At 38.8% G+C, this 57,671-nt stretch carries 59 protein-coding genes and 2 pseudogenes (2 of these 61 cut by a window edge); 36 read left to right on the top strand and 25 right to left on the bottom strand.

Going from position 1 to position 57,671, the window contains the following annotated elements:
* Nucleotides 1–217, bottom strand: the beginning of a protein-coding gene (locus tag LDM93_RS10700; protein ID WP_223892394.1) for a M15 family metallopeptidase. Its footprint begins 419 nt before the window's first position; only the first 217 of its 636 coding nucleotides appear in the window; it begins with the start codon at nucleotides 215–217; the stop codon falls past the left edge of the window.
* Between the two features lie 91 nt (nucleotides 218–308).
* Here LDM93_RS10700 and htpX point away from each other — a divergent pair, with 91 nt between their 5' ends.
* The 3 genes from htpX (at nucleotide 309) to holA (ending at nucleotide 4,154) form a co-directional block, all read left to right on the top strand.
* On the top strand, nucleotides 309–1,139 hold the full coding sequence (gene htpX, locus LDM93_RS10695; protein ID WP_223892393.1) for a zinc metalloprotease HtpX: 831 nt from the start codon (nucleotides 309–311) through the stop codon (nucleotides 1,137–1,139).
* A 67-nt stretch (nucleotides 1,140–1,206) separates the two neighbouring features.
* Nucleotides 1,207–3,177, top strand: coding sequence for a ribonuclease R family protein (locus LDM93_RS10690; RefSeq protein WP_223892392.1), 1,971 nt, complete (start codon nucleotides 1,207–1,209; stop codon nucleotides 3,175–3,177).
* Nucleotides 3,177–4,154: a DNA polymerase III subunit delta gene (gene holA / locus LDM93_RS10685; RefSeq protein WP_223892391.1), complete on the top strand. Its 978-nt coding sequence runs from the start codon at nucleotides 3,177–3,179 to the stop codon at nucleotides 4,152–4,154. Before LDM93_RS10690 ends, holA begins: the two co-directional genes overlap by 1 nt.
* 151 nt (nucleotides 4,155–4,305) lie before the next feature.
* On the opposite strand, the gene LDM93_RS10680 is transcribed toward holA, so the two are convergent.
* Nucleotides 4,306–5,670, bottom strand: a complete 1,365-nt coding sequence (locus tag LDM93_RS10680; protein ID WP_223892390.1) for an FAD-dependent oxidoreductase — start codon at nucleotides 5,668–5,670, stop codon at nucleotides 4,306–4,308.
* A gap of 197 nt (nucleotides 5,671–5,867) precedes the next feature.
* Complete coding sequence (locus LDM93_RS10675; RefSeq protein ID WP_223892389.1) at nucleotides 5,868–6,596, bottom strand: Rieske 2Fe-2S domain-containing protein; 729 nt, start codon at nucleotides 6,594–6,596, stop codon at nucleotides 5,868–5,870.
* A 228-nt stretch (nucleotides 6,597–6,824) separates the two neighbouring features.
* Between LDM93_RS10675 and rpsF the strand changes: the two genes are divergently transcribed.
* From rpsF to LDM93_RS10645, 6 genes are all read left to right on the top strand, one after another.
* Nucleotides 6,825–7,208: a 30S ribosomal protein S6 gene (gene rpsF / locus LDM93_RS10670; RefSeq protein ID WP_223892388.1), complete on the top strand. Its 384-nt coding sequence runs from the start codon at nucleotides 6,825–6,827 to the stop codon at nucleotides 7,206–7,208.
* Between the two features lie 25 nt (nucleotides 7,209–7,233).
* Complete coding sequence (locus LDM93_RS10665; protein WP_223892387.1) at nucleotides 7,234–7,731, top strand: single-stranded DNA-binding protein; 498 nt, start codon at nucleotides 7,234–7,236, stop codon at nucleotides 7,729–7,731.
* A gap of 132 nt (nucleotides 7,732–7,863) precedes the next feature.
* Nucleotides 7,864–9,168: a site-specific integrase gene (locus tag LDM93_RS10660; protein ID WP_223892386.1), complete on the top strand. Its 1,305-nt coding sequence runs from the start codon at nucleotides 7,864–7,866 to the stop codon at nucleotides 9,166–9,168.
* A complete protein-coding gene (locus LDM93_RS10655) occupies nucleotides 9,165–10,694 on the top strand; it encodes a site-specific integrase (RefSeq protein ID WP_223892385.1) in 1,530 nt (509 codons plus the stop codon). Before LDM93_RS10660 ends, LDM93_RS10655 begins: the two co-directional genes overlap by 4 nt.
* Nucleotides 10,691–12,814, top strand: coding sequence for a hypothetical protein (locus tag LDM93_RS10650; protein WP_223892384.1), 2,124 nt, complete (start codon nucleotides 10,691–10,693; stop codon nucleotides 12,812–12,814). The genes LDM93_RS10655 and LDM93_RS10650 overlap by 4 nt, the downstream gene beginning before the upstream one ends.
* On the top strand, nucleotides 12,811–13,245 hold the full coding sequence (locus LDM93_RS10645; protein ID WP_223892383.1) for a hypothetical protein: 435 nt from the start codon (nucleotides 12,811–12,813) through the stop codon (nucleotides 13,243–13,245). Before LDM93_RS10650 ends, LDM93_RS10645 begins: the two co-directional genes overlap by 4 nt.
* A 90-nt stretch (nucleotides 13,246–13,335) precedes the next feature.
* Here the strand turns inward: LDM93_RS10645 and LDM93_RS10640 are convergent, their stop codons facing one another.
* Nucleotides 13,336–14,478: a hypothetical protein gene (locus tag LDM93_RS10640; RefSeq protein WP_223892382.1), complete on the bottom strand. Its 1,143-nt coding sequence runs from the start codon at nucleotides 14,476–14,478 to the stop codon at nucleotides 13,336–13,338.
* A gap of 86 nt (nucleotides 14,479–14,564) precedes the next feature.
* Between LDM93_RS10640 and LDM93_RS10635 the strand changes: the two genes are divergently transcribed.
* Complete coding sequence (locus LDM93_RS10635) at nucleotides 14,565–14,828, top strand: helix-turn-helix domain-containing protein (RefSeq protein ID WP_223892381.1); 264 nt, start codon at nucleotides 14,565–14,567, stop codon at nucleotides 14,826–14,828.
* Nucleotides 14,829–14,872: 44 nt separating this feature from the next.
* On the opposite strand, the gene LDM93_RS10630 is transcribed toward LDM93_RS10635, so the two are convergent.
* Nucleotides 14,873–15,268, bottom strand: coding sequence for a hypothetical protein (locus LDM93_RS10630; RefSeq protein ID WP_223892380.1), 396 nt, complete (start codon nucleotides 15,266–15,268; stop codon nucleotides 14,873–14,875).
* A 513-nt stretch (nucleotides 15,269–15,781) separates the two neighbouring features.
* Between LDM93_RS10630 and LDM93_RS10625 the strand changes: the two genes are divergently transcribed.
* Nucleotides 15,782–16,402 (top strand): hypothetical protein, encoded by a 621-nt coding sequence (locus tag LDM93_RS10625; RefSeq protein WP_223892379.1) that lies wholly within the window; start codon nucleotides 15,782–15,784, stop codon nucleotides 16,400–16,402.
* A gap of 190 nt (nucleotides 16,403–16,592) precedes the next feature.
* On the opposite strand, the gene LDM93_RS10620 is transcribed toward LDM93_RS10625, so the two are convergent.
* Nucleotides 16,593–16,877: a hypothetical protein gene (locus LDM93_RS10620; RefSeq protein WP_223892378.1), complete on the bottom strand. Its 285-nt coding sequence runs from the start codon at nucleotides 16,875–16,877 to the stop codon at nucleotides 16,593–16,595.
* A gap of 9 nt (nucleotides 16,878–16,886) precedes the next feature.
* Entirely contained in the window at nucleotides 16,887–18,017 is a 1,131-nt protein-coding gene (locus LDM93_RS10615; protein WP_223892377.1) for a porin, read from the bottom strand.
* Between the two features lie 133 nt (nucleotides 18,018–18,150).
* Here LDM93_RS10615 and LDM93_RS10610 point away from each other — a divergent pair, with 133 nt between their 5' ends.
* The 3 genes from LDM93_RS10610 to LDM93_RS10600 all read left to right on the top strand — a co-directional run bounded on the left by LDM93_RS10610 (nucleotide 18,151) and on the right by LDM93_RS10600 (nucleotide 20,067).
* Complete coding sequence (locus LDM93_RS10610) at nucleotides 18,151–18,591, top strand: hypothetical protein (protein WP_223892376.1); 441 nt, start codon at nucleotides 18,151–18,153, stop codon at nucleotides 18,589–18,591.
* Between the two features lie 219 nt (nucleotides 18,592–18,810).
* Nucleotides 18,811–19,326 carry a hypothetical protein gene (locus LDM93_RS10605; RefSeq protein WP_223892375.1) on the top strand — a complete coding sequence of 172 codons (516 nt, stop codon included), beginning with the start codon at nucleotides 18,811–18,813 and terminating at the stop codon, nucleotides 19,324–19,326.
* A 3-nt stretch (nucleotides 19,327–19,329) separates the two neighbouring features.
* Complete coding sequence (locus LDM93_RS10600) at nucleotides 19,330–20,067, top strand: YHS domain-containing protein (RefSeq protein ID WP_223892374.1); 738 nt, start codon at nucleotides 19,330–19,332, stop codon at nucleotides 20,065–20,067.
* Here the strand turns inward: LDM93_RS10600 and LDM93_RS10595 are convergent.
* The 3 genes from LDM93_RS10595 to LDM93_RS10585 form a co-directional block, all read right to left on the bottom strand.
* Complete coding sequence (locus LDM93_RS10595) at nucleotides 20,064–21,392, bottom strand: APC family permease (protein WP_223892373.1); 1,329 nt, start codon at nucleotides 21,390–21,392, stop codon at nucleotides 20,064–20,066. The genes LDM93_RS10600 and LDM93_RS10595 overlap by 4 nt on opposite strands.
* 22 nt (nucleotides 21,393–21,414) lie before the next feature.
* Nucleotides 21,415–21,885 carry a hypothetical protein gene (locus tag LDM93_RS10590; protein WP_223892372.1) on the bottom strand — a complete coding sequence of 157 codons (471 nt, stop codon included), beginning with the start codon at nucleotides 21,883–21,885 and terminating at the stop codon, nucleotides 21,415–21,417.
* A 404-nt stretch (nucleotides 21,886–22,289) separates the two neighbouring features.
* Nucleotides 22,290–22,598: a helix-turn-helix transcriptional regulator gene (locus tag LDM93_RS10585; RefSeq protein WP_223892371.1), complete on the bottom strand. Its 309-nt coding sequence runs from the start codon at nucleotides 22,596–22,598 to the stop codon at nucleotides 22,290–22,292.
* 108 nt (nucleotides 22,599–22,706) lie between these two features.
* Between LDM93_RS10585 and LDM93_RS10580 the strand changes: the two genes are divergently transcribed.
* The 8 genes from LDM93_RS10580 to LDM93_RS10545 all read left to right on the top strand — a co-directional run bounded on the left by LDM93_RS10580 (nucleotide 22,707) and on the right by LDM93_RS10545 (nucleotide 31,160).
* The gene (locus LDM93_RS10580) at nucleotides 22,707–23,834 is read left to right on the top strand and encodes an SO_0444 family Cu/Zn efflux transporter (RefSeq protein ID WP_223892514.1); all 1,128 of its coding nucleotides are present in this window, start codon (nucleotides 22,707–22,709) and stop codon (nucleotides 23,832–23,834) included.
* 76 nt (nucleotides 23,835–23,910) lie between these two features.
* Nucleotides 23,911–24,300 carry a DUF302 domain-containing protein gene (locus LDM93_RS10575; RefSeq protein ID WP_223892370.1) on the top strand — a complete coding sequence of 130 codons (390 nt, stop codon included), beginning with the start codon at nucleotides 23,911–23,913 and terminating at the stop codon, nucleotides 24,298–24,300.
* A gap of 65 nt (nucleotides 24,301–24,365) precedes the next feature.
* A complete protein-coding gene (locus LDM93_RS10570; protein WP_223899225.1) occupies nucleotides 24,366–24,905 on the top strand; it encodes a c-type cytochrome in 540 nt (179 codons plus the stop codon).
* A gap of 157 nt (nucleotides 24,906–25,062) precedes the next feature.
* Nucleotides 25,063–25,377: a hypothetical protein gene (locus LDM93_RS10565; RefSeq protein ID WP_223892369.1), complete on the top strand. Its 315-nt coding sequence runs from the start codon at nucleotides 25,063–25,065 to the stop codon at nucleotides 25,375–25,377.
* Between the two features lie 63 nt (nucleotides 25,378–25,440).
* On the top strand, nucleotides 25,441–26,616 hold the full coding sequence (locus tag LDM93_RS10560; protein ID WP_223892368.1) for a TolC family protein: 1,176 nt from the start codon (nucleotides 25,441–25,443) through the stop codon (nucleotides 26,614–26,616).
* A complete protein-coding gene (locus LDM93_RS10555; protein ID WP_223892367.1) occupies nucleotides 26,609–27,748 on the top strand; it encodes an efflux RND transporter periplasmic adaptor subunit in 1,140 nt (379 codons plus the stop codon). The genes LDM93_RS10560 and LDM93_RS10555 overlap by 8 nt, the downstream gene beginning before the upstream one ends.
* Before the next feature lie 6 nt (nucleotides 27,749–27,754).
* Entirely contained in the window at nucleotides 27,755–30,805 is a 3,051-nt protein-coding gene (locus LDM93_RS10550; protein WP_223892366.1) for an efflux RND transporter permease subunit, read from the top strand.
* Between the two features lie 4 nt (nucleotides 30,806–30,809).
* Entirely contained in the window at nucleotides 30,810–31,160 is a 351-nt protein-coding gene (locus tag LDM93_RS10545; protein WP_223892365.1) for a DUF3147 family protein, read from the top strand.
* Between the two features lie 102 nt (nucleotides 31,161–31,262).
* On the opposite strand, the gene LDM93_RS10540 is transcribed toward LDM93_RS10545, so the two are convergent.
* The 4 genes from LDM93_RS10540 to LDM93_RS10525 all read right to left on the bottom strand — a co-directional run bounded on the left by LDM93_RS10540 (nucleotide 31,263) and on the right by LDM93_RS10525 (nucleotide 35,001).
* A complete protein-coding gene (locus LDM93_RS10540) occupies nucleotides 31,263–32,411 on the bottom strand; it encodes a HAMP domain-containing sensor histidine kinase (RefSeq protein ID WP_223892364.1) in 1,149 nt (382 codons plus the stop codon).
* Nucleotides 32,404–33,057 (bottom strand): response regulator transcription factor, encoded by a 654-nt coding sequence (locus tag LDM93_RS10535; RefSeq protein ID WP_223892363.1) that lies wholly within the window; start codon nucleotides 33,055–33,057, stop codon nucleotides 32,404–32,406. Before LDM93_RS10535 ends, LDM93_RS10540 begins: the two co-directional genes overlap by 8 nt.
* 824 nt (nucleotides 33,058–33,881) lie before the next feature.
* On the bottom strand, nucleotides 33,882–34,763 hold the full coding sequence (locus LDM93_RS10530) for an ADP-polyphosphate phosphotransferase (RefSeq protein WP_223892362.1): 882 nt from the start codon (nucleotides 34,761–34,763) through the stop codon (nucleotides 33,882–33,884).
* Nucleotides 34,764–34,773: 10 nt separating this feature from the next.
* A complete protein-coding gene (locus tag LDM93_RS10525; protein ID WP_223892361.1) occupies nucleotides 34,774–35,001 on the bottom strand; it encodes a hypothetical protein in 228 nt (75 codons plus the stop codon).
* Nucleotides 35,002–35,180: 179 nt separating this feature from the next.
* Between LDM93_RS10525 and LDM93_RS11420 the strand changes: the two genes are divergently transcribed.
* Nucleotides 35,181–35,288, top strand: coding sequence for a heavy metal-binding domain-containing protein (locus LDM93_RS11420; protein WP_223892512.1), 108 nt, complete (start codon nucleotides 35,181–35,183; stop codon nucleotides 35,286–35,288).
* Complete coding sequence (locus LDM93_RS10515; RefSeq protein WP_223892360.1) at nucleotides 35,285–37,267, top strand: copper-translocating P-type ATPase; 1,983 nt, start codon at nucleotides 35,285–35,287, stop codon at nucleotides 37,265–37,267. The genes LDM93_RS11420 and LDM93_RS10515 overlap by 4 nt, the downstream gene beginning before the upstream one ends.
* A gap of 549 nt (nucleotides 37,268–37,816) precedes the next feature.
* Here LDM93_RS10515 and LDM93_RS10510 read toward each other — a convergent pair.
* The 5 genes from LDM93_RS10510 to LDM93_RS10490 form a co-directional block, all read right to left on the bottom strand.
* Nucleotides 37,817–38,068 (bottom strand): DUF5676 family membrane protein, encoded by a 252-nt coding sequence (locus LDM93_RS10510; protein WP_223892359.1) that lies wholly within the window; start codon nucleotides 38,066–38,068, stop codon nucleotides 37,817–37,819.
* Between the two features lie 513 nt (nucleotides 38,069–38,581).
* Nucleotides 38,582–39,022 carry an ion channel gene (locus LDM93_RS10505; RefSeq protein WP_223892358.1) on the bottom strand — a complete coding sequence of 147 codons (441 nt, stop codon included), beginning with the start codon at nucleotides 39,020–39,022 and terminating at the stop codon, nucleotides 38,582–38,584.
* Nucleotides 39,016–39,288, bottom strand: coding sequence for a hypothetical protein (locus tag LDM93_RS10500; protein ID WP_223892357.1), 273 nt, complete (start codon nucleotides 39,286–39,288; stop codon nucleotides 39,016–39,018). Before LDM93_RS10500 ends, LDM93_RS10505 begins: the two co-directional genes overlap by 7 nt.
* A 9-nt stretch (nucleotides 39,289–39,297) precedes the next feature.
* Nucleotides 39,298–39,540: a hypothetical protein gene (locus LDM93_RS10495; protein ID WP_223892356.1), complete on the bottom strand. Its 243-nt coding sequence runs from the start codon at nucleotides 39,538–39,540 to the stop codon at nucleotides 39,298–39,300.
* A 39-nt stretch (nucleotides 39,541–39,579) separates the two neighbouring features.
* Nucleotides 39,580–39,747 carry a hypothetical protein gene (locus tag LDM93_RS10490; RefSeq protein ID WP_223892355.1) on the bottom strand — a complete coding sequence of 56 codons (168 nt, stop codon included), beginning with the start codon at nucleotides 39,745–39,747 and terminating at the stop codon, nucleotides 39,580–39,582.
* A 250-nt stretch (nucleotides 39,748–39,997) separates the two neighbouring features.
* Here LDM93_RS10490 and LDM93_RS10485 point away from each other — a divergent pair, with 250 nt between their 5' ends.
* The 6 genes and pseudogenes from LDM93_RS10485 (at nucleotide 39,998) to LDM93_RS10465 (ending at nucleotide 43,605) form a co-directional block, all read left to right on the top strand.
* The gene (locus LDM93_RS10485; RefSeq protein ID WP_223892354.1) at nucleotides 39,998–40,408 is read left to right on the top strand and encodes a DUF1104 domain-containing protein; all 411 of its coding nucleotides are present in this window, start codon (nucleotides 39,998–40,000) and stop codon (nucleotides 40,406–40,408) included.
* 25 nt (nucleotides 40,409–40,433) lie between these two features.
* Nucleotides 40,434–40,701: pseudogene (locus tag LDM93_RS11415) on the top strand (amino acid permease); the annotation flags it as partial.
* Between the two features lie 8 nt (nucleotides 40,702–40,709).
* Entirely contained in the window at nucleotides 40,710–40,895 is a 186-nt protein-coding gene (locus LDM93_RS11410) for a DUF302 domain-containing protein (protein ID WP_374706131.1), read from the top strand.
* 67 nt (nucleotides 40,896–40,962) lie between these two features.
* Nucleotides 40,963–41,169, top strand: a complete 207-nt coding sequence (locus LDM93_RS10475) for an SHOCT domain-containing protein (protein ID WP_223892352.1) — start codon at nucleotides 40,963–40,965, stop codon at nucleotides 41,167–41,169.
* Between the two features lie 11 nt (nucleotides 41,170–41,180).
* Nucleotides 41,181–42,911: a copper resistance system multicopper oxidase gene (locus LDM93_RS10470; protein ID WP_223892351.1), complete on the top strand. Its 1,731-nt coding sequence runs from the start codon at nucleotides 41,181–41,183 to the stop codon at nucleotides 42,909–42,911.
* Nucleotides 42,912–42,921: 10 nt separating this feature from the next.
* On the top strand, nucleotides 42,922–43,605 hold the full coding sequence (locus LDM93_RS10465; protein WP_223892350.1) for a copper resistance protein B: 684 nt from the start codon (nucleotides 42,922–42,924) through the stop codon (nucleotides 43,603–43,605).
* A gap of 100 nt (nucleotides 43,606–43,705) precedes the next feature.
* On the opposite strand, the gene LDM93_RS10460 is transcribed toward LDM93_RS10465, so the two are convergent.
* A complete protein-coding gene (locus tag LDM93_RS10460) occupies nucleotides 43,706–44,362 on the bottom strand; it encodes a class I SAM-dependent methyltransferase (protein ID WP_223892349.1) in 657 nt (218 codons plus the stop codon).
* Nucleotides 44,363–44,774: 412 nt separating this feature from the next.
* Here LDM93_RS10460 and LDM93_RS10455 point away from each other — a divergent pair, with 412 nt between their 5' ends.
* The 6 genes from LDM93_RS10455 to LDM93_RS10430 all read left to right on the top strand — a co-directional run bounded on the left by LDM93_RS10455 (nucleotide 44,775) and on the right by LDM93_RS10430 (nucleotide 52,471).
* The gene (locus LDM93_RS10455) at nucleotides 44,775–45,164 is read left to right on the top strand and encodes a hypothetical protein (RefSeq protein ID WP_223892348.1); all 390 of its coding nucleotides are present in this window, start codon (nucleotides 44,775–44,777) and stop codon (nucleotides 45,162–45,164) included.
* A 74-nt stretch (nucleotides 45,165–45,238) separates the two neighbouring features.
* Nucleotides 45,239–46,204, top strand: coding sequence for a cation diffusion facilitator family transporter (locus LDM93_RS10450; RefSeq protein WP_223892347.1), 966 nt, complete (start codon nucleotides 45,239–45,241; stop codon nucleotides 46,202–46,204).
* Nucleotides 46,205–46,579: 375 nt separating this feature from the next.
* Nucleotides 46,580–47,773 (top strand): TolC family protein, encoded by a 1,194-nt coding sequence (locus tag LDM93_RS10445; protein ID WP_223892346.1) that lies wholly within the window; start codon nucleotides 46,580–46,582, stop codon nucleotides 47,771–47,773.
* Complete coding sequence (locus LDM93_RS10440; RefSeq protein WP_223892345.1) at nucleotides 47,773–48,957, top strand: efflux RND transporter periplasmic adaptor subunit; 1,185 nt, start codon at nucleotides 47,773–47,775, stop codon at nucleotides 48,955–48,957. Before LDM93_RS10445 ends, LDM93_RS10440 begins: the two co-directional genes overlap by 1 nt.
* Nucleotides 48,957–52,085, top strand: a complete 3,129-nt coding sequence (locus tag LDM93_RS10435; protein ID WP_223892344.1) for an efflux RND transporter permease subunit — start codon at nucleotides 48,957–48,959, stop codon at nucleotides 52,083–52,085. Before LDM93_RS10440 ends, LDM93_RS10435 begins: the two co-directional genes overlap by 1 nt.
* Nucleotides 52,082–52,471, top strand: a complete 390-nt coding sequence (locus tag LDM93_RS10430) for a hypothetical protein (RefSeq protein ID WP_223892343.1) — start codon at nucleotides 52,082–52,084, stop codon at nucleotides 52,469–52,471. Before LDM93_RS10435 ends, LDM93_RS10430 begins: the two co-directional genes overlap by 4 nt.
* A gap of 45 nt (nucleotides 52,472–52,516) precedes the next feature.
* Here the strand turns inward: LDM93_RS10430 and LDM93_RS10425 are convergent.
* The 5 genes and pseudogenes from LDM93_RS10425 to LDM93_RS10405 form a co-directional block, all read right to left on the bottom strand.
* A pseudogene (locus tag LDM93_RS10425) lies at nucleotides 52,517–53,728 on the bottom strand (IS256 family transposase).
* 66 nt (nucleotides 53,729–53,794) lie between these two features.
* Nucleotides 53,795–54,610 carry a hypothetical protein gene (locus LDM93_RS10420; RefSeq protein WP_223892342.1) on the bottom strand — a complete coding sequence of 272 codons (816 nt, stop codon included), beginning with the start codon at nucleotides 54,608–54,610 and terminating at the stop codon, nucleotides 53,795–53,797.
* A 115-nt stretch (nucleotides 54,611–54,725) separates the two neighbouring features.
* Nucleotides 54,726–56,309 (bottom strand): hypothetical protein, encoded by a 1,584-nt coding sequence (locus LDM93_RS10415; protein ID WP_223892341.1) that lies wholly within the window; start codon nucleotides 56,307–56,309, stop codon nucleotides 54,726–54,728.
* 352 nt (nucleotides 56,310–56,661) lie between these two features.
* Nucleotides 56,662–57,240 (bottom strand): hypothetical protein, encoded by a 579-nt coding sequence (locus LDM93_RS10410; RefSeq protein ID WP_223892340.1) that lies wholly within the window; start codon nucleotides 57,238–57,240, stop codon nucleotides 56,662–56,664.
* A gap of 65 nt (nucleotides 57,241–57,305) precedes the next feature.
* Nucleotides 57,306–57,671, bottom strand: partial view of a hypothetical protein gene (locus tag LDM93_RS10405; protein ID WP_223892339.1) — the 3' portion only. Its footprint extends 288 nt past the window's final position; 366 of the gene's 654 nt are visible here — the last part of the coding sequence; the start codon falls outside the window, past its right edge — the gene reads right to left on this strand; the stop codon is at nucleotides 57,306–57,308.

The raw sequence follows: 57,671 nt of genomic DNA, 5'->3' as shown, positions 1-57,671 counted from the left end.
GCACGATGATCTCACCCATCTTCTCTTCACCATTGAAATTGATATGTTTGATGCGTAAATAACGCAGATCCTGTAGGCCTACAGGACAACCTTCTTTCCAGGAGTTTCCTTTTATCATACGCTTTTTTATGTCAGGCGTAATAGGTGAGATACTTGAACGATATTCAGCCCATACAGCTGAAGTCAATACAAAGATGAGAGTTATTATTTTAATCATGATATTATTATAACACAGCCTGTGATTTACCTTCGGTTTGTACCAGTATGGTATATTAAAATAAAAATAACTATTTTAAGGATAGAACACAATGGAACAATTTAAAACCTATGCCCTAATGACAGGGCTTACCCTTCTGTTTATCTGGTTTGGAGGAATGATAGCCGGCCAGACAGGGATGATCATCGCTTTCCTTGCCGCAGCCGGGATGAACTTTTATGCCTATTACTATAGTGACACACAAGTGTTAAAACATTACCATGCCATACCTGTAGACCATAACAATGCTACAGGACTCTATGAGATCGTAGAAAGACTCACACATCGTGCCAATCTACCGATGCCTGCACTCTACATCATTCCTGAAGAACAGCCCAATGCCTTTGCCACAGGTAGAGACTATGAGCATGCTGCAGTGGCTGTTACCGAAGGGCTTTTACATATGATGACCGAGGAAGAGGTGGAAGCCGTTATCGCACATGAACTCAGCCACATCAAACACTACGATATGCTCATCGGTACTGTGACTGCGACTATTGCCGGAGCTATAGCTATGTTAGCACAGTTTGGTATGTTCTTTGGTGGAGGAGACAGGGACAGACCTAACCTTTTTGTGACACTTGCACTGATGCTCATTATGCCTTTGGCCGCGAGTCTCATACAAATGACTGTGAGCAGAAACCGTGAATTTATGGCAGATGCCGGTGCAGCAAGAATGACAGGGCATCCTGAATGGCTGCAGAGTGCCTTGGCTAAACTGGACAATTATGCTCGAAAAACTGTTTTGCATGACGCAGACCCTCAAACAGCACATATGTTCATCATCAACCCTTTTACGGGGAAAGATATGTCACTCAAACAACTCTTTAGTACACACCCAAGTACGGAACAAAGAATAGAGAGACTTGAAGCGTTAAAGTAATATAATTACCCTTGATTAAACAAACAAACTGTTTATTTTATATACCATATTAAGAGAGCCTTTAACTATGTCCCCATTTGCCATACAACTTACCCACGGATGCCTTATTTCAGACATCGAACAAGAAGACCAGAACAGTTTTCAGGCGCTCCAGCAACTGGGTGCCCTTGAAGAAGTCGATGGGCTTTGGAAACTGAAATCTATCTATCGTGTGGGTAGACTCTACATAGGTAAAGATGGCAAAGGGTATATAGAAGCAGAGTTCAAAGAACAAAGAGACCTGCTGGTAGAACCTGATGATCTTCGGGGTGCAAAACATGGAGATGTGGTCGTCGCCAAGCGTATCATCGCCAGACGTGGACGTGCCAGCGGTAAAGTACAGCTGGTCATAGAAAAAGCCTTTCTTTTCACTATCGCTTACACCCATAGGGATGAATCGGGTAATTTCCTTATCCTTAACATCCGTACAGGAGAACCTACGCATGCCGTGATGGAAGGTATGGACCTCAAAGCTTTTAAACTGGGAACCGTGTTAAAAGTAGATGTTGATACAGATAAAGTTCTTGAAGTCATGGGAACACTGGATGACCCTAAGGTTGATGAAAAGATCTCTCTTGCACTCTATGAGCGTGAAGATGAATTCCCGCCAGAGTGTGTCACAGATGCACTGGATGTTGAAGTAGAAGTCACCAAAGAAGAACATCCTGACCGTGTGGATCTCACGCATCTTGATTTCTGTACCATTGACCCGGTGACTGCAAAAGATTTTGATGATGCTATCTATTTTGATATGGACACGTATACCCTTTATGTTGCTATCGCAGATGTCAGTCACTATGTGCCTTTCTTTACCAACATTGACAAAGAGGCAAAAAAAAGAGGTTTCACCACATACCTGCCACACAAATCTTTTCCTATGCTCCCTCGTGAACTCAGTGAAAACATCTGTTCACTCAAACCTAAAGTAGACAGACTTGCCTTTGTATCGAAGATAGAGTTGGACAAGACTACCCTGAAACCGTTAAAAGAAGAATTCTTTGAAGCGATCATACACTCAAAGCACCGTTTTAATTATGACAATATCGATGAAATATTGGAAAATGGAACGGGAGGTGTCACGGATACGGTAGCCCAAATCCTCACATGGTTGCTTCCCTTACAAAAAATAACGGTCAGATTACGTAATGAACGGCTCAGACATGGTTTTGACTTTAGATCTGAAGAGACCAAGCTCACGATCGATGCAGCACATCTACTGGTTAATACAGAGATAGAAACAGGAACGCCGTCACACTCGCTCATAGAAGAGTGTATGCTCCTGGCCAACCAAGCCTCAGCGAAACGTTTTACGGGTGAAGGTGACAGTATCTTTCGTATCCATGAACCACCGCAACTTGCGAAGATAGAAGCTTTACTGGCTGAACTTGCAGCCATCGGTCTCTATGTTGAAGAGTATGAAGATGCGCCTTCTCTTATACGTGCTATACAAAAAGAAGCAGCAAGAATGAACCTTTCTTCAGAAGTGGATGCTATGGTCATTAAATCTTTACGGCGAGCAAGCTACTCAGCACAAAATGTAGGACACTTTGGCCTTGGCTTTAGTCACTACAGCCACTTTACCTCACCCATACGTAGATATGCCGACCTCATACTGCATCGCCTTATCAAAACACAACTGCGAGAGGAACTGGAAGAAGCAAGCTATCTGTTAAGAAATATCGAGCCCCTCTGTGCAAGGGTCAGTGAACTTGAAAGAGATGCGACCAAAGCAGAATGGGACTTTAGAGACCGTAAATTTGCACGTTGGGCAGTTACACACTTAGGTGAGATCTTCGAAGCAGAGATCATCGAAGTAGAAGAGAGCGCTAAAGCAGTGCTCTTAGGCGAGATCAAAGGAGTTACCGTGCATCTTAAAGGTGACAATGTGATGCTTTTTGATAGAGTCAAAGTAAAGATCAATGAAGTCAATATCCCACAGGCTATCATCATGGTTGAATTCGTTGAAAAATTGAGTAAAGATGAAATGGAGCTAGTCTAATGTACCAAAGAGAATTTGACCAGAAACTGAAACAGGCTTTTCCCAAAGCTGTATTGTTTTATGGTGAAAATGACTACCTGGTAGACCATTATATCGATACCTATATCAAAAAAACAGATGCAAAAGAGAGTATGCTCAATCTCTATCACGATGAATGGGACTTTGAACAGGCTAAGAATTTTCTTTCCCAGACGTCTCTGTTTGGCGGTACCAATCTTGTAGTGGTCAAACACGATAAAAAAATACCCAAAAAAGAACTCGATATTCTCATAGAACTGGCCAATAAAAGTGAAGATAACTACTTCCTTTATGCTTATGCAGGTGCCCCCAAAGATGCAAAGAGTATGCAAGCAGCCTTCAGTGAGAAAAAAGGCGGGGCATGGGTACGATTCTTCGAGCCCAACATACGTGACGGTATCGCTATGCTGCAACAAAAAGCACAGCAGATACAGCTTGACATTGACCACTATGCCCTGCAGCATCTTATGCTCATACTCAATAACAACCTGGCACTTTGTGCCAATGAGCTGGATAAGCTTGCCATTCTGGGCATGAAAGTCACAAGTAAAGATATCGATAGACTGGTCTACTCTACTGCACCTCTGGCAACAGAACAGTTACTCATAGACCTTTTTAACAAAAAGCCCATCACGGCAACCATTACCAAACTACTTGAACTGGGGGAAGATGAAGCTTCACTGCTTCGTTCCACACAATATTTTGTCAATCAGATCTTCCTCTTTCATGCCTATATCAAACTCCATGGACATGTAGATTCAGCAGCAATACTGGGCTATAAACTGCCTAAGCAGATAGAAGAACAAAAAGCACAGTTGGCCTTACGTGTAAAATCAGCTGCCTTGCTGAAGATATTTGAACATTTACTGGAGAGTGAGATACTCATCAAAAAGGCACCAGCTACACAAAAAGAGGTATTGGTTTACAGTATGCTGATCAAATTGCAGGGATATCTATAAAATTATTTTTATTTTATTTTGAAAAGTTTAATAGGTTAAGGTTTTTAATGAGTTATGCTTAGATTTGAAAGTTTGAGTAAAGGAGCATACGTCAGTATGTAACTGCACTCACCTTTCAAAGATGAGTGCAAATCATTAAAAAGATGACCTATTAAGAGAAGAGTTCTCTCATCACACCACCAAACCACTCTCTAGTAGCTTTTGCAGTACCTTTAGATCTGAATTTACCGCCACCATCTTTTGGCTTAGGTACATGTCCTTTACCTTTCAGCTTACCGCTTGGATCTGCAGAGAATGTATGTGTCACCATGATCGCTTCTTCTGGTTTACTCCCTACCATGGAATAACATACATTTGCTGCCCTGGCAGGAAGGCCTTCTTTAGGATCTGAAACTTGCTTGTTGATCTGGGCTACAATTTGTCCTGCTGCTCTGTTTGCTGCCCAAATAGCCGTCTGTCCGCTTGGCGGTATCGCATGTGTGACCGCATCACCGACAACATAGATGTTTGAATCTGTTTTAGATTTGAAGCTATACCCATCCATCATTGCGTACCCTGCACCATTGACTTCTATCCCCGCCATAGCGATTACCGGTGAACATTTGTTGATAGGTATAAGGTTACAAACTTCATATTTCTCAGTTTTACTGACACCTTTTTCATCATCTGCATCAGCAAACTCTGTATAGGTAATTGTTTTAGCTGAAACATCAATATCTGTCACTTCTGTAAGCCCTTTATACTCAATAATATCTGGGAATAGTTCATCCCAAGATTCCTTAAAGGCTGCCCCTTTGGCAAATTTACCATTTCTCGTATCAAGCACGATCACTTTTCCGTTGATCCCTTCATTTTTCATGTAATTTGCTACCATGGCAGTTCTCTCATAGGGTGCTGGAGGACATCTGTATTTTCCCATTGCAGGCGGTACAATGATCACATTACCATCATCCATATCTTCAAGTTGCCGCTTTAGTGCAATATGTTCATTACCAGGCATTAATGCAGAAGGACAGGCTTGCGAAACTTCAGCGATCTTCTCTTTTGACCATGCAGGGAATTGTCCTTCATAATCATATGCAATACCCGGAGAAAGCACAAGAATATCATAGGCGAAATCACCATTGGTCGTTGTAACAGTTTTCGCTTTTCTGTCGATAGCAGTCACTGTTGCCTGTACAAAACTGTAGCCATACTTTGCAGCCGGCTGATAGTAGTCCCCGACAAAAGTGTCCAAACTGACACCGTCAAGACCACCAAGCAGTGTATTAGAGAAAGGGCATGCCATGAAGATATTGTTCTTTTCAATGACTGTTACTTCAATACTTTTATCTTTTTTCCGAAGTGCTTTCGCCATGGTAAGACCACCAAAACCACCACCTACGATCACTACTGATCTACCATTGGTTTTTTTCACATCTGCTTTTTTCTCGCTTGCTATTGCGATGCTTGGCATTGCTACAGCGGCTGCAGCAGCACCTGCCAGTTTAAACGTATCTCTTCTATTCATTGCCATAATGTCTCCTATTAGAATTGGTTTGTTAAACTCTTTACATAACATAAAGTAATTAATTATGACAAAAATTATATATAAAGTAAATTACTTTGAAGTAATATATGAATTAATTTGATGAGGTAACAAAAAAGCACATGAAATTTTGAAGAAATAATCATAAGGTATGAGAAAGACTATCATACCTTATGTGTGCTCTTTTAGGCTTGGATAAGTTCTGCTGAAAAGTTTTTAAGGGGTTGCACTTTTGCCTCTTCCTTTGTAAGTTTTTTCGCTTTCCTTCTATTCCCATAGAATTTTTTAAACTCATCTTTGAAAGCATCAAAATAATCCTGGAACTTCACTGGACCCAACACTGCAACCGCCCACATGTTATCCTCTGCATCAATCTCAAGAATGATAGATGCCAAACCTTCGTTGGCCGGTCCGCCTACTACTTTTCCACCTTCTTTAGCGTCAAATGCCGAAAGATGTGAACTACAGACAAAAACCCCGCCTTTGTCATACGCAAGTGTTTTACCTTTTTCTTCCACATACTGGAACATACTCATCTCAGGCTGCGGGTGTGTTAATTGGTGGGGGCAGATAGCAGAATAGGCAACAATGGTTCCATTGACTCCTAAACCGCCTCTATAGATATATTCCGTTCCATCTTCTGCTTTGAGCTTAATGTCCTTTTGGGCCGGTGTTGCAAGATTGACCATAATGGCCGGGGTGGATACATGCGGATAATGAAATACATAGTTTTCTTCTACTGCCAAGGAAGCAGACTTAAGAGGGTTACCATCAGTATCTTTAAGTTGTACTTTTTCAAACGTTTGAAACAGACTACCATCTTCTGCATAAAGCCTTTGAGTCACAAGTGAAGGTGCAATAGCGACTGCCATTGCTGATGTTGCAGATACACGTAAAAAATTTCTTCTTTCCATAATAAACACCTTGATCATAAATTAACTTTACTAAATGATACAAAAATACTTATTAATATTCAATGTTTCTTCATTTTCTTTATAGGGTAAATTACTGTCTAATGTGCAGCTAAGGGATAATATAGTAAAATATCGCTTCCAAAATTCTTGCTCATTTTTGGACAGCTATATTCACATTAGTGAAAGATACAGCTGTATACATGGGCTATTAAACCAAAAGGAAACAATATGACTTGTTATGAAACACTGTTTGTAGTTAAACCTACACTTACAGAAGAAGAGATTGCAGCACAAATTACGAAAGTAAAAGATATTCTTGCTAAAGAAGGTGCCGAGCTAGTTGGTACGAATGATATGGGTATGAGAAAACTTGCATACCAAGTAGAAAAACATAACAGAGGTTACTACACTGTTCTTTTCTATAAAGCAGCAGGTAGCACTATCGAAGAACTCGAGAGAAATCTTAAGATCAGCGAAGATATCATTAAGTTTTTAACTGTGAAATATACTAAACAAAAAGAGATCGCACAATTTGATAAACTTGTGGCAGAAGCGAACAAAAGCGCTGCAGCAGAGACAAAAGCACCTGAAGCAGAAGCGACAGAAGCATAATCAACCATAGATTAGGAGCCACCTTATGTACAACAAGATAATTTTAGCCGGAAACCTCACTAGAGATATTGAGATTAAATATACACAAAGTGGAAGTGCGATTGGTAATACTGCCATCGCAACTTCACGTAAATTCAAATCTGCAACTGGTGAACAAAAAGAAGAAGTACTCTTTATAGACCTTACTTTTTTTGGTAGAACTGCTGAAATTGCGAATCAGTACTTACGTAAAGGTAGCAAAGTTTTAGTAGATGGAAGATTGAAGCTAGATCAGTGGACAGCACAAGATGGTAGCAAAAGAAGTAGACACTCAGTAACAGTGGAAAACCTTCAAATGCTAGGAAGTAAAGACGAAGCAGCACCTATGGGTGGTAACGGATATAGTCAAAGTGGATCATCAGATTATAATGCTCCATCACATGACAACTATAGCCAACCTGCACCGTCTGCTCCGAAAGCTGCACCACAACCTACGTCAAACATTCCAGAAATTGACATCAATGAAGATGAAATACCGTTTTAACCTATAACAAAATACAAATGTAAATAACTCATACCATATCCCCTATATTAAGGAGAGTATACGTTATTTACACTTTTTTTAACTCCTTTCCATTTTATGCTATAATGTGTAACAAGAAAAATGGAAATAAATATGACACCCTATTACATTAAAAAAGTATTGTTTTCTAGTGGAGAAAGATTCCCAATGTTGATTGAGAAAGAAACTGGTATGCCTGATTATTGGAGCACTGTTTTTTCAATTTCACAACATAGATCAAAAGGTGATGCCGTAAACACAATTGAACAGGTCTTACGCTCATTAATGCTGTTAAAGATTTTTTTGAAGAATTACAGTCTTGAAGGGATAGACCTGAAGAAAAGACTCCAGCAAGGAAAGCTTCTTCATCTGCATGAGATTGAAAGTCTCTGCGATACATGCAAACTGCCGCTCAAAGAGATTTGTGCGGATATCACTGTACCCCAGAAGTCAAAGCAGTCTATCAATACTCACTCTTTAGAAAAATTCCGTTCCAACACTTCCAAGAAACAAATCATTACAATAAGTTCTGATGCCACGGGAAATCGCATGAGAGTGATCAAGAATTTTTTAGTATGGATGGCCAATATTCATATGGCAAAACTTCCTGAACGAGATATGACATTCATGTTACTTAAAGATGCAAAAGACTTTGTTGAATCCACCCTGAATTCAAGAATCCCAGGGACTTCACATAATTCATCTGAAAATGCACCTATGGGCTTATCTGAAGAAGCCATTGACAAACTCTTTGAAGTGGTTGATCGAGGTTCACCTTATAATCCATGGAAAAATAATTTTACAAAGATCCGAAATGAGTTGCTCATTTTATGGCTGTATCAATTCGGGCTCAGAAGAAGTGAACTTCTAGGTCTCAAGATCTCAGATCTTGATTTCAGATCTGAGACATTTAATATTGTACGTCGTCCCGATGACCCGGAAGACCCTAGGCTTAATCAGCCTACCCAAAAAACATACGGACGTAAAATTTTCATGCCAAAGAAAATAGTCAGACTCACACTTGATTATATCACCAAACATCGAACTGCTCTACCGAAAGCAGGAAGACATGAATTTTTATTTGTCGCATCCAAGACAGGTTCACCCATGAGTCTGGACTCTGTAAATAAGGTCTTTTCCAAACTGAAAAAGTGCTACCCTGATGTATTTAAAAACTTAACACCTCATATACTCAGACATACATGGAATGACAATTTTTCTGCTTTAATGGATGAAAGAAATGTATCCGAAGAGGAAGAGCAGAAGATGCGTGCATACCTGATGGGGTGGGAGGAAACATCAGGCAGTGCGGAAACATATACAAAGCGTCATGTTCAGCGTAAAGCCAACGAGTCTATTTTACAGATGGATAATAAGTTTCCTCAAGAGGAAGATCTACCTGACTGGGCTAAAGAATGAAAAATACACCTCACCATCAAACCGGACACTTTCTCTCCAAAGCCAAAACAAAAAATGGCCTGATATTTGATCCTAATGATGATGTTTGGATATTTAGCGATATCGTTGGTAAACATCAAATGAACATTACAAATCTACATATTTCAGATAGTCACAAGTATGGACTGAAGCGAGTGTTCATCTGGTATCTGGAAAACCATGCATTAAAACATGCAGTCAATATGTATTTCCGATTCAAAGAATTCTTGAAGTTTTCATATGAACAATCAGAAAATAATATGACCACAATCACATCGATACACCTCATTAATTACAATAGTACACTAGATTCTAAACATCAGTACTATTTAGGTGCCTTGTCAGGCTTTTTGAAGAAATGGTACGAAATGGGCTTTCCAGGGCTTTCCAATGATGCTTATGACTATTTAAACGAGGCTAAATTTAAAGGGAATGAAAAAGGAAAAGCCGTTTTAACTATGGACCCGTATAAAGGTCCCTTTACAGATCTGGAACTTGAAGGAATTCAAACTGCCATCAATAATGCTTATGCCGATGGGGATATTCCGAAAGCGGATTTTCTTCTTGTCTGGCTTTTCATGATCTACGGTTCCAGACCTATACAGTTTGCAGAATTAAAGGTCTGTGATTTGATTAAAGCCAAACGAAAAGATGCTTCGGAGGAATACATCATCCGTATCCCAAGAGCAAAAAAAAGAAAAAAGGCACGTTCAGAATTTAAAGATCGTATCGTTCCGCCATCATTGGGGAAAGTGCTCTTTGGCTATGGCAAACAAGTTAAAAATGATTTTATCGGGATTTTAGATGATCCGAACCAGGCTCCACTTTTTCCTTCCAAAGAAGAAAATCGTTCAGGAGAACTTGCATATCATCCAAGCTCTAAAGAAATAACGAGCAGGATTCAAAAAATCATAGGAAGCTTAGAACTAACATCGGAAAGAACTGGTGAAAAGCTTCATATCACTTCAACACGATTTCGGTATACCATAGGTACAAGGGCCGCATCTGAAGGACATGGTGAACTGATCATCGCTGAGATACTTGACCATGAAGATATCCAAAATGCAGGAGTATACACTGCATCGACTCCTGAGATAATTAAACGTATCGACAAAGCCATGGCATTACACATGGCCCCCATAGCACAAGCATTTGCAGGTCTTTTGCTTTTTGACAAATCAAAAGCAACACGTGCCGATGATCCAACAAGCGACATTATTGATCCAAGTATTGATAGTACAGGCAGAGCGATGGGGAAATGTGGTAGTTTCGGATTTTGTGGATTATTCGCACCGTTGGCCTGCTACACTTGTAGTAGCTTTCAAGCATGGGATGATGGTCCACATGAACAAATACTTCTTAAACTCTTACAGGATCGTGAAAGATTAATGGAGACGACTGACTACCGAATTGCCAGTGTCAATGACAAAACCATCTTCGCAGTTGCACAAGTGGTAGTAGAATGTGAGCAAATAAAATCACAAAATATACTGGGGTCATCATCATGAGTGAAGCAATAATATTTGAACCAGAGGAAAGACTTAGTTCGAATCAAAACCTAGATAAATTTATTACAATGTGTAGAGATGAATTAACAGTTTTTGGTGCTGAATTATCATTTGATAATAATATTTGGGATATTACCTCATATATCGAACAAAAAGGAACAAAAAAACGTATAGTAGCTATTTTTTCAACCAACGATTTTACTTCTAAGAAGCAAACTGGTAAGGCTACTGACGACAATACTGAGGCAATGTCTGAGCCTTTCTTAAGTTTCTCAAAATCTTACTTCCGGTATCGATTTGGACTTAAATCTTTCAAGCAACCAGGACAACTCTTAGAGCCTCTAAGAATTCTTGAACAGGCACTTATCAATATCAATAAGAAAGCTGACCCAAACACTATCGATAATTATGTGCTAGATGAGGCAATCATCATTACTAAAGCAAACTACTCTCAAGGGCGTGGATACAGGATCGGTGCAACACTGCAAAATATAGGCAAGTTTCTAGCAGACAAGCGTTTAACTAAAATTGCACCTGATTGGAAAAATCCCATCAAACGTCCATCAGATAGTTCTCGTGTGGGAAAGGAGGCAGATGATCGTAGAAATAAAAAAATGCCTTCTGAAGCAGGACTAGAAGCCTTGCCAGAAATTTTCAATAAAGCTATAACACCATATGAGCAACTGACAAGCTCTATTATAGCCCTACTTATCTGTGCACCCAACCGTATCAATGAAGTATTTTTATTACCTTACGATTGTGAAGTAATACAAAAAGATACAGAAGGCATAGAGCAATACGGATTAAGATGGTTTCCTGCAAAAGGTGCTTCCCCTATGATTAAATGGATCATTCCTTCAATGGTGGATATTGCAAAAGAGGCCATTAGTAAAATAAAGAAAGTAACCAAACAGGCTAGAAAAGTTGCTAAATGGTATGAAAATAACCCCACTAAACTTTACTTACCTGAAGAGCTTAAATATTTAAGAAATAAAAAACTTGGCACTACAGAAGTTGCTTATATCATATATGGTAAAAATATTACACACAAAAATTTAAAACAACGGAAACAACTTGCCATAGCATGGATGAAAAACCATTCTGTTTTATATACAAAAGTTTCTCAAAAACTTATAATACACTTTTCAGATCTAGAAAAAGCCCTATTAGCATTTCTACCTGACAGGTTTCCATACTTAAATAACGAGATAGAATTGAAATTTTCAGATGCATTAGTTTTACAAATGACTAATGAATACCATGATAAAAAAGGTACTTTGATACCGACAGTAGGTGCTATCAGAATGGAACTTATTGCAGATGCTTTAAAATCTAGAGAAAATCTATCTTCGCTCTTTGAGCGATTTGGATATACAGAACTAGACGGTAGTCCTATCAAAATGACATCACATCAATTCAGACACTACTTAAATACGCTCGCACAAAAAGGTGGACTGAGTCAGCTAGACATTGCCAAATGGTCAGGACGAATCGACATTCATCAAAACCAGGCATATGACCACATTAGTGCAGATGAGATGTTAGAAATGGTACGTGAAGCAGTAGGAGATGAAAATGCGATGAAAGGCCCTCTCTCCAATATCGAGGATATTAAAAAGAAAGTCGTTATTTCACGTGATGAATTCGCTAGACTAAAAGTGAGAACAGCCCATGTAACAGAAGTAGGTGTATGTATACACGACTTTACCATGACTCCGTGCGAACATCACAGAAATTGTATGGGATGCATTGAACATTTATGCATGAAAGGCGACCAGGCCAGAACTGAAAGAATCAAAGAAATGAAAAAGGATACTGAAGGCTTTCTGATAACTGCTAAAAATGCGCAAAAAGAATCTTATTTTGGAGCAAACAGATGGGTAGAATCTCACACTAGGTTTCTGGAAATCCTGAAAAGTACTTGTGATATTTTGGATGATCCAACTGTACCAGATGGTTCACTGATACAGCTTTCTAATATTCAAATGGCATCACCGATTGAACAAGCCTGCATAAGAAGAAACGAAATGAATACAATTGAACACGATGATACTGACTCTGGATCCGTCAATTTAGATGAAATGAAAAAACTATTAGAAGATATGGGAGACAAAAAATGATACAAAAAGAAAAACGAGAACGCTCAAAAAACTTAACTGATGATGATATAGATATCATAGCTGATATTACCGATGGATGGTCTGGAAAATTAACATGGAATGATCTAATATCTGAGGTTGAATTACGTCTAAAAGAGCATTACACACGTCAAACACTTGCGAAACACCCTAGAATAAAATCTGCTTATAAATCAGTCCAAGATAGATTTAAAGATTCAGGAGATACTAAGAAAAAAAATAAAATAGAATATGATGTACTTCAACAAAGATATGAGCGAGTAGAAGCACAGAATGCAAGACTAATACGTGAGAACCAGGATTTACTTGCTCAGTTCTCTCGATGGTCGTACAATTCTTATGCGAAAGGCGTGACAGAAGATGAGCTTGACAAGCCGTTACCAACGGTCGACAGAAGACAAACGAAAAATTAGGTTGTAAATATATTATTTCCTGTAACTTTTACACAGAAAGGACATTTAATACTTTTGATGCTTGTTCTCAATTTACCAATATCTTAAACGCTATGTAATCACTTGATAGAAAGAAGATTCTCCTATATCAAGCAGCCTATTACTGACGAGCTTGGATAACTCAGTCTGCTTTCCTTCCCAAGCACGTCTAAAGTTAGTAATCTTCCAATTATTTGTTCGTGCCTGTTCATATCGGTCTGAAATTTTTTTGTATATATAGTTTGAAATAGGTATATACCTCTGCTTACTAGTTTTACTATATGCTGCTTGATTTCTAATTGCACTGTAAATAAAATTAAACAATTGTGCCTGTGAATAACTATTGAGTATTTGCATAAATAATAGCTCATATCGTCGCTCCGATTCAAACGTAGGCAATTCAAATTGCTGAAGTGTAAGTTTCATATATTCAATTGTCTCATTTAGCTGAACTTCCCTCAATAAAATAATCGTATTACCATACTCATTTAAAGATATTTTGTCAGGATACATTAAATACGTGATTAAGTCTTCTTTATTTCTATTTACATCACTAATACATATATCGTAAAGTATTTTCCCAATAATATCACTAGAAATTTGATTACTTGAAATATAGGAACTGATTATTTTTCTTTCCAATAGCTCTGCAACAATCAATTCTCTATACTCATGTGTTGGAGCAAGTTCTTGGGGGATACCATAATCCATTCCAATCAGTAAATATTTCTTATCTAATCCCGCCCTCAACAGTGCTCCTAGATAGGCTTTTTCTTTTATTGATAGCATATCTAAAGATGGTGAGTTAGGATATTCACGTATTTTCAATGTACTATCTTTTTTCTTTTTTCTTTGTAGGAGTCTTGTTGTCTCAGATTGCTGTTTTAACTCATGTTTTAGCTTCATGCACTGTATACATTCACAGCCAAAAATACTTTCAGTATGCTGGCATGTAGTGCAAAAATATTCTTCTCTTTTTTGAGCATTTTTTGGAGGTGGTACCAAATACATAAAAGAGTTGCAATATTTGCAAATTTTCTTCAGGGAATATACAAATGGAAAAGTAGAGCACAGATTGTTTGCTGATATATCTATGTTATATTTTTTCACAAGTCCATTAACATTTTCTCCCGCATAATACTCTGATTTTAGATTTTCTATTTCTTCTGTAGATAAATGGCTTGTTTTGCTTCTATTTTTAGTTTTTATTCGCATATCCTGCACCCTTAATGTGTTATAGCAAGTTGAATAATAACCTATATAACATTAAGCTTCAATAACTTCTTATAACAAGGTGAAACATGCGAGATGTAGAATCACTACCAGAGAATTTTGTTGACAGTTTATATAGGGATATAGGACTGAATGTAAAAAAAGAAAGAGAAAAAAAAGGCTTATCTCAATTACAGTTGTCTCAGTTGATTGGACACAAATCTGTTACTATAGTTTCTAGAGCTGAAATCTTTTACAAAGGTCAGCATTTCAATATAGAACACCTTGCGAAAATCGCTTTTGTTTTAGACATTGATATCTGTAATCTTCTAGTGGAGTCACCAGAAAAATAGATCAAGCTCATCAAAGTACAGTAAATGCTTTAACGAGTCATCCTTCATAAAAATAGCCAACGAAGCTTTTGAATAAAATTCATATTGTTTAATTTTTTAATTTCGGTTCTTAAGCTCTCTATCTCTTGACGATTTTCCTTGCAATCCTCTGTATAAGGTTCAAATAATGATGGAGTATTGCTTAAATCGTTTTCAATAAGCTTTAGCAGATATCCCGATATATTCCCATCTGCACATCTGTTTTTAATCTTATCATACAACTCAGGCTTCACATTTGCTTTGATTTGTTTAAAGTTTTTTTGTGCTTCTTTGAGCTGCTCTTTTCGCTTCTCTTTTTTAACATCAATGCGCTGTTGCCTTTCATTTTCCCTCGTAACAACTACCTCTTTAACCTCTTCAGTATTACTCAATATTTGTTCTAATATATTTTTGTCTGGCATAGCAATATTCCTTTCCTTGGACTATGTCATAATCATAAATTTTGATTAGACATAGTTTATTTTACACAAAACACGAGCATCTTAAAAGGTTTCAACTGCCTTTTGTCATAATTTCTTGTTAAAAATTGAAGATTATTTCAAGTCCTAAATTCTAGCCTGTCATAATTTGGTAAATTGTTGACAGAGTCGCACTTCTGTTATTAAAAAGTCTTCAATACAATAGATACCGGGAAACATGGAGCTAGGTATTATGAAGTACAAAAAAGAACATATCTACCTATTGGATCATTTGTTGTAGCCTAGGGGAGTTTTGGTGTGATTGGGATGTAATAAATTAATAGATGAAGAGCTTCCATAGTGAAGCAAAAGATAAACCTCATAAAGTCATATATTTTATAAGACCTTACAGATAGAACATTTTTGCTATACTCTTAATATGGAAATATAGTAATAACAGGACAAATTGTTCGGCGATTAGATCGTTAGACAAATTCAGGAATAAGGTAGCAAAAAATGATCGATGATGCGGCAACTTTTCAAATTGCATTTTACATAGTCAGCCCTATTGCAACATTTCTTGCTGTAGGTACTGCTTATCTCGCAATTTATAGACAGTCCAAACCTAGCATTGTAATCTATTATGAACCCAGTCCTGATGTTCAAACTGTAATTGATTTGGTAATATGTAATCATGGCTCAGGTGCAGCTAGGGACATTGAGTTTTCGAATCCAATACCAATTAACTGTTGGGGGCTTGATTCGCCTGAACCTGTTGATTCTTCAAAATTCATGAATTCAAAAATCCCTGTACTAGCACCTGGAAAAGAATTGAGATTTCAAGCCGGTCAATATAAAGGACTTATCTCACAAATAAATAACAACTTCTCCATTAGGGCTAAATATACATACCGAACTCCACTCAGGAATAAAAAAAATGGTGAGGATGTATCTATACTTGATTTACGTTACATGAAATACATGAATACTAAGAATAGTGCAGCCCATGATTTATCGGATGCTCTAAAAGGCAGAAACAACACCATTTTTTTAAAAGTAAACAGAAATCTAGAGTCTATCGACAACAAATTAGGGCTAATTGCCTCTTCTTTGGCAAGTAAAGATGAAACAGAGTAACTAGATGTCTAACAAACCAAAGGAGACCAATCCTCCCTTGGCTAGCTTTTAGATAATAACGTTTTAAAAAATAAATATCCTTGAATGTATTTTTGTATACAACACCTAATTCTCAAGACAATTATCAAACGGTGAAAAATGGACATACTCTTTCACCTGAAACTGACACTAAACTAAAGAGTTGAGTGATTTACTTTGTATCCTCTGCTACTTTAGACGCCAAAATAAAAGCCAAAATGTCTTTTGTCTCTTGCCCTGTAAGTCCAGCACGAACACGCATATGGCTCATAGAAATTGACCAATTACTTTTACTACGATCCGATATGGTTCGTAAATTATGACAACGCATACAAGTATCAGCCCAAAGTTGTGCACCATTTTCAGTATTATCAGTATTTTCATTTGCTACAGAAGTTGTTCCCATTGCCGCAAGCAATAGCGTAGTAATTGTTGTTATTTTTAATATATTTTTCATCTTTTTCTCCTAAAAACCAATTGCAAACTGTACAAGGAAACGATCGTTATTCGCATGTGAATCAATTGCTGTATCATCTTCATCCTCATTGAACTCATATGCAACTTTGGCGATCAGATTATTAGCAAAAAGATAGTTCAATCCAAGTGCCCATTGGTTGCGGTCGGTCTCAGGATTATGATAATCACTGTAACGAACTACGGGTTCAAGGTTCACCGATGAAAATTGATAGGCTGCCTGAGCATACCATGCTCTCCATGTGCCACCCTCTAATGTACTCAAAGTATTTTCACCAATTTTTTGTTGGATATACTCAGCTTTTAAATTGAGAGCATTAATGTTATACATTATATCTGTTCCAAATACATCGTAATCACGTACAACAGTTTCTTCTGAGGGTAATTCCTCTTCAACTTCTCCAGTTGCCAAAGAAACGCCAATTTCCATATTTCCCAAAGGATTAATAGCATAACGTCCACCAATTGTCATAGTTGCATCACTAACGTCTGTTTTAGCCTCGGTATCAATTATCACGTCACCATCATCTGCTACACCAAAGCTCGGTGCATTTGCCACAAAAATAGTATAGTTACTTCGTATGTCTCCCATTTTCGGCAAACCTCCCCGAAGTGCAATACCAATATTGGAAGAAGGTGCTGCCCCATCATGACCAAAGCCGACTGGGGCACTTGGAAGTTTATTGATCCAGGAAGGATGTAAGTTTTGTACAAACTGTCCTATAGGTGACAAAAACTTCCCTACTTGTAACCCCATATAATCATTGATAAAGAATGTACCTGCAGCATATTCAAGGTTAGTTTCAGTTTCACCTTCATCATTGATCTCAAATTCTACTTCAGCTTCAAACAGAAAGATATCACCATATGTGTAAAGTAATAAAGGGGAGAACTTAAGCTCAGAGAAGGATCCATCTTCATTCTCTTCATTTATATAGTCAAGAGAAGCGTAGCCTGCCAATTGAAAAGCAGACATTGAATGATATTCAATTTGTTTATCTCTTGCTTTCAAGGCGTCTACATCTTCACGTAACTGTTTTATATCAACATTCTGTATTTCTGCTACTAAAAGTGTTGATGTCATCATCGAAGTTAGTGCAATACTAGCCATTAACTTTTTCATACAATACTCCTTACTGCTTCATATTTCATTATAAATATTTCATGTGCAGTCTACGTGTAATTTATATACGTAATGCACACCAAATACACACTTTGGTAGTAGACTAGATATAACTTTAGTGAAAGGATGGATAATGTTATATAAAAAATTATTTATTTTCTTATTTTTAATGTTTGGTACAAATTTAGTTTTGGCTGATCATGCACAGCGCCATCAAATAATTGATGATATGAGTATTTATCTTGGTGTTATTCCTGCGCAACTCACACAGAAGTATGGCATTATGCACGGAGGGGCTACAGATGAAGAGCATAGCTATCATATAGTAATTGCGATATTTGACACCAAATCAGGAAAGCGTATCACTAATGCCAAGCTCAAGACTACTGTAGCATTATTAGGCATGAAAGGAACTACTAAAGATCTTGAGCCAATGCATGATGTATTATTAAGTTATGGTAATTATTTTACTATGCATCAAGCTGCACATTATACTATCAGTATTGAAATCCAGAGAGCGGGGGGAAAAGCTAAATCAGTCGCACACTTTATATTTAAGCGTCCAAAAGATTAGCAAATTTAGAGAGGTTACCGATGGAAGATCACACACAACACCGTAGATCAACAAATATAAAGATAACAGCAAGACACTTGTTGATGCTCTATCAATGGGTAGAGGGAGGGAAGAATGGATAATGCAGTTGCCATAGTGGAGGCCTATCTCTACATCAACGGATATTTTACAGTGACCGAATATCCGGTCATCGAGGCTGTCGAGGAAGGGGGCTATCGGATGGTTACCGATCTTGATGTTCTTGCATTGCGCTTCCCTGGAGCCGGGAGATTGATCCCGGGCAAGAGAGGCCTGGAAACAATATTTGCGACAGATCAGAAACTGGCATGTTCAACCGATCATACGGAGATGATCGTTGCAGAGGTAAAAGAAGGCCGTGCGGAGATCAACCAAAATGCTAAAGATCCTATCGTGCTTCGAACAATGTTGACTCGATTTGGCTGTTGTCCTGCTTCAGATGTGGATCAGGTGGTAAGAAGTTTGCTGCGAACAGGTGAGACAACTACACAGGCAGGGCATCGGATACGTCTGATGGCCTTCGGTTCGATAATGCCCGAAAAAAAAACAAAAGGGTATAAGATCATTTTACTGAAGCATGTTGTCCGGTTCTTGCAGGAGTACTTAAAGGAGCATTGGGATATTCTTCGTCATGGCCAATTCAAACATCCGGCATTCGGTTTTTTAGTCACTTTGGAGAAAGCTCTGTATGATGGAAAAATTGGGTATGAGAGGTGATTTATGGTTCGTGACCCCGTATGCATGATGGAACTGGATCCGCGTAGAGCCACCGCAACAGCTGAGTACGAAGGGAGGCTTTACTATTTCTGTTCAGATAAATGCAAGGATAAGTTTCTTGCGCAGCCGACGGTGTACGTAAATAAAGCTCCCGATATGCGTCTGACAGTGGGTGTCATGGGTTCATCAAGCCATAAACAGGACCCAAAAGTGGAAAAATTGGTCTTTTCTCTTGGTCAGGCAATTGCAAAGCGGGGTTTCATACTGATTACAGGGGCGTGCCCGGGACTCCCTTACGAATGCGCCAAAGGTGCCCGGAGTTTGGGCGGGCTATCCATTGGTATCTCCCCGGCACTCAGTCTGGATGAGCATGTACACAAATACCAATCCCCCTCGGATACCTACGATGCCATCATCTATACGGGTAGCGGACTCATGGGACGAGAGGTGACCAACATCCGCTCCAGTGACATGGTCATCATCGCAGGAGGTAGCTCCGGGACACTTGGGGAGTTTGCCATCGCTTATGACGAAGGTAAACTGATTGGGATTCTGAAGGGAAGCGGGGGGATTGTTGAAGAAATCCCCAAAATCGTAAACCAGTTTGACAAAGATACTGGTGCAAGACTCATCTATAGTACCGACCCTGATGATTTGATGGACAAATTGTCCCACATGTACAGTACAGAACACTACAAGCACCCCTCCTGTTTTTGTGAGAGTTATAATAAAAGCCTTTAGACTTCTTCAGTTCTATACTTTCTTAAAAAAATGCTCTCGCCTATAAATATAAACAAAAACCCTATCAATGCAGCATAAATTATCATTATGTCTGTTGATGCTTTCACTATAAGAAAGGCACCAAGCACTATAACATCAAATATGATCGCAGATATTAGAATAAATGCGTTAGCATGAATCTCTTTACGAAGATGCTTGAAAACACCCCAGTGAACAGCAATATCCATAATAATATAAAAAATAGCCCCCAGTGATGCAATCCGACTCAAGTCAAAAAATATCGTCAAACAAATAGCAATGACAATGGTATATACCAATGTATGCTTTTGGATGTCTCCGGGCATACCAAAATGGCTATGTGGTACAAGCTTCATTTCAGTCAACATAGCAAGCATACGTGAAACTGCATACACACTTGCAATCACTCCTGATACGGTTGCTATAATTGCTATTGCTACAGTAAACCATAAACCATAATTACCAAATGCAGGTCGTGCTGCCTGTGCTAGTGCATAATCTTTTGCATTGATGATTTCCGGCAAAGTTAGATTTGCTGCCACAGCTATAGCGACTAAAAAATAAATCACTACGCATATCACAATGGAAATGATAATGGCACGTCCAACATTCTTATGTGGGTTCACAATTTCTGAACCGCTATTGGTAATAGTGGTAAAACCCTTATACGCCAAGATAGCCAAGGCCATTGCGGCAATGAAGCCTGTAGCAGATGTATCTGCCATATTTACAGAAGTGTTTTCAAATGAAAAACCGGCAACCCATAATCCACCGAGTGAAAATATAATGATACCGCCAATTTTTATAAGAGCCATAAGTAAAGAAAACAGGCCAATCATGCGATTCCCCGAAATGTTAAGCAAAAAGGCAAAAAGTAGTACTCCTATACCCAATGCAGGCACGATCCAACTACCATGATCAACATCGAATAGCTGAACAGTATATGTACCAAAAGTACGTGCGACAAGACTTTCGTTGATAACCATGGAAAAGTACATTAAAAGTGCACCTACTGCTGTCATCACTCCTTTTCCATAAGCCTTTTCCAGGAACATCGCGATACCTCCGGCAGAGGGATATGCATTAGACATTTTTACATAGGAATAAGCACTGAATGCAGTGACTACAGCAGCCACAAGAAATACAAGAGGAAACAGTGAACCTGCAAGCTCAGCAATTTGCCCTGTCAGTGCCAGGATTCCGGCACCAATCATCACACCTGTACCCATTGATATAGCACCAACAAGCGTCATACTGCCTTCTTTATATTTTGTTGATCTATCGTGTTGGGAATGATCTTTCATCATACTCTCTCTTTAATTATTGAACTTAATTGTTCATCATACCTTGACCCTGTTTCATACCTTTCTTGCCCATCATTCCTTGACCACCCATCATACCTTTGTTGCCCATCATTCCTTGATTACCTTGCATCATACCTCGACAACAACAGCAACAACAATGCATACTTTTGTTGCACATCATACCTTGACCATCCATCATACCTTTGTTACCCATCATTCCTTGATTAGTTTGCATCATTCCGATTTTACAATTTTTAATTTCTTGAAGCGTAGTAGCAGCATTAACACACTCTTTGACTTTGTCGACCTGTTGCTGAGAATTAGAGTTTTGCATCATGCCTTGATTACCCATCATACCTTTTTGGTTCTGCATCATTCCAGACTTGTTTTTCATATTTGAATTCTGCATACCACTGCATTTTCCCATTTCACCATATGAGAAACTTGTAAATCCTATGATCAAGAGTGCTATCAGTGTAACGTTAATATTTTTCATCGATAATCCTTTATATTAATTGATCTCAAAGTATAAAATGTTAATGTGCAAAGAGTGTGCAATAAAAGTATTCTTCTCTGGTTTATGATAAAAATCATATCTATAATTCTAAAACCTTATAATCTAACATAGAATATAAGGGGTAAGAAAACCTCATAATGTTATATATGCTATAAGGTTTTGAATGTTATCTAAAGCAATTCGTATTTGGCATTAAGTCACACTCCAAATATCTTTTTTTGCTTCTTTGCAGGCATCTACAGATAAGCCATATTTGGGCCTCAATACAGCGTGGCCAAATAGGTTTTCAGACTCACATTTTTTACTAGCCAAAAATAAGATGAAGTAAAGGGAGTAAATTTTATCAAAATGTATTCATTTTCATTTGTTCACAAATAAGATGCTTAGCGTTTTGAGCAGCCAATTAGTTTGGGTAAGGAGTCCATATGTTTTCTAACCTCTTCGATCCAGCAAAGCAAAAATGTATTTGGTTGGGGTGTCAATGAATACACCATCCACCGGCCTTCCTGCTTGCTCTCGAGTATCCCCGCCTCTCGCATATTCTTTAGATGACGAGATACTAGTGGTTGAGAAAGGTTTAGTGTATCACATATTTCGCAGACACACAGGTCTCCATTACGAATAATAAGAGCGAAAATATCGAGCCGGTTGGCGTCACTGAATATTTTTGCTATTTGAACTAATGTTTTCATTTAACTTCTTTCTAAGTAAACTTATATAACAATGCAGTTATATAACATATTTGTTATATGATTATAACATAACTTTTGCAATAATCATATAGCTATCAGGAGGCCATGATGGAATACGTCACCCCTTTTTTCATAGCACTATTTGAACTCAGCAATGCTATGGCTCCCTATATTCTATTTGGGCTTATATTTGCGGGCATACTGCACGAATTAGTCCCCAATACGTTAGTTACAAAGCACCTAGGTAAAGAAAATATTTCATCGGTTGTCAAAGCGACAATCTTTGGTGTGCCCTTGCCTGTCTGTTCTTGTGGAGTAATACCTTTGGCAACCAGCATTAAAAAGAGTGGCGCAAGCAAAGGCTCAACGCTCTCTTTTCTTATCTCAACACCAATTACAGGAGTGGATTCTATTCTTGCAACCTATGGAGTCTTCGGGTGGATCTTTACGCTCTATCGGGTCATCACATCAATGATCATTGCTATGGCAGCAGGAATACTCACCAACATTTTTGACAAAGATGAGCAAGAGAAACCCAAGCCAGTTTTTAATGCAGCACCAACAACAGGTTTTTCTATGGCCTCCGGCTTTTCCGAAAAAGAGAAAGAAGTCCCCTGTAGTTCTGGCACATCCTGTTGTGACACAGAAGAGAAGAAAAAATTTTCAACCAGTTCGGCACTGCGCTATGCTTTTGTCACTCTGCTCGGTGACATTGCCAAACCTCTCTTCTGGGGTCTCATTATTGGTGCAGCCATCGCGGTAGCCATCCCTGAGAACCTTAGTGAAATGCTAATGGATCATGCTTGGCTCTCTTATCTTGTCGCTATCGCTATTGCCGTACCGATGTATATTTGTGCAACAGCTTCTCTGCCTATCGCTGCTGCATTGATGTTGTCTGGCGTCAGTGCAGGAGCCGCTTTTGTATTCCTTAGTGCGGGACCTGCAACCAACACAGTGACAATCAGTGTAGTCAAAAAGATGCTCGGGGCTCGATCTCTTTATATTTACCTTGGCAGCATTATTATAGGAAGTATGCTTTTTGGACTAGGACTGGACTACGTTTTTGACAGCAACTCTATTGATCCAAAATCACTTGTGCATATTGAGGAGGATGCCGGGGCAATAGCCATACTTAGTTCATTGGTATTGTGGGGATTTGTAGGTTATTTTCTAATCAAGCCTTACTTTGGCAAAAGGAGTTTGGCATCTTGTTCAGATGGAGGTTGCGCATCATAAGATATACAGAAATGGTTTACACAAAGTTTGCAAGTTTTAACAAAACAGCAATGAAAATAAAAACAAAAGGAAAAAAATGATTTACAAACTAAAAACACATCGTGACATTATAGACATCAAGTCAAAACTAGAAGCCAAGGCAAAAGAGGTCGGTTTTGGGGTATTGGGTTCCTATGAGTTCAAAAAAATCCTGGAAAACAAAGGGTTTCCCATTGAACGCGATATCGTTGTCTATGAACTCTGTAACCCGGGAGGAGCACAGCAGGCACTCTCTACTATCCCTGAAATCTCAGTCTATCTTCCTTGTCGTCTCTCTATCTATAGGGAAGACGGCTTGACAGTTCTCACCACCATAGGGATCGAAGATATACTGCAGTCTGTCAATGTCGATGATGCATTCAGGGCATACATGAATGAAATTTTCGAGAAAATCAAGACATTGATGCATGATCTGTCTCTTGCCTAAATACTTTACTCACTCTTTGTGCAATTGCCCATTGTAGTAGTTTTAAACCAAAAAAAAGGATTAACATGAAAATGAATAAAATTATCGTAGGTCTGCTTTTTGCAGCAGTGAGTCTGAGTGCCAACGTCACCGGCGAGAATGTTTACAATGCCAAATGTGCCAAATGCCATATGCTAGAAGCTCCAATGAATATGGATAAAGTTGAACGCATGGAGACCATGCAGGAAATGATGAGGAGCATGAAAGCACCACCAATGGCCATGGTAAGCGCAAAAGTAAAATACGCTGTAGGCAATGACGAAGCTGCGTTTACTGCATTTGTCATGGACTATATCAAAAACCCGAGTCGAGATAAAGCAGTCTGTATGCCAATGGCCATCAGAAGATTTGGACTGATGCCACCGATAGGTGCTTCAATGAGCATGGAAGAACGCGTAGCGGTAGCGGTGTGGCTCTATAAAAACTTCGATGAAAAATGGGACGATAACAAATGTATGCCATGGAAAGGTGGCATGGGCATGGAAGGCAAAGGAATGATGCAGGACCAAAACAGCATGAGGTGTGCTGCTGGAAAATGTGGAATGGGAAAGAACTCTTCATACTAGAGACACTACCTGCGGTGCGATGTCGTAATAATAAAAAAGTATAATGACACAATCGCTCACCAAAGAAAACCTTATGGAGGAATATACCCTATAAGGTTTTCTAACGGAATTAAAGATTTTTAAGATATAGTAATCTAAACACAACAAGGCTAACACATTGAAAAGAAAAATGATAAAACTTTTACTGTTACTTTCATTATCTTTTAATATTGCTCATGCCGCTGTTATTGCTATAGCAGATGACTGTACCGAGTGCCACAATAATACACTTTATGATTATGTGCATGAAACAAATGTTATCACCGATTCTGATGATTTGTGTACTATGCACCACCTCTTTCATTTTGCAGCTATTATTGACGTATCCGATATAAATTTTGATGCTTTTGCATATAGTGAACAACCTACACAAAAAAGTACATTCTATTCACCACCATCCAAAGAAGCTTTTATCAAGCCACCCATTGCTTAACTTCACCATTACACCATAGTTCTATCCAAAACATATAAAAATATTATTTTACAGGAATAAACAATGAAAAAAATCATCATGATTTTTTTAACTTTGTCGCTCTCTCTCTTTGGGATGAGCTACGCAAAGCTTAAAAAACATATAGAAGAAAACTCAAAAGTACTCAAAAGTCAACAACTCTCACTTGAGGCAAACAGGCAAGAAAATAACATACTTTTAAGAACACAAAACCCAACATTGGGCCTAGAGGCAGCAAGATACAACCCTGATTTTACCGATTCTGAATATGGCTATACGATAAGCGCATCTCAGACTATCAGAACTGGGAATTATTTAGGGGGGCTCCAAGATAAAGCCAATGCTTCTAATCTCCTCCAGCAAGCCTATGTGCTTGAAGGGAAAGCTGGATACATGAAAGCACTTGAAGGACTTTATACAGAATATGTCTATCAAAGCAAACTGCTTTCATTACTCAAGCAAGAGTATGCACTTTCAAGCGAAGTGACTGGCATTGTAGAAGAACGATACAAGAATGGCTCGGAAAACAAAGCAGCATACCTGCAGGCAAAAACAGATACCTTGGCGCTAAAAACACAGATATACACAACAAAACAGCAGATGAACTCACTGCACTATGAGCTCTTAGCTATCGCTGGTTTTAGTGATAAGGTGTCTTTGGATAAAAAGTTTGTCTATTCTGTCTCGTCTCAAGCAAAAAGCGCATCAAAAGTCAGCCCTCAAGAGAAAATTCTTGCTGCAAAAGAAAAGATGTTAGCAAGTCAAATGCGCATGAACGAAAGCAGCTTTAATAGCTATGTGTTAAACACAGGTATAGAGCAGGAGCCTGACCAGTCTATCATAAGACTTGGTATCTCTATCCCCTTAACCGTACAGCACAAGAAAGAAGAAGAAAAAGCCCTGGCAAGATTAAAAATGAAACAACTAGAACTTGACAGTGCACAACTTAAAATAGATCTTAGTTTGAAAAAACAAATGCTCAAAGATTCCATAAAAGAACTTTCACAGCAGTATCGCTCACTTAAAACACTTAAGACAGAGCAGGAGGCACTTAGTACATTACTTTTGGAAGGCTACAAGATAGCTCAAGGGTCTATCTTTGTGATGATGAATGCAAAAAACAAACTCATACAGACGCAAAAGTCACTACTGCAAACACAAGCAATGATCAACAATAAAAAAATAGAATTACGTTTTATACAAGGACAATACAATGACTAAATACATATTATTACTACTGCCGCTACTCTTTTCGATGCAGAGCTTGGCAAATGAAATCAAAATTGAACATGCTTCACTAAAACCTTTAGGAAAAGTTATCCAGACCAATGCACAGATCACACAACTCTCTGGCCAAAAACAAGAGATTGTTTCCAGGTTGTCTGGGCATCTAGAAGCTTATTTTGTCACACCTGGACAACAGGTAAAAGAAGGCGACAAAACAATACTTATAGAGTCTATAGAACTCTCTAGAATGACTGCCGAGCATCTTGCATTATTGGAGCAATCCAAAGCTGCAGAAGCACAGAAAAATAACACTATGAAGCTTTATAAAAAAGGTCTTGCTTCACAAAATGATTTAAGTAGCGTTATCATAGCCCTAGAAGAGATACGTTCTAAGCAAAACACTTTATCTTCACAACTGAAGTCTTTAGGCATTGAACCGGAAGAGCTTAAAAGTGCAACTGATCAGCTTATACTTTATGCACATGCAGATGGTGTTGTTGGGGAAATTTTAGCTCCACTGCACAGTAATGTAGATGCACAAACACCTTTGATGACATTGGTGAATCAAAGCGATTATTATGCTGTTGCATACCTGGCTGTTGATGATGCGATGCAGATATCAAAAGAGACCAAAGGATGGTTAAAAGTTGCAAACAAAACATATCCTTCATATTTTTTACAATTATTGCCAAACATTGATGAGGAGACGCAACGCGCAAAAGTACTTTTTCAAATAGAGAAAAGTCCTTCAAACCTCCTCTTTGGATCCTTCGCGGAGATGGATATATCACTTGCACCTTTTCATGATGCTGTCATGGTTAAAAAATCAGCTTTGACACTTTTTCAAGGGGAATGGGTAGTATTTGTAGAGGCGAAACACGAAGAAGCGGATCACCATGAGGAAAAATCAGGTCTTAACCATGAAAAAGAAGCGAATGAGCACGATGAGCACGACGACGAGGATGAAGAAGCTCCATACATAGCAAAAGTGGTCAATATCATCGCGTATGCTGGTGAATATGTGGCTATTGAAGGCATTAGTGCAGAGGAAGAGTATGTAAGCGAAGGTGTTTATTTTGTGAAATCTATGATGTTGAAGTCTTCGCTTGGCGAAGACGGTCACTAGGAGTCTATGGTGAAACGTTTTTTTGAAATACTTATACAGTATAAACTTCTCATGCTCGCGCTGTTTATAGTCATCTCAGGATTTGGTTATAAGGCGTATCAAAATATACCTATAGACGCATTTCCAGACATTACTCCTAAGCAGGTGGTCATCTATACAGAAAGTGCTGGTAACTCTGCGGAAGACATAGAGAAACTCATCACCTACCCTATAGAGGCAGCCATGTCAGGTTTGCCTGGGGTTAAGATGATACTCTCGAACTCAATTTTTGGACTTTCGTATGTTTCTATTTTCTTTGAAGACGGCTATGATACTTACCTATTGCGTCAACTCGTTACTGAAAGACTCAATACGGTAGATATACCTCAAGGATGGGGTGTTCCGACCATGGGTCCGAATACAACAGGCTTAGGGCAGGTATTATGGTATGCCCTTGAAGATAAGGCCAATAAATATACACCTAGCCAACTCCGTCAACTGCATGAATATACAGTCACTCCTTTACTCAAATCTGTGGATGGTGTAGAAGAGGTCATCTCTTGGGGAGGCTTTGAGAAACAATATGAAGTTCTTGTGGACCCTAAGCGTCTTCAAGCTGTTGATGTCACCTATAATGAAGTGATAGAAGCGCTAGAAAAGAGTAATCAATCCGTAGGTGGACAATACCTAGAGTTCAATAGAGAGCAGTACCTTATACGTGGTGCAGGACTCTATGAAAAAATGGATGATATTCGAAATACTGTCATACGCACAAAAGATGCAAAAGTGGTGACGATAAAAGATGTTGCTACAGTACAAGAAGGAAAGGCTCCCCGTTTTGGAGCAGTAAGTGTTGATGGGAAAGAAAGGGTCTTTGGAATGGTGCTTCAGCGTTCAGGTACCAATGCAGCCAAGGTTGTTGAGCTTATCAAGGACAAAATACTACTGGTTGAATCAGCACTCCCCAAAGGTGTAAAGCTCCAAGTGATTTACGATAGAACAGAAATAACGCATAAGGCAGTCAGCACAATGACTTCCGCACTTCTAACAGGCTCAGTGCTTGTTGCGATCGTGTTATTCCTCTTTTTGTTCGAACTACGTTCTGCATTTATCGTCATCATCTCTTTACCTATCTCTTTGCTTATAGCATTTTTAATGATGAAAGAATATGGCATATCTGCAAACCTTATGAGCCTTAGCGGACTAGCTATAGCTATAGGGATGATAGTTGATGGAACCATTGTGGTTGTCGAAAACAGTTTCAGGTTATTGCATGATAACCCCAAAGCCTCACGTGCAGAAGTGATCGCAGAAGCTACTGCAGATGTGGCAAAGCCAGTACTTTTTGCCCTCCTTATTATTGCAGCTGTCTTTATTCCGCTGTTGAGCCTTGAAGGACTTGCAGGAAAACTTTATACCCCTATGGCATTGGACATTGTCTTTGTGATGCTTGGCTCGCTTGCGGTGGCTCTTCTACTGGTTCCGGTACTCTCATATATGATGCTCAAACAAGGGAAGCACTCGAACAGTCCTCTTATGGCAGCCATTAAGGCATTCTATACACCTATGCTGGAGTTTTCTTTGCGCCATGCAAAAAAGCTGGTGGCCATTACTTTCTTTATATTCTTTGTCTTAGCAGGACTACTCAGTCAGCAAGGACGGGAGTTTATGCCGGAGCTCAATGAAGAGACCATTATGTACAGGGTTATCGCTATCCCTGGAACCTCACTTACTCAAAATGTAGAAAATGCACAAGCTATCGAAAACTTTATACTTAAAACCTATCCTGAAGAAGTACTCTCTGTACTAAGCATGATCGGAAGAAGTGAAAAAGGTGAAACGGCACAAGCTAACTACATGGAGGTTCTCTTGACCCTTGATCCAGAGTTTGAAGATATTCCAGCTCTTGACAAAGAGATGACAAAAAAACTCAAAGAAGAGTTTAACTATTTACAATTTATCTCTACTCAACCTATTGCTATGCGTATAGAAGAGCTACTTGAGGGCGTAAGCGCAGAACTTGCAGTCAAAATCTACGGAGAAGACCAAAAGGTTATGTCTGATGTTGCTGCGCAAATATCTAAAGTCCTGCAGGGCATAGAAGGGCTTGATCATGCCGAGGTTGAAACACAATTAGGACAAGCACAGATCAATATCAAGCCAAACTACCTAGCACTTTCGCGATATGGCCTCAATGTGGAAGATGTAATGCAAGTCATTCGTTATGGAATTGGGGAAGAAACTGTTACTCAAAAGATAGAAGGAGTGAAACGCTTTGGTATCGTGGCAAAATTAAAAAATGCCAAACAAGATATAGAAACAATAAAAAAACTGATCCTTCGTTCAGGTACCGGAAAAATAGTTTCCCTGGAGGAAGTGTGTGACATCAGTGTAGCACAGGGGCCTGCCTTTATTAAGCGTGAGGACTTGAGTCGATATATGGTTCTTTCACTGGAAGTTGAAGATCGTGACATTGCTACGTTTGTTGAAGAGGCAAGCATAAAGATAAGTAAACAAGTTGTCCTGCCTGATGGCTATTACATTAAGTGGGCAGGCGATTTCAAGAATATGCAAGAAGCTACACAAACGCTTGCAATGATTATACCTATCACGATTTTACTTATTCTATTGTTGCTCTATACGGCATTCAACTCTCTTAAAAAAGCGTTTCTAATTTTACTGGGCGTGCCATTAGGGCTTATGGGAGGTATTGTTGGACTACTCATCTCAGGCGAATATTTGAGTGTCTCTGCCATTGTAGGGTTTATTGCCATCTTTGCTATAGCAATACTCAACGGGATAGTACTTGTGTCATTCATAGATGAATTACGTAAAAAGTTCCCAGAAGTGAAAATGATAGATATGGTAAAAAGTGCTACCTTACTAAGGCTAAGACCTGTACTCATGACAGCCTTCACCACGCTCTTTGGTATTCTCCCGCTCCTTTTTGCTACAGGTGTAGGCTCGGAAATACAGTATCCGCTCTCAGTGGTAGTCACAGGAGGAATTATCTCTTCAACAATCTTGACCTTGCTGGTCTTACCTTCATTATATATTCTATTTTTTAACAAGGAGTAACAAATTGGCTTACTATATAACAAAATTAATTATTACAACATTTTTAATTGTATTAATCTCTGAAATAGCCAAAAGAAGCAGTTTAGTAGGTGCACTATTAGCTGCTATCCCTTTAGTATCAATATTAGCTATGACATGGATGTATGTAGATACAAATAGTAGTAGTAATGCGGTAGACTTTTCAAATAGAATTGTTTGGCTAATTGCCCCATCAATAACATTATTTATAGTTTTTCCAATCTTAATAAAAAAAGGTCTCAGCTTTTATCTTAGTATGGGTATCTCAATCTTGATGACTATTTTTGCTTACTATAGTGTCATTTTTATTCTTGATAAATTTGGTATTAAATTATAAATACAAATTTCTACATAATTAAAATCAAAACCTTATAATCTAACATATTTTATAAGGTTTTAAAACTATAAGCTTTCAAGAAGTATAAAATCACATATATGCTTAAGGAAATTGAAGCCTAAATTCTGTTCCCTTATTGGGTACAGAGTCTAATTCAATTTTAATCCCATATTCATCGCAAATACTTTTAACAATGCTAAGCCCTACACCAAATCCACCTGAGTACTTAGTTGCACGCTTAAATCGTTTAAATATCTCTTTTTGTTTTTCATGCTCTATGCCTATCCCCTCATCCTTAATGCTGAAAACACCTTCTTTGAGCCATAAAGTTATAGTTGAACCCCTAGGTGAATATTTTATAGCATTTCCTATGAGATTGCCAAAAAGAAGCTGTAGTTGTGCCTCCGGTATGGTAAAAATATATTTCTCCAGTTCTGTATCCATGGTGATACGTTTACTTTCACACAAAGGCTGATAATAAACAATACTTTTTTGAGCGGATTCAGCAATATTTATGACACTACCTTCTTCTTTTGAACTTGAAAAATTCAAATATGTTAATGAACGATAAATATCATAAAGTTGTTTGGTGCTGATGGAAATATTTTTTAAAGTCTTTTGTGTGTAGCTTTCCTGTTTTAGTGCTTGACTTGTCGCCATAGTAAGTGCAGTTATAGGAGTGTTTAGTTCATGGGTTACGTCGTTAATAAAACGTTCTATCTGTTCTACTTTTTGACTAATGGGTTTCATAAAGAGTTTTGAGAGAATCCATGCAATTATAGCCATGAGTATTGAAGAACCTATGATCACTTTTAATACGGTATTCTGTAGTGTTTTTAACTCCATCAACAAAGAGTTTGACTGCGCAACAACATAGGCTATACCTAAATGTTCTTTAGGAGCATCAGATACAAAAACATTATAGCCTTTTACCTCAAAATATCCTGGGCTATTCAATGTAAAAGGCTCTATAAGCTTTCCATCTACTACCTTCCCTTTTGTATCTATAAGTGCCAATTTTATCTCATCGGGTACAATTGATTCTTTAAGTTTGGTCTCTTTCATATGTGCCATAATAATGTCACCTGCTTTCATGTCAGCTATATGTTGCAACTTATAATACGTTTCGTTTTGTAATGCATTTTTTTGTGCCGCATAATACCAGTACCCAATAAAAGAGATAAACAAAAAAGAGGATACGATATAGAGTCCCAAAAAAGAGTGGAATGAGCGTTTTTCCAAGTCATTCATAGCGATATCCCATCCCTCTTTGTGTAACTATTTTTTCACTGCCTATAATTTCTCGTAGTTTTCTAATATAGGAACGCAAGGTGGCATCACTTGGCAATTGGTCAAATTCCCAAATATTCTGTACCAATTCATCTTGACTGATGAGTCTTTTCGGGTGAGCAATAAGATACTCCAGTATCTCCATCTCTTTGGGGCGTAATCCTTGTTCTTTACTTCCGTCGCTAACCATTTTCCTTGAAGGGTAATAGGTCAATGATTCGCTTAATTTTACAGGAGTGTCTTGCTCTATATGAAACAATACTCTACTTTTTTCTATCCGTAACTTTAATTCTTCCAGCTCAAAAGGCTTACGTATATAATCATGTGCACCTGCATCAAAACTAGCTTTTAGATGCTTGGTGTCACCATATGCAGTGATAATGATGGCAGGTGTTGTATCATTGAAGCTACGTAATTCTTCAAGTAATTCTACTCCACTTATTCCAGGAACGTTAATATCAAAGATGAAAAGATCATAGTGTGCTTGATCTATCATTTCTTGTGCCTCTTTTGAATCAAACACCCTATGTGTTGTGTAAAATTCTTGCAGATAATCTGCCAAGATGTCTCCCAATACAGGGTCATCTTCCATAAGTAGTATTTTCATTTTTTGCTTCCTCGTCTTGTATTGTATTGTACGCTATTGTCCTTATAATTTTAAATTTCTACGTCGTAAAGAGTTTACTGCAACAAGAAACAGACGAAAAGCTCATTGCCGCAAACAACATCTTATGCTGAGGGATTTATTATGTCTCCTTTGCATGATGATACATCATAATCTCAAAGTGTGCATATAGTGTGCAAATTATCTGAACATTATATGCATATTATCCTATTATAATTCACTTGTAATTAGGGTGATTGCTCACCTTAAAAATTTATTACAAAGGATACATTATGAAAAAGTTAATTTTAGCGAGTATTCTCGTAGTAGGTTTGGGTTCAGCATTTGTGTATGTGAATCAGGTACTCTAGATTGGAACATGCCAACAAACTTCTCACTAGTGTAAATGGGCACACAAAAGATATGGGAAACATGAAATCCCAAGGTAAGTGTGGTAGTAATTAGTTCTTTTTAAGTAAAGAATAATACTATAATTGAACAAACTAACTAACTCTGAATTTGATTGAATCTCCTGATGTACTCCTGAGCAAAGTTTCAAGAGTGCGTTGCCTAAAATTACTCTTATATTCTCTAATAATCACAACTATACAAAAACTGACTTTATGAAGAAAACGAACGCTTAGATCATGGTTTCTTATTATAGTAACTAAGCAATCTTCAAGCAGTTTAATAAGCTTTTTAAGCCGGGTAAAAACTTCCTCATCAAATAAGTTGGTTATTTTAGGTACATTAAGACTATAATGCTTTGCAATTCGTATTGCAGCTTTCATCAACGTGAAGGGTGACCGAATGTATCGCACCCAGTATCAACTTTGATCTTTCTGCATCAGCCGTTGGCGTATCGACAACAACTCCTTCAATCTTTTTGCATCAGTTTCGGGGTAGTGCATTTGGAGGGACTTGAACGTATCAAGAATAATTCTCGAGATAATGAGACGGGCATTTTTTTTGTCGTCAGCGGGCACCACATACCAGGGCGAATTTTTTGTACTCGTTGCGCTAAGGCACGACTCATAGGCCTGCATATACTGTTGCCAGAATTTCCGCTCTTCAATGTCGGCTAAATTGAATTTCCAGTTTTTTTCAGGCTCGTCGATACGATCGATAAAACGCTTTCGCTGTTCTTCCTCTGAAAGATGAAGAAAAAACTTGATAATCCGCGTGCCGTTACGGTAGAGATGGTTCTCAAAATCCACGATGGATCGGTATCGATTCTGCCAGATCGTTTCCTCGTCGAACATCCCATCCGGAAACCCTTGGCTGCGTAAAATCTCTGGATGCACACGAACGATCAATACTTCCTCATAATAGGATCGATTAAAGATGCCGATATGGCCACGTTCGGGTAGATTACGAGTGGTTCGCCACAAAAAATCGTGCTCCAATTCTGTGGCACTCGGATGTTTAAAGCTGAAGACCTGGCACCCTTGAGGATTGACGCCAGACATAACGTGCCGTATGGCACCGTCCTTACCGGCTGCGTCCATTGCCTGAAAAATCAGCAACAACGCACAGTGGTCGGATGCGTAATGAAGATGTTGCAGTTCACTTAACTCTTCTACCTGTTCTTTGAGGTGTTTTTTGTACTTCTTCTTCGACTTGTACGCAGGCTTTACGATTGTCGGCCACTTCTTAAGATTGACCCTTTTGCCTTCTTTTACTTGGAAATCTTTTGATTTGATTTTCATCTTCATCCTTTCAGCCCATCTCAGTCACGTGTTTAGAGACTGTATTTTCATTTGTTTTCTCTTGCTGCTTTTCAGTACTCCCATTTTTCACTTTAATATACTCTTGAGGATTTTCATTAAAATGATGTTGACAATTTTGTGAAAAAAAGTAATAGATGATTGAGGAAAGTGCTGTGTGAAATTCCGAATCCGTTGAAGTGTCCATGCCGCAAACCACATCTTTTACGATAGTATCCATCTTAGCTCCTCTATGTATTTGAGATGATTAATAATAATACTAAAGTGTGCAAATAGTGTGCATCGCGTACACGCTATTTGCACACTTTGATATTAAACTAGTGTAATAGAAAGGGTTAATGAAAACAATCTCATAATTTGTGTGAGACTTTGATTTAACAAGATTATGACAAGTGTGATATCGGCCAGGACTTTTACGTCTGTCCCTTACATCCCGAGACACATCAGGATCATCCGGGAATATGCACCAAGTGCAGCATAACGAAGAGAGGAGATTACCCATCATGAAACACAATACTGACCATTCAGAGCACCATGATCATCATAGCCACATGGCGGCGGATTTCCGCAAGCGTTTCTGGATCTCGCTGGTCCTGACCCTACCGATTCTCGTTCTTTCGCCACTGCTGCAAAATCTGGTCGGTCTGCGCGAAACCATCTCTTTCTCCGGCGACCTCTATCTTCTATTTGGGCTATCATCGGCAGTCTTTTGGTACGGCGGCTGGCCATTCCTTAAAGGTTTGTTCAATGAGCTCAAATCCTTGCAGCCTGGCATGATGACATTGGTTGCCGTTGCCATTACCACTGCCTACCTCTACAGCAGCGCAGTCGTGTTTGGACTGACCGGCAAAATGTTTTTCTGGGAACTGGCGACACTTGTTGACATTATGCTGCTGGGCCACTGGATCGAGATGAAGTCGGTGATGGGTGCCTCAAAGGCCCTGGAGGCCCTAGCCAAACTCATGCCTTCCGATGCCCATAAACTAATGCCTGACGGCAGCGTAAAGGACGTTCCTCTTGGCGAACTAGCAGTGGGCGATAGGGTGCTGATCAAACCCGGTGAGAAGATCCCCGCCGACGGTATCATCGTGAAGGGCGAAAGCTCGGTCAATGAGGCGATGCTTACCGGCGAGTCTACTCCTGTCACTAAAATAAGTGGTGCCGAGGTCATTGGCGGCGCAATCAACGGTGAAGGCTCGTTGACCATCGAGGTCAAAGGCACAGGAAAGGACTCGTTTCTGTCACAGGTCATCGACCTGGTCAAGCAAGCTCAGCAAAGCAAGTCAAAGACCCAGAATCTGGCCAACACTGCGGCGGTGTGGCTCACAATCATTGCTCTGGGTGGTGGTGCCGTCACCTTTTTCATCTGGCTGGGTTTTATGGGCAAGGAATTTGCCTTTGCTATCGAACGTAGCGTCACTGTCATGGTCATTAGCTGCCCGCATGCCCTCGGTCTGGCTGTGCCGCTGGTGGTGGCCGTATCTACGGCATTGGCCGCAGGCAATGGCCTCTTGATCCGTAATCGTACTGCTTTCGAAAGCGCGCGGAAACTGCAAGCTGTCATTTTTGACAAGACCGGTACGCTGACAGAGGGGCGCTTTGGCGTGACAGATACACTGATGCTTGCACAGGACATTGATGAAGAGACATTGCACCGATACGCCGCTGCTGTGGATGCGAATTCCGAACATCCTATTGCCAAGGCTATTGCCGCTTCCGCTGAAAAGAAACTGCCGGTCGAAAACTTTAAAAGTATCCCTGGAAAAGGTGCGCAAGGCAGGGTCGAGGGTAAGGAGATCAAGGTGGTTAGTCCCGGCTACCTGCGTGAACAGAATATCGAACTTGATGAGCAGCATATTGAGCCTCTGCAAGCTCAGGGGAAAACAGTCGTCTTCGTCCTAGTCGACGAACAGTTGAAAGGCGCGATTGCCCTTGCCGATATCGTACGGCCCGAAGCGAAACAGGCGATCAATGCGCTAAAGGCACTGAACATACGCTGCATGATGCTCACAGGCGATAACAAGGCGACGGCCCAGTGGGTCTCGGAGCAGATCGGGCTAGATGAATATTTCGCCGAAGTCCTGCCACAGGACAAGGCCGAAAAAGTGAAAGAGGTCCAGGCCCGAGGGGTACTGGTAGCCATGACTGGTGACGGTGTAAACGACGCTCCTGCGCTGGCTCAGGCTGATGTAGGAATCGCTATCGGTGCAGGTTCTGATGTGGCGGTAGAAACCGCCGATGTGATACTGGTACGGAGCAATCCACTGGATGTTGTAGCTATCGTGCAGCTTTCCCGCGCCACATATCAAAAAATGATCCAAAACTTGATCTGGGCCACGGGATACAACGCTGTCGCCATTCCTCTAGCAGCAGGCGTGTTGTACTCATGGGGTGTACTTCTCTCTCCTGCAATAGGTGCGGTATTGATGGCCGCAAGTACGGTAATCGTTGCTATTAATGCTCGATTGCTGAAAATTAAACGGTGACAAAAGAGTAGGATGGAATCGATGTTGATTGCCCCAGATCGGGCCGGCCGAAACACAATATAAGAAGAGCGTTATAATGGATCAAACTTACGGTTGGATAGGCAAAAGAATGTGGCTTTGTGCATTGATCGGTGTTCTGGCATCACTTCTGCTAGTCGTTTCCCTCATGAACCTGTCCAATAAATAGCCACACATACATACAATCTGAAAGTTCTTCAAGCACCTCATGAGGTGTTTTCTATCCCAGACACTTTCTAGGTCTACTGTTGAGTTTGTCCATAGCTTGTACGACTTTATGCATAGCTATATCATGAAGCTTCGTATAGCGTTCAAACCAGCCAGAAAACGCGGAGATTATCTGGCCACTCTTTAAGAGATATTTTCTGTAAGACCATTTTAGCATAAAGTGGCAGGTTACTACTCTACCCGTCCAGCCTCACAATATTTTTGTATGTTATCCAACATATGTAGAGGCTGAGAAAGTACGCCAATTGAGACTGCTACATCTTTATTATGCCTTGGGTAGAGAAACAGCTTACAATAAGGGCATTACAACCTGTTGTATATAGAGGCTATCAGCCAAGCACTTATACCTGCTAAAGTAGACCAAGCTAATAATCCAATTGAAAAACTCGAAAAGGTCAGCGTCCACACAATCTCGCTTAAATCAGCATGCAGCATATACTCAGTAATCATCATCGTAGGATCTGGAAAAAAATGCACTAAAGCACTACAGATAATCCAAAGTATCCCAAAAGAAATAGCACTAGAAACTCCTATTTTTTTCGCATTAATATTCATGACTTCCTCCAAATTTAAATGTAGAAACCATAACTAAAGAAAAATAGTTATTTATGAGCAGAACATAATGTAAAGCTTCTACTTTAGTTGATCTCATATTATAAGTATACAATAAATATAATAATTTAATATACTTTTATACTTTCTAAAAATATTAATATTAATAATAATTTGGTCAAGACAATTTAAGAGGCTCTTTTCTAAAGATTTTGAATAAAACTTGATACAGATCTTTACCTCTAGGTAGAGAGATAATTTGCCAGGTGGATCAGCAAGACGGTGGCGATCATGCCAAGGACAATAGCCGTGGCACCGGATATTGTTCCGCTGAAATACAGTGCGGTAATAGCGATGACCAATGTTAGGCGGATAACGCGATCTATGTTACCCCCTATTCTGTAACAGAATTTATGACCCCTTATTGTGCTGACTGCGATTATCATGACCGATAGGAATGATGAATGCATCGAAAATTCGCAATCTTTATCTGCTCTTGTGATGGGTATTACATGATCAGGGTGTGTCGCGTTCCCAGATGCGCCGCATCTGCAAATACATAAAGGATGCCGTCCAGGTAATCAATACCAGACCAGTGAGTGCCTCCATACCAGCCATAAAACGCAACGGTCCAGACGGCACCAGATCACCATAACCCAGCGAGGTGTAATTAGCGAACGAGAAGTAGGTGCATTCAGCAAGGCCGGGGGACTGGCTGCCAACAATCGCGCCGTAAGTGTTGCCGTTAATTAACCCACAATAGGTCAAACCGAACAGCATCACCTCAAGCACGTGGGCAAGTAGCAAACCGCATACCAGGATCGATAAATGCCAGCGATGCCAGGCATTGTTTCCATGTAACCAGTTACCTGCCCGTTGCATGATCCGCATGGCCTCATAGTGCAGGATAACACATAGAATAACCAGTACCAATGTAACACTTAGTGTAATCAGCATGCACAGGACCCTTCGGTTTGCCTTAATGCGCCCGCACCGATTTTGATCACCACCATCACCAGGGAAAATGTCCCGATCAGACGATTGCCGGCGATGCTCACCACAAAGACGAACCTTAGCAGCGCAACGACCAACAGTGGTACCAACAGGCTGACCGGCTCGACATCGAACAGTTGCAAGGTATAGGCGTCAAATGTCCTCGCCACCAGGCTTTGATTGATGACCATGTAAAAATACATGAGCAAGGCAAAGAAAACGGTGATCATCCCGGATCCTTACGCTTTTCCCAGATACATGACAATGCCGTCGGACGAGGGATAGGCATTAGACATTTTAATGTAGGAGTAGGCGCAGAAAGCGACAATTATCGCCGCCACCAGAAAGGCGACGGAAAACAGGTCACTGGCCAGTTCGGCCACTTGTCCGGTCAACGCAAAGATGACGGCACCGCTCATCTCCCAGGTGCCCATTGCAACAGCGCCAATGGGCGTCAAACTGTTTGGTTTATATTGTTCCAATGATTATCTCCATTTTTGGCGGCGAATTGAATCACTTCATTATATCGTCTGTACATCGTCAAAATAGATCATACGGCCGAGTAGTAATCGATTGTTGTGCAAAATATTCGCAATACCTGAATTCGCTTTCCAAGGGAATACCCTGAACCACAATTCTAGCATCCAATCCTGAAAGTTCTTCAAACACCTCATAAGGTGTTTTTCCATACCAGACACTTTCTAAATCTACTGTTGAATTTGCACAAAGAATACACACTTGAATCATACAATGTGAAGATAAATGATACATCATGGAACAAAATTTTCTTATTAGAGAAGACATTAGAAATACTGCTAAAGAAGAATATACCATGCTCGTTTGGATAGAAAAATCAATAACATTGCTAAAAAAATAAAATAACTAAGAAAGGAGTTTGAAAGACTATGACAAACGGAAATATGTTGACAGGATTTAAACTTGTTTAATAAAGATATGAATTTACATGAAAAGGAAAAAATGATGAAATATATATTAACAATAGCGGCGATGATGGCTTCGCTTTACGCAACAGACTTTACGCATATGGATACTGAAAAGATGATGAGTATGCGAGGCAATGTACCCATGGAACAACAAGAAGATTTCAGAAAAGAGATGCAAAAACGGATGCAATCCATGACACCTCAAGAGCGCCAAAAATATATGAAAAAAAGTAAAAACAAAAAGAATAATCAAGGAATGACGGGCAACCAAGGCAAAGGTATGATGAACGACCAGAGTAAAGGCATGATGAGTCAGGGTCAGGGCATGAATCAAGGTCAAGGTATGAAGACTAAGCAAGATCAAAACATGATGATGAATAAAGGCAAAGGTATGATGAACAATTAAGTTCAATCATTAAACAGAGAGTAGCATGAAAGATCATTCCCAACACGATAGATCAACCAAATATAAAGAAAACAGCATGACACTTGTTTGGGCTGTATCAATGGGTACTGGTGTGATGATCGGTGCTGGTATCCTGGCTCTTACGGGGCAAATTGCCGAACTTGCAGGCCCATTCTTTCCTCTTGTTTTTCTTGCAGTCGCAGTGGTCACCGCTTTCAGTGCCTATTCATACATAAAAATGTCTAATGCTTATCCTTCCGCAAGGGGGCATTGCTATGTTTCTTCAAAAAGCCTTACGAAACTGCCGGAAATTTCTGTCTATCTTCCCTGTAGGATATCTGTGTATGAAAATAATGGCATGACAGCATTGTCAACTATTGGAGTGGAAGAAATTATTAATGCTGTTGAAACAAAGGAAGAGTTTAAAACATACATGATTATACACTTTGAAAATCTAAAACGAGTGATGCGCAGTTGGGATACATAGACTTGCACACTTTATGCACACTTTGCTGGTACACTAAAATAAGAAAACAATTTAGAAAGGATCTAAAATGAATTATTTTAATCACGGTTGGGGTATGGGCTTTGGGTGGTTAGTTCCACTCTTAATCATAGGTATTATTTTCTATTTTTTACAAGATAAGAAAAAAGATAAAAAATCATCTGCACAAGATATTTTAGATAAACGCTATGCCAATGGCGACATCAGCAAAGAAGAATATGAAGAGAAATCAAGGCATTTAAGTGAGCACGAATAAAAGGGATTAACATGCAAAGAAGAACATTTGTCAAAGGAATAGCGGTTGCTTCCATTATGGGAATGACAACTACAAGCATCGACGCTAGACCTACACGAAAAAATATAAATAACCGTAATATCCTTACGGGAAATGAATTTTTTCTGGACATCGACTATACCCCGGTGAACTTCACAGGCGCAAGCGCTGTAGCCACTACCATCAATGGACAGATACCGGGTCCCACCCTGGTTTGGAAAGAAGGTGAAACTGTCACACTGCATGTGACCAATCATTTAAAAAAAAGCTCTTCTATTCACTGGCACGGCATCATTTTGCCTGCCGGTATGGATGGTGTTCCCGAGATCAGTTATGACGGTATTGCTCCGGGAGAGACGTTTACCTATACCTTTAAAGTACAGCAGCACGGAACCTACTGGTATCACAGTCACTCAGAATTTCAAGAGCAAACAGGGATGTATGGCACCATCGTCATCAAGCCACGGAAAAGAGAGCCGTTTGCCTATGACAAAGACTATGTTGTACTGCTTTCTGACTGGAGTGATGAAAAACCGGAAACGATCTATAAAAAACTCAAACAAATGAGCCACTACTATAACTTTTCTCGAAGGACGGTAGGTACTTTTCTGGATGAAGTGAAAGAAAAAGGCTTTTCAAATGCGTTTTCTGACCGAAAAATGTGGAATGAGATGCGTATGAATGACCGGGACCTCTCTGATGTCACAGGATATACCTATACGTTTTTGATGAATGGAAAAAATCCTGCAACCCAATTTAAAGCACTTTTTAACAAAGGGGAAAAGATACGTCTGCGTTTTGTCAATGCATCGGCCATGACATTCTTTGATGTACGTATACCCGGACTCAAAATGACCGTAGTAGCTGCAGATGGCAATCATGTCAAACCTGTAAGCATCGATGAGTTTCGTATCGGGGTAGCAGAAACCTATGATGTCATAGTAGAGCCTGATGAGCATAAAGCCTATGCCCTATTTGCACAGAGTATCGACCGTTCAGGGTATGCCATGGGGTCACTCACACCGAAAACTTCTATGTTGGCAAAGGCACCTGCCATGGATCCCCGACCTGTTCTCACCCACACCGATATGGGAATGGATATGGGCCAAATGGATCACGGAGAAGGCATGAAATGCGGTTCAGGTATGATGTCTTCTAAAAAAGACTTGGAAAAAGACAAATATACAAAGATGGGGTCACAGAGGTATCCTATCACTCAACTGCCTATGGAACGCGGATTACAAACGACCATGAAGGCTGTAGCACCCAAATACAGACTGGACGATCCCGGAGTAGGGCTGAGAAATAATGGCCGAAAAGTACTGACCTATGCAGATCTGAAGAACAGATACTCCACGCGTAAAGCCAAAAAACCCGACAGAGAGATCATTTTACACCTCACAGGCAATATGGAACGTTATATGTGGTCAATCAATGGTATTAAGTATGCCGACTCCAAACCTTTGGCATTCTACTATGGTGAACGTATACGCATTACATTTATTAACGATACCATGATGAACCACCCCATGCATCTGCATGGCATGTGGAGTGACCTGGAAACGGGTGACGATAACCATTTGGTAAGAAAACATACAGTCGTTGTACAGCCGGGTGCCAAGATAAGTTACAGGGTGACCGTTGATGCCAGAGATGCATGGGCATACCACTGTCATATGCTTTATCATATGGCCGGTATGTTTAGAAAAGTGGTAGTGGTATAAAGGAACAGTGATGAAAAAAATAGTATTAAATTTGATGGCTATGATCGCCCTGGGGCAAACTGCACAGGCAAGTATGGAGGATGACCCATTGGTCACCATGTTCCTTATGGATCGATTTGAAGTACTGGACAATGATGAAAATACCAGAGTGTGGGAAGGCAGCTTTTGGATAGGCTACGATATCAATAAACTCTACATCTACAGTGAAGGGGAAGCGACTTCTGACGGCTTGGAGTCAAGCCAAAATGAACTGGTCTATTCCAGGGCTGTAGCACCGTTTTGGGATGTACAGATAGGGTTGGCCTATGACAAAAATGATGATGCATCCAAAACATGGGGAGAGATCGCGATTTCAGGTTTGGCACCTTACTACTTTGAGACAAGAGCAGCTCTGCTTGTCAATGGAGATGGGAATATCGGTTTACGTTTAGATGCAGAGTATGAAGCACTGCTGACACAGAAACTGATACTCACACCATCACTCGAAGCAGATCTCTACACAAAAGACGATCCGGATTTGCACATTGGTTCCGGACTCTCCAACATAGAAGCAGGATTACGGTTACGCTATGAATTTATACGTGAATTTGCACCCTATATCGGTGTCACCTGGGAAAAGACATTTGGAAATACCCGCGAATACAATCCTATAGATGAAACCAGTTTAATGGTGGGTGTGAGGTTTTGGTTTTAATCTAAATGAGGACAATGGACAAAGAAAACTTTGATTAGTCCATTGGTTCTCCTATCTCCATAGTATGTTGCTTCTCAAATACTCAATTATTATTCCGTTGCTAACTACCTTTTCTCGCTTCACCGACGGAGAGATAACTGAAACCAAAGTAGAACTCTTGAAAATAGTTTATCTGAAAATACTTTTCGATAGCTTCCCACGGATGTCGGTCTGCAAGATCAAGAGTCACACCAAACGGTCTCATTGCGCGGGCTAGTAGTTTTATAATCCACATTGGACGATTTTCTGGTTTTTTAAAGTCAAGGATTGCAAACCGACCCCCTGATACAAGTGATTCACTTCCTTTTTTAATTACCTGTTCATATTCGGGAATTAGTGTTATGGCAAATGTCGAGAATACACCATTTAAACCTTTCGGGAATTTAAATTGGGTCGCATCGGCATTTATGAGTTCTACATTCTTCCAGTTCTTTGACTCAATGCGTTTTTGAGCCTGCTCAAGCATTTTGTCTGTGACGTCAAGACCGATAATTTTACCGCTTGGTCCTACTGCATCATGGAGTAAAGAAAAGTTCAGACCTGTTCCGCATGCTATTTCCAATACAGTATCGCCTTCTTTGAGATTAAGAGCTTCTATAGTTTTCTTTCTATAATAATATTCTCTGTATCCAATGAGATAATACAGGTTTGCAGTAAAGTCGTAATATTGTGCTCTTTTATTATACAAATTGACAAGTTCTATCTTACTAAAAGCCATGATTACCTCCATGCATTGAATAGTGTACCATTTAATATCCATCAATTTTATATGGCTAATGCTAAACAAACCATACTCTCTTTCAAATCTACTCTTTATTATACTGATGGGCATTGTTTATTTTCTCTGCTTGCCTTTGATTATTTATCATACCATTTCTATTTTCAAAACCTTATAAAATTATATATTGGCACCTATAAAAATCCTATTCAGAAACTTCTGCACATACTTTACACACCATATGTATAAAATAAAAATAGCTTGAATACCGTAAATAGAGAAATCTATCAATCGTATTTCTCCTATTTAAAAGAGTGGTACTCTGGGAAAAGGACAACAAAAAGAAAGGACAGCAATGTTGTATAAAAAAATATTTATTTTCTTATTCATAATGGTTGCCACGACTTCAGTAATGGCCGAGCATGCGGAACGTCATCAGAAGGTTGATGGGCTGAGTGTTTACTTTGGTGTCATCCCGGCACAACTTATAGTTGGTCATGGAAATATGCACCGCACCACAGATATGATACATGGAAAACATACCTATCATATACTTGTTGCTCTTTTTGATAACAAATCAGGAGAACGCATTACCGATGCCAAAATAAAGGCTACCGTAATACCTTTAGGAATGAAAGGTCTAAGCAAGAAGCTTGAATCTATGTACGGTGACCTGATAAGTTACGGCAATTACTTTACGTTATCCGAAGTAACACCATATATAATAAAAGTCGAAATACGACGTGCAGAAAATGGAGTAAAATCTATTGCCGAATTTACATTTACACGACCACGTGACTAGTAATTTACTTGTTCAGTAATAATTGTCCTGACATCGTTCTGTTCAATTTAATATAAAACAAAAAGGAACAAAAGATGAACAATGAAATGAAAAGTGCACATTTCAGTCACGGCATGCCTACAGGTGATGCACGCGCCTTAAAAATAACCGGATGGCTGACCGGTATATATTTTATCATTGAAATTAGCATAGGATACTGGAGCGGTTCAGTAGCGGTCATTTCAGATGCTTTTCATACCTTCTCAGCTGTTGGCGGTGTTTTGATTGCCCTGACGGCAGGGTACTACTCCACTCGACCAGCTTCTCAATATGCAACTTTTGGTTTGATCCGTGCTGAAATCATCGGTGCACTCTTTAACGGACTCTTTTTACTTCTTATGGCACTCTATGTTTTTTGGATGGGATACCAACGTCTTCGTGCTCCGATCGAAATCCCTACCGGACCTATGCTATGGGCTGCAGCCGGTGGGCTTGCGACTGAGATTTATGCATTATGGCTGTTATTTGGAAAACAAAAGAACAATCTTAATATGAAAGGAGCGATCTGGCACATCATACAAACTTTTGTAGGTAGCTTCATTATTATTATTGCGGCTCTTGTCATCAAATTCACAGGTTTTTATCAGATCGATCCGATTTTAGGAATGCTGTTTGGAGTAGTTTTATTCTGGGCTTCATGGGGCATCATACGTGAAGCAACAAATATTCTTCTGCAAACTGTTCCTGAAGATTTTAATCTGGCTAAAATGGTAAAAAGCATAGAAAAATTTAATACAGTTGAGAATGTACACCACACACATGTTTGGGCTTTAACCAGCGGAAAAAATATTGTATCAATGCATGTGCTTGTCAAAGACACAACAGATCAAAAAGAGGTACTTAAAGAAATCCATAATTTGTTGAAAAAAGATTTTTCAGTCTATTTTTCTACGATACAGATTGAAACAGAGTGTTTGGACGACAAAGAGGCATCTGATATAGCCGTCAATGTATACTCATCCTACAGTAATCATGTACAAAACACAAAGAATAAAACATGAGAACAATAACCTCAAACAAATATATTGAGATCGCTATCTTGGCTTTGTCTCCTACTCTGGTGTAGACACATGGGGACGTCAGTCATAAAAATGAGGTGACGACCGAAACAAACAAAGCTACCATACAATCCGCTAACATAATCAAACTATAATTGGCTACTTTTTTGAGTTGAATTTACAAGTGGCTCTTTATTATAATTTTTTGAATATTTTTTTAAAAACATCTCTACAAAGCTCCTATATACGTAATGTATAATCTCTAGTAAAAAGCTTATCTTTTACATATAAAACATGAAATAAACTAAAATATGATGTGCACACTTTGTACACACTTTTTAAATAAAATATCTATAATTTATAACTTAGGAGAGACTCATGCATATCATACTCTTAACTATACTATCTATAGGTATAGTGCATGCACAAAGTATACAGCAACTTATTAATAATGCGATAGAAGCACATCCATCCCTGCAAGCTATTGAACATCGCCTTTCTGCCATGGATGAGAAAATTGCACTGTCTCAGAACTTTTCAAATCCGGATCTATCCTTTACCATTAATGACATACAACTTGGAGATCCTTTCAGTAGAGACCTTGAACCCATGCAGTATCAAGCCATCAATTTTAAACAAAAATTCCCTTGGTTTGGTAAGTTAGATGCACGTAAAACATATACAGAAGCTCAAAAAAACGTTATCCTTAATTCCTATGATGCAGCTAAGGTTAAACTTGCCGAAGAGATACGAATGACTGTATATACTATAAAAGAGATAGAAGCACGTATCGATATAGTAAAAAAATATATTGAAGTATCACAACAGAACATCAAACTTTACACTTCATATGCTTCAACAGAAAGTAAGAGCCATACCAATAGTATGAATGCCAGTTTACTTCTGACCAAAGTCAAAATAAAAGCTGCCAACTATAAGGCGATGCTTAAAACTCAAAAAGCAAAACTCAAGTACTTGGTGAACGCTAACATAAATTCAATCTCAACTACACTAACCATGAAAAAGCCTAAAAGTTTACACTATTACCTTGCTAAACTTGAAAACAATCCAGTCTACCATATGAGTCTTTCTCAAAAAAGTGTTGCTGATGCGAACAGAGAGATACAATCTCTCGATACAATGCCTGATCCTTATGTAAAAGTGGGATATTTTAGTCGTAATGACTTTAATGACTTTGCAAGCATTACGATAGGTGCCACTATCCCGCTTTATGGTAGTGAAAAATTAAAAACTGAAGCTGCCCGTAAAGAAGTCCTAGCTGCTGCCAGTGCCTCTTTGGACTATCAGTCATCATTAGAAAGTGACATTGAAACTATGTATGCAAAACTCATCGAAGCACATACTATCTATAACATTTTAAACCATGAAACTTTGCCTCAACTCGAACACATGTTTGAACTTACACAAGCAAGTATACAACAAGGTGGAGATCTCTTCGCCTATACAAACCTTCTTGAACAAAAACTAGACTTAGAAGAAGAAAGTATTTCTATAAAAGCGGAATACTTTAGAACACAAGCAAAATTAAAATCACTCATAGGAGAATTATAATGTTAAAAAACATCACTCTTTTAGTCGCATCGGCTTTCATATTAAGCTCTACACTTTTGGCAGAAAGTACCATGAAGACTGTGAAGCAGGTAAACGTAACAGAGGAAAGTGCTGTTACAAAAAACGTACCCAAAAAAGAGATTAAGACTTCTGCTATGAAATGCGAAACAGGAAAATGTTCTTCCGGAGATGCCAATAAATCAAAAGTTATTCCAAAGAAAGAAATCGCGCCAACAAAATCAACAGTAAAACAACTTTTCAATGTCAAAACTGTCGTAGTCAAAGAGCTTAGTACTGCTAAAGAAAAAGTCAACTATGGCTATATCGTTGCAGAAGATTCAGCTATGGTAGATGTACTTACTTGGTACAATGGTTTTGTAGAAGAGCTTTACGCTGATACGCTTTATAAAAAAGTAAAAAAGGGTGATGCGCTGGCAAAAGTCTATTCACCAGAAGTATACAAAGCAAAACAAGACTACTTAAATTCTATCAATTACAATAAAAAGACCTCCATGCCTGAAATGCTTGAAAGTGCAAAAATAAAACTTAAACTCCTCGGTGTAGATGAAAAAGAGATTAAATGTATAGAAACGGATAAATATGCAGATATATATACAACTGTCTATGCACCTATTTCTGGTTGGATCTTTGAAAAAAATATCAATCAAGGTGCATCGTTTACATCAAAAAAAAGACTCTTTAAGATTGTAAATCTAGAAAAAGTATGGATGGAAGTGAAACTCTTTCAAGAAGAACTAAAAATGCTACCGATGCTAGAGAATTTCATGGTAAAGCCCAAAGGTGTGGAAAAAACATTCAAAGCACACAAATCACTACTCTATCCTATGCTTGACACTAAAGAAGCCACAGCAACACTGCGTCTTGTTTTAAACAATGATTCACAAGAGAGTTTAAGACCCGGCATGTATGCAAAGGTGCATGCTACTGCAAAATCAAAAAAACGTTTGCTTATCCCACGTACAGCAGCTATGCGTAAAAATGGTATATGGTATGCATTTCTTGCGACAGAATTCAAAGGTGAATATGAACCAGTCATCATTAATGTTAAACCATTGGATAACAAATATTTTGAAGTTACCAAAGGTTTACATGCAGGTGAAACACTTGTGAACAATGCTCTCTTCATGATGGATTCTGATGCACAAATAAACGGGATATATTGATGATAGAAAAACTTATATCCTTTAGTGTAAAAAACCGATTTCTAGTCTTAATGGCAACACTCTTTCTCATCCTCGGTTCTGTCTGGGCTATGAAAAACACGCCGTTAGATGCACTACCTGACCTCTCCCCTCCACAGGTCATCGTGCAGGTAACATGGAAAGGACAAAGCCCTGAAATTATAGAAGACCAGGGAACCTATCCTTTGGTCTCACAGTTTCTTGCCATTTCCAACATTGAAACGGTTCGTGGTTTTTCTACCTATGAAAATGCTCTTATATACATCATTTTCAAAGAAGATACAGACCTTTACTGGGCAAGAAGCCGCGTACTTGAACAACTCGCATCCATACAGAGCCAGCTTCCGGACACCATGGAAGTCACACTTGGACCTGATGCTTCAGGTGTGGGTTGGGCATATGAATATGCACTTACCTCTAAAACAAAAACACTGGATGAACTTAGAACCTTGCAAGATTACTACTATAAGTACGCACTTATGGGTGTCGATGGTGTCAGTGATGTTGCGACCATTGGTGGCTTTGTTCCAACCTACCAAATAACGGTCAATAATGATGCATTGGTCCAATACAATCTTTCAGTGAAAGACATCGCAAGAACACTCAAAGAGAACAATAATGATACGGGTGGGCGTATTGTCATTCAAAATGGATTTGAGTGGATGGTACAGGCAAAAGGGTACATTAAAGATCTCGATGAGATCCAAAAACTTGTCATTACTACCAAAGATGGTGTACCTCTTACGCTAGGCGATGTAGGTCGTGTAGAGATGGTCCCTGCAGCACGTCGTGGTATGGCAGATCTTAATGGCGAAGGAGAAGTCGTCGGCGGTATAGTTATGGTACGGTATGGTGAAGATGTCTATTCTGCCATCAACCGTATTAAAACAAAGATGAAAGAGCTTGAAGTTGAAGATGTAGATATCATGATTACTTATGATCGTTCTGAACTTATAGAAGCTTCTGTTGAAACACTACAACATACTCTTCTTGAAGAGAGTATCATTGTTGTGATCATCATTGGGCTGTTTTTGATGCACTTTCGTTCAATAATCATTATGCTTATCGTGCTACCGCTTACCATCGCTCTACCATTTTTACTGATGAAACTTTTTGGTATAGGTTCTAATATTATGAGCTTGGGAGGGATAGCCATTGCCATCGGTGCCATGGTAGATGCTTCCATTGTGATGATAGAGAATGCCCATAAATCTATCCATAAAGAAGAAACAAAAAAAGGTGCCAAACTTAACAATGCTGAACGTATCGCCATTCTCGTCAAGTCTTCACAGCTTGTCGGGCGTCCTATTTTCTTCGCCTTAGCCTTGGTTGTGGTATCATTTTTACCTATCTTTGCACTCAACGGACAAGAGGGATTACTTTTTTCACCATTGGCATTTACAAAAACTTTTGCGATGACAGCAGGTGCATTACTCTCTGTAACCTTGGTACCAGTATTGATGGTGTTTTTTGTTAGAGGGCATATCATCCCTGAAAGTAAAAACCCACTCAACCGTTTTTTTATTTGGCTTTACCATCCTATTTTGATTTATGGATTAAAACTCAAATATGTGGTTATCGCTCTAGCTATTGGGCTTCTCGCTTTTTCAGAACCTCTTTATGAAAAGTTAAACTGGGAGTTTATGCCAATGCTTGATGAACAGACTATGATGTATATGCCAGTGACACCCTATGGGATCTCTGTCGATCAAAGTAAAGCACTGACTCAAAAAACAGATGCAATCATTAAAAGTTTCCCTGAAGTAGCCACTGTGTTTGGTAAAGGAGGCCGTGCAGATTCTGCTACTGACCCAGCGCCACTTGGTATGTTAGAGACTATCATTACCTTTAAGCCTAAAGATCAGTGGCGTCCAGGTATGACACGTGAAAAACTCTTAGCAGAAATGGAAAAAGCACTACAGATACCTGGGTTGGTCAACTCGTGGACCTATCCTATCCGTGGACGTATAGATATGCTTCTCTCAGGTATCCGTACCCCTATAGGGATCAAACTTTTTGGAAAAGATTCTGATGGACTGCAATCAGTAGCCCTAGAGATAGAGCGTAAACTACGTGATATGAAAAGTACCCAATCTGTTTTCTCTGATCAAGCAAGTGCAGGTTTCTTTATAGATATCAATATTGATGTAGAAGCCCTTCAGCGTTACAATATATCTAAATCGCTCATAGAAGAGTATACATCAGCTGCCATTGGTGGTAAAAAAATAACTACTATGTATAAAGGCTTGGAACGCTATCCTATTGCACTGCGTTTTGAAGAAGAAGAACGTCGTAATCTAGATGCAATACGTAACATTCAAGTCAAGACAGCACTGGGGTTTGTACCACTTTCGACTTTTGCAAAAGTCGAATACAGAGAGAGTGCTTCAGTCATCAAATCTGAGATGGCAACACCAGTGACCTTTGTGTACATTACCCCACAACAAGGGATGAGTGTTGTCACCTATAAAGAAGAAGCTATGAAAGTATTGGCTGATCTAAAGCTGCCTGCAGGGTACTATTTTGAATGGGCAGGACAGTCAGAATATCTTGAATCAGCGATGAAAAAGATCAAATGGATCATCCCCACAATACTCTTAATTATCTTAGTACTCATCTATTTTGCACTTAAAACTATGGTACCTACACTTATCGTTTTCTTCACTCTGCCATTTGCCTTAATAGGAGGACTTATCTATATACAAATGTTAGACTTTAACATGAGTATCGCTGTAATTGTTGGATTCTTAGCCTTGTTGGGTATTGCTGCAGAGACTGCCATCGTGATGATAGTCTACCTACAGGAAAGCGTAGATGAAATGCGTCAAAAAGTAGGAGATGCATTTAATTTCAAAGATTTAGATGCTGCCATCTATGAAGGTGCTGTACAAAGAGTAAGACCTAAACTTATGACTGTTTTTGCCATTTTAGCAGGATTATTTCCTATAATGATGACTTCTGGTGTAGGTTCGGAAGTAATGAAACGTATAGCTGCACCAATGATTGGTGGAGTAGTAACCTCTGCTGTACTTAGCCTACTTCTTATACCTATCTTCTTTGAAATGTATGAGAAACATAAACTCAAAAAAATACTTAAGGATAGAAAATGAACCCTAAATTATTAACTACAACCCTACTCTTTGTTGCCCTTGCATCCATAACTTTATTGTCAGGCTGTAATGAAAAAGAAAAAACCAAATCGCTCACTGAAGGTGGCATGAAGTGTGGTGCCGGTAAATGTGGAGCAAGTATGGTGGATGGTTCTGCTCTACTGGTAAAAAAGAAAATGAATATTTTAAACCAACTCACAGAAGATGACAATAGGCGGGACTGTGTACTTAAAGCCATGACAACCAAAGAGTTATACGCTTGTGTTCGAGTAAGGAAGACTGGAAGACTAAGTACAAAATGTTCTTCTGACAATAGCCTTCAGATACCAAAAAAAGAAACCTCTGTTATGAAGTGCGAAACAGGAAAATGCGATAAGGGTATGTAGTGAGAGCGTTTAAAATTCCGTGTCAGTCCCAATTAGTAACATAAGTTACACCTCTAGATATTTGTCTAATCTCCCTTCAAAGAAGATTGCCAGTTGCGATATGGTCAATGACCAATTCCAAACTGGCATAGTCCATTTTTTAGATGCATTCAAGATACCCATATAGAGTAATTTCATCAAGCTGTTTTCATTAGGAAATGCACCCTTGGTTTTAGTCAGTTTCCTGAACTGGCGATGCACTGACTCTATGATGTTGGTAGTATAGATGATCTTTCTGATCTCTGCTGGATACTTGAAGTAGTACGAGAGATTCTCCCATTTGCTTCTCCATGACTGTATGACTATAGGATACATATTTCCCCATTTTTCTTCTAGCCTATCAAGCTCGAGTTCTGCTGCTTCTTTGGAGATGGCTTTATAAACGATCTTGAGATCTTTCATAAACTCTTTTTGATTTTTAGAAGCCACATATTTAAGTGAGTTTCTTATCTGATGCACGATACAGAGTTGTACTTCTGTTTTAGGGAAGATACTGTTAATCGCTTGAGGGAAACCCGTTAATCCATCTACTGAAGCGATCAATATATCTTCTACCCCACGGTTCTGTAGATCAGTAAGTACCTGAAGCCAGAAGTTGGCTCCCTCATTCTCAGAGAGATAAAGCCCCAATACCTCTTTTCTGCCTTCTAAATTGACACCTAAAATGGTATAGACTGCTTTAGAGATATATCTGCCATCTTCTTTGATCTTGTAGTGTATGGCATCAAGCGGATACATAGCTTCCAATGGTCTTGCCTGCCACTCTTTGACTTTGGATATGATCTTGTCTGTAACTAGGCTTATTGTGGCTGTTGAAATAGATACCTGATAGATCTCTTCAATATGAGAAGAGATATCTCTATAGCTCATGCCTAAGCCCTACATAGAGATGATCTTCTCTTCTATTTCATTACTAATAGTAGTTTGATGTTTTTTAACGATCTGAGGTTCGAAGGTACCATTACGGTCTCTTGGAGTTTCTAATTCAAATGTACCATCACTGGTGCCTTTGATGGTTTTTTTATTGGAACCGTTACGTCGGTTCTTTTTACCAGAAAGTACATCCTCCGCGATATGGGATTCTGCTTCCGCTTCGAGTGCAGCTTCTGTGAGTTGTTTGATAAGCGGGGCTAAAAGACCACCTTTACCTGTAAGCTTTTTACCACTTCTAAATTCATCGAGTATCTCATTAAAATCAAACTCTATTTCTTCTTTCATTGTCAGTCCTTGATAGTATTTTATCAGACTGACACGAAATTTCTAACACTCCCAGGTAATAATTTATCAAGTCTCTTCTTTATCAGCAGTAAACTCAATTTTTAATGGCAATTCTGTCATTGCATAATGAACAAATTGCTTACCGAGTTCAGTTAAATCATAACCTTCCTCTTCATCGAAAGCTGAAACTGGTGGTTTTGGGCCACTACCTTTTGGACGTCGTCTTGGAGGTTTTGAAATAAAGTTCCCAAATCGATCTGTTTCTCGGTGCTGTCTGATAATTCCACCTGTACTTAAATCTCTAATAAGTAACTTATATAAGTCTGCATCAGCTGAATCCTCTCGAACTTCTCCTTTGCCAATTTTTCTCCATATGGCCCCACGAGTTATTCCATCGCTATTATAAATTGCTCCTATTACTTGAAAATGCATTTCAGAATACAGATTAATCCAATCAATATATAAGCGTACAACATCGTCACTAGAAATTTGTGTGGCGGCTGCATTGGCAAGAATATTTCTAATATATATTCGCTTGTCTTCACTTTCAGCACCAGACCATTCCCTAAACGTTTTTTTGATTAATGATTGATATTCTTTACTTTCGACTCTCTCAGATATTGCATCATCTTGCAGATCAAGACGACCCATAATCTCTACTATGGTTTCTTCTTTTTCTTTTAGCTCATCTTGCAACATTTTTACCCAATGTTCAAAAAAGCGATTTATTTTTTCTTGCTCTTTTTCTGACCAAGCACCTGCTATAGCTGAAAATACACCACCAGCAAAGGGGATGGCTCCACCAACAGCTTGCAATGCTCCACGGGATATCTTAGCAACCTTTCCACCTTCTGGCAATTCATTATTTTCTTCATTACTCATCTTTTCCCCTTTACTATGCCTTCCTACTTCAATATCATGAGTATATCAGAAATGACTTATGCATGAAATCTTATAGATATATCAATTAAGAACCTTAAAGCCCTTATTCTAAAGCTTATTCTTCATATATTGATAAACTAAAATATGAGTTTTCTGTTGCCATATAGTGAATAGTTACTTTATTGTTTTCTTTGAGGATTGATAAATCAATTTTCTCATTGATATAGGCTTCTACATTAGTAAAAGAAATTAAAAGCGGAGGAATCTGTATCGGCGTATTAAATAACTTTATTTCACCTATATCTTCTTTAACTTGTATGTTACCTAGAAGGATCTTATTGGTTTTTGAAAACATTTCTATAAACGTATCTGCTTCTTGTAAATCTACATAAAGAGTTACTTTATTTTCAAGCCCAGCACTCATCATTTCCCTATTCCCACGTATTGCACGATAAATATTCTCTAATCTATTCATGTCATCACCAGTAAAACTAAAAGTATTAAAAGTTAGTTCTACATCAAAAGCTTTTGCGATTTCTCTTGCAAGAAATATATAACGTAGTATCCTGTAGTCTGAACATAAGGCTTCACTTTTTGAAAAGTTTGAATTACTATACTTTGCCAATCGTTCTCCATTAAATTCCAAAGATCCTTGCAGTTCCCATCCTTCATATATTTTAGAAATAAATTCGTAAACTTTTGTAAAAAATGGGATAGAAAGAATATTCTGTCCTTTCCATACACTAAAGTCTATGTTTAATGATACCTTGATGTTGATAGAGCCTGATGCGGGGAACTCAGATTTATATGTTAAGTTGATCATATTATAAAGAATACCCTCAACATTCATAGCTTTTTCCCCAGTATAAACTTTTAAGGGCATATCATCAACAACATAAATTTCATCAGTATCATTTTTGATGAAAACTATTTTCATCAATGCATCTTTGGGAATAGGTGTTAATTGTATTGTTTTAGTAGTAAGGTCTTGCTCTGCTAATATTTTTTCCATGATTGGAAGATTTTTAAAATCAATACCTTTAACATTAGCATCAAGAGGAATGCCATATTTCATAAGGTCTTGCCATTGTTTTTGAAATACTTCGGGATCCCTAGGCTCAATCACTGTATTAAATTTTACTTCTTGACCAGGCTTTGCATTAAAAATATAACTTGTAAGATCTTCATCATAGTTAACTTTAACCTTTAATCGAGGGTCTATTCTCTCAAGATAAGATACGGTTGCCTGAGATACGTTACTTATCATATCAGGTAAAAAACGGCTTGCTGTTCCAGTGAGTGCAGTGGTAAGGGTATCAAGTGCATCATTTTTTTGCGGAAGTCTTTGGTTAAGCTCTTCTTTGGCAAGTTTTTCAGCTTCATTTTTCCAAGATTTAAGCATTTCTGCTGGATAACTATCCGGATCTTTATCGATTTCATCTGAACATGCCCCACATAACCAAATAGCATTATCAATAGATCTTCTCTCTTCTCTTGTCATATTAGGGTTTGCTCTTGGACCATTAGGCGATGCAGCATAGATATGTGCTGCTTCACCTGTTTTATTAAAACTATTTTTCTTTGAAGATGGACCCGCTGTTACTCTACGACATTTTGGGCTAGAACATTTATAGGCGACACGTGAAGCCAGCGTTGCTATTGTGGATTCTAAAAAATTGTCCCTTTTCTTTTTAGCCATTATTGCCCTCTAAATGTTTATTCTGATCCTCCCATTTTATCATATGTCTTATGATAAACACAGGAATGAAATATCTCACTAATAGGCTTTAGCTTTTACAGGAAAAATAATTGCAATGAATCCATGTCAATGGATATAGAATTTACATGGTATAAAAGTTAACAATCCTGTATTAGTTGAAACAATCTCAAAACCTTATAAAATATGTTAGATTATAAGGTTTTCAGTTTTTTAGGAATATGAAATTATCTTAATCACAGATTTCTGCAGTGGAGACGCTGATAACTAACCGTGACCACTGCCATCTACCGATCTCCACTCTGCGGGCTTGAATAAGGCTTTGTTAGAGATATTAGTAACCATAAAGGTGTGCATCCAATTTTCTTGGAGTTGCCAGTGCCCCTAGTTCCTTTTCATACACATTGTCTCTGTAATATATGCATCTGATAACATGTGACTCATATTCATCATCATAACTTTTTGATACAGGAAACCTTGTTTTTCCAATTTCTCTAAGTTTACATCTTAAATTATTACGTACGACAGAATCATAGATAAATACTGACATTGGAGCGTGAAAATGAAGGTATTTGGAGGCTAGAGAACGCTTTTCTACATCAGTCGATTTTTTCAATAATAGCATCAAATATTCATGAACACTCAGTAGTTCGTCCATATTGCTTTCATTGATCCTCCCTATCTCGTTAAGTTGTCGAATCTTTTGATCTATCTTTGACTCTATTAAGATATTAGCCACATCATCGATTTTAAAGTCTTTGCCCGCTTTTCGTTCTATTGAGGCCGAATATGCTCTACCGATAATCCAAAGTTTAGAACGTACTACATCTAAATCATCATGAAGCGGTTTTTCTTCACACATCCTATATAGAATTGTGTTCCCATATCCAGTATAGTCATTCGCATACTTCATTTACATACCTTTAATGTTTAAACGCACCAACCAAAAGCCGTTCGTATGTTTTGATTCGTCTGCAGTTACTTGTTATGAGTTGATTCGGCAATGGCAATGATAATATCAATGTCATCATTTTCATAATCTCCAAAATCAACAATCCATGCATTTTTTGGATTTCCAGGCTCTAATGATTCTAGCTTGTCATTTTCTTGATTATATTCAAGACCCATAGCTGCATGATGCCATAGTAGTTCTTTAAAATATGTTGAATAGTCTTTTATTGTATTAATTGCTGATTGATATTTGTTTCTATTTCTCGATACGTGTGTTTCATAATCTTCGCCGAATGGTCTTGGAATATGCATAAATGCCCCACATTTTTTGTATATTGTGATTAATTTTTTATGAGTGGCATTAATATCTTTACGTTTAAAATGATGCCTTCC

This window comes from Sulfurovum sp. TSL6 (assembly GCF_019972115.1).
Taxonomy (GTDB): Bacteria; Campylobacterota; Campylobacteria; order Campylobacterales; family Sulfurovaceae; genus Sulfurovum.
The sequence above is the reverse complement of the archived record's forward strand: the minus strand, read 5'-3'. Positions and strand labels throughout refer to the sequence as shown.

Coding starts and splice junctions, on each gene's coding strand:
- htpX (WP_223892393.1), top strand. CDS start 309: ATGGAACAATTTAAAACCTATGCCCTAATGACAGGGCTTACCCTTCTG.
- LDM93_RS10690 (WP_223892392.1), top strand. CDS start 1,207: ATGTCCCCATTTGCCATACAACTTACCCACGGATGCCTTATTTCAGAC.
- holA (WP_223892391.1), top strand. CDS start 3,177: ATGTACCAAAGAGAATTTGACCAGAAACTGAAACAGGCTTTTCCCAAA.
- LDM93_RS10680 (WP_223892390.1), bottom strand. CDS start 5,670: ATGGCAATGAATAGAAGAGATACGTTTAAACTGGCAGGTGCTGCTGCA.
- LDM93_RS10675 (WP_223892389.1), bottom strand. CDS start 6,596: ATGGAAAGAAGAAATTTTTTACGTGTATCTGCAACATCAGCAATGGCA.
- rpsF (WP_223892388.1), top strand. CDS start 6,825: ATGACTTGTTATGAAACACTGTTTGTAGTTAAACCTACACTTACAGAA.
- LDM93_RS10665 (WP_223892387.1), top strand. CDS start 7,234: ATGTACAACAAGATAATTTTAGCCGGAAACCTCACTAGAGATATTGAG.
- LDM93_RS10660 (WP_223892386.1), top strand. CDS start 7,864: ATGACACCCTATTACATTAAAAAAGTATTGTTTTCTAGTGGAGAAAGA.
- LDM93_RS10655 (WP_223892385.1), top strand. CDS start 9,165: ATGAAAAATACACCTCACCATCAAACCGGACACTTTCTCTCCAAAGCC.
- LDM93_RS10650 (WP_223892384.1), top strand. CDS start 10,691: ATGAGTGAAGCAATAATATTTGAACCAGAGGAAAGACTTAGTTCGAAT.
- LDM93_RS10645 (WP_223892383.1), top strand. CDS start 12,811: ATGATACAAAAAGAAAAACGAGAACGCTCAAAAAACTTAACTGATGAT.
- LDM93_RS10640 (WP_223892382.1), bottom strand. CDS start 14,478: ATGCGAATAAAAACTAAAAATAGAAGCAAAACAAGCCATTTATCTACA.
- LDM93_RS10635 (WP_223892381.1), top strand. CDS start 14,565: ATGCGAGATGTAGAATCACTACCAGAGAATTTTGTTGACAGTTTATAT.
- LDM93_RS10630 (WP_223892380.1), bottom strand. CDS start 15,268: ATGCCAGACAAAAATATATTAGAACAAATATTGAGTAATACTGAAGAG.
- LDM93_RS10625 (WP_223892379.1), top strand. CDS start 15,782: ATGATCGATGATGCGGCAACTTTTCAAATTGCATTTTACATAGTCAGC.
- LDM93_RS10620 (WP_223892378.1), bottom strand. CDS start 16,877: ATGAAAAATATATTAAAAATAACAACAATTACTACGCTATTGCTTGCG.
- LDM93_RS10615 (WP_223892377.1), bottom strand. CDS start 18,017: ATGAAAAAGTTAATGGCTAGTATTGCACTAACTTCGATGATGACATCA.
- LDM93_RS10610 (WP_223892376.1), top strand. CDS start 18,151: ATGTTATATAAAAAATTATTTATTTTCTTATTTTTAATGTTTGGTACA.
- LDM93_RS10605 (WP_223892375.1), top strand. CDS start 18,811: ATGGTTACCGATCTTGATGTTCTTGCATTGCGCTTCCCTGGAGCCGGG.
- LDM93_RS10600 (WP_223892374.1), top strand. CDS start 19,330: ATGGTTCGTGACCCCGTATGCATGATGGAACTGGATCCGCGTAGAGCC.
- LDM93_RS10595 (WP_223892373.1), bottom strand. CDS start 21,392: ATGATGAAAGATCATTCCCAACACGATAGATCAACAAAATATAAAGAA.
- LDM93_RS10590 (WP_223892372.1), bottom strand. CDS start 21,885: ATGAAAAATATTAACGTTACACTGATAGCACTCTTGATCATAGGATTT.
- LDM93_RS10585 (WP_223892371.1), bottom strand. CDS start 22,598: ATGAAAACATTAGTTCAAATAGCAAAAATATTCAGTGACGCCAACCGG.
- LDM93_RS10580 (WP_223892514.1), top strand. CDS start 22,707: ATGGAATACGTCACCCCTTTTTTCATAGCACTATTTGAACTCAGCAAT.
- LDM93_RS10575 (WP_223892370.1), top strand. CDS start 23,911: ATGATTTACAAACTAAAAACACATCGTGACATTATAGACATCAAGTCA.
- LDM93_RS10570 (WP_223899225.1), top strand. CDS start 24,366: ATGAAAATGAATAAAATTATCGTAGGTCTGCTTTTTGCAGCAGTGAGT.
- LDM93_RS10560 (WP_223892368.1), top strand. CDS start 25,441: ATGAAAAAAATCATCATGATTTTTTTAACTTTGTCGCTCTCTCTCTTT.
- LDM93_RS10555 (WP_223892367.1), top strand. CDS start 26,609: ATGACTAAATACATATTATTACTACTGCCGCTACTCTTTTCGATGCAG.
- LDM93_RS10550 (WP_223892366.1), top strand. CDS start 27,755: ATGGTGAAACGTTTTTTTGAAATACTTATACAGTATAAACTTCTCATG.
- LDM93_RS10540 (WP_223892364.1), bottom strand. CDS start 32,411: ATGAATGACTTGGAAAAACGCTCATTCCACTCTTTTTTGGGACTCTAT.
- LDM93_RS10535 (WP_223892363.1), bottom strand. CDS start 33,057: ATGAAAATACTACTTATGGAAGATGACCCTGTATTGGGAGACATCTTG.
- LDM93_RS10530 (WP_223892362.1), bottom strand. CDS start 34,763: ATGAAAATCAAATCAAAAGATTTCCAAGTAAAAGAAGGCAAAAGGGTC.
- LDM93_RS10525 (WP_223892361.1), bottom strand. CDS start 35,001: ATGGATACTATCGTAAAAGATGTGGTTTGCGGCATGGACACTTCAACG.
- LDM93_RS10515 (WP_223892360.1), top strand. CDS start 35,285: ATGAAACACAATACTGACCATTCAGAGCACCATGATCATCATAGCCAC.
- LDM93_RS10510 (WP_223892359.1), bottom strand. CDS start 38,068: ATGAATATTAATGCGAAAAAAATAGGAGTTTCTAGTGCTATTTCTTTT.
- LDM93_RS10505 (WP_223892358.1), bottom strand. CDS start 39,022: ATGCTGATTACACTAAGTGTTACATTGGTACTGGTTATTCTATGTGTT.
- LDM93_RS10500 (WP_223892357.1), bottom strand. CDS start 39,288: ATGATCACCGTTTTCTTTGCCTTGCTCATGTATTTTTACATGGTCATC.
- LDM93_RS10490 (WP_223892355.1), bottom strand. CDS start 39,747: ATGGAAAAACACCTTATGAGGTGTTTGAAGAACTTTCAGGATTGGATG.
- LDM93_RS10475 (WP_223892352.1), top strand. CDS start 40,963: ATGAATTATTTTAATCACGGTTGGGGTATGGGCTTTGGGTGGTTAGTT.
- LDM93_RS10470 (WP_223892351.1), top strand. CDS start 41,181: ATGCAAAGAAGAACATTTGTCAAAGGAATAGCGGTTGCTTCCATTATG.
- LDM93_RS10465 (WP_223892350.1), top strand. CDS start 42,922: ATGAAAAAAATAGTATTAAATTTGATGGCTATGATCGCCCTGGGGCAA.
- LDM93_RS10460 (WP_223892349.1), bottom strand. CDS start 44,362: ATGGCTTTTAGTAAGATAGAACTTGTCAATTTGTATAATAAAAGAGCA.
- LDM93_RS10455 (WP_223892348.1), top strand. CDS start 44,775: ATGGCCGAGCATGCGGAACGTCATCAGAAGGTTGATGGGCTGAGTGTT.
- LDM93_RS10450 (WP_223892347.1), top strand. CDS start 45,239: ATGAACAATGAAATGAAAAGTGCACATTTCAGTCACGGCATGCCTACA.
- LDM93_RS10445 (WP_223892346.1), top strand. CDS start 46,580: ATGCATATCATACTCTTAACTATACTATCTATAGGTATAGTGCATGCA.
- LDM93_RS10440 (WP_223892345.1), top strand. CDS start 47,773: ATGTTAAAAAACATCACTCTTTTAGTCGCATCGGCTTTCATATTAAGC.
- LDM93_RS10435 (WP_223892344.1), top strand. CDS start 48,957: ATGATAGAAAAACTTATATCCTTTAGTGTAAAAAACCGATTTCTAGTC.
- LDM93_RS10430 (WP_223892343.1), top strand. CDS start 52,082: ATGAACCCTAAATTATTAACTACAACCCTACTCTTTGTTGCCCTTGCA.
- LDM93_RS10420 (WP_223892342.1), bottom strand. CDS start 54,610: ATGAGTAATGAAGAAAATAATGAATTGCCAGAAGGTGGAAAGGTTGCT.
- LDM93_RS10415 (WP_223892341.1), bottom strand. CDS start 56,309: ATGGCTAAAAAGAAAAGGGACAATTTTTTAGAATCCACAATAGCAACG.
- LDM93_RS10410 (WP_223892340.1), bottom strand. CDS start 57,240: ATGAAGTATGCGAATGACTATACTGGATATGGGAACACAATTCTATAT.